General features: G+C 45.9%; 54 protein-coding genes (2 of these 54 cut by a window edge). 28 read left to right on the top strand and 26 right to left on the bottom strand.

Features of this window, described 5'->3' with window-relative positions; genetic code table 11:
• The 4 genes from AC5JL3_RS23795 to AC5JL3_RS23780 form a co-directional block, all read right to left on the bottom strand.
• A protein-coding gene (locus AC5JL3_RS23795; protein WP_496076830.1) for an adenylate/guanylate cyclase domain-containing protein crosses the window boundary here: on the bottom strand, nt 1–2,530 show its 5' portion. Its footprint begins 656 nt before the window's first position; only the first 2,530 of its 3,186 coding nucleotides appear in the window; it begins with the start codon at nt 2,528–2,530; the stop codon falls past the left edge of the window.
• Nucleotides 2,527–5,247 (bottom strand): hybrid sensor histidine kinase/response regulator, encoded by a 2,721-nt coding sequence (locus AC5JL3_RS23790; protein ID WP_496076829.1) that lies wholly within the window; start codon nt 5,245–5,247, stop codon nt 2,527–2,529. The genes AC5JL3_RS23795 and AC5JL3_RS23790 overlap by 4 nt, the downstream gene beginning before the upstream one ends.
• A gap of 204 nt (nt 5,248–5,451) precedes the next feature.
• Nucleotides 5,452–8,067: an HD family phosphohydrolase gene (locus AC5JL3_RS23785; protein ID WP_496076828.1), complete on the bottom strand. Its 2,616-nt coding sequence runs from the start codon at nt 8,065–8,067 to the stop codon at nt 5,452–5,454.
• A gap of 475 nt (nt 8,068–8,542) precedes the next feature.
• Nucleotides 8,543–9,496, bottom strand: coding sequence for an ADP-ribosylglycohydrolase family protein (locus tag AC5JL3_RS23780; RefSeq protein ID WP_496076827.1), 954 nt, complete (start codon nt 9,494–9,496; stop codon nt 8,543–8,545).
• Between the two features lie 104 nt (nt 9,497–9,600).
• Here AC5JL3_RS23780 and AC5JL3_RS23775 point away from each other — a divergent pair, with 104 nt between their 5' ends.
• Entirely contained in the window at nt 9,601–10,809 is a 1,209-nt protein-coding gene (locus tag AC5JL3_RS23775) for a sensor histidine kinase (RefSeq protein WP_496076826.1), read from the top strand.
• A 39-nt stretch (nt 10,810–10,848) separates the two neighbouring features.
• Here the strand turns inward: AC5JL3_RS23775 and aroQ are convergent, their stop codons facing one another.
• From aroQ to glyA, 4 genes are all read right to left on the bottom strand, one after another.
• Nucleotides 10,849–11,319 (bottom strand): type II 3-dehydroquinate dehydratase, encoded by a 471-nt coding sequence (aroQ, locus tag AC5JL3_RS23770; protein ID WP_496076825.1) that lies wholly within the window; start codon nt 11,317–11,319, stop codon nt 10,849–10,851.
• 9 nt (nt 11,320–11,328) lie between these two features.
• Nucleotides 11,329–11,469, bottom strand: coding sequence for a hypothetical protein (locus tag AC5JL3_RS23765; protein ID WP_192221160.1), 141 nt, complete (start codon nt 11,467–11,469; stop codon nt 11,329–11,331).
• Nucleotides 11,470–11,773: 304 nt separating this feature from the next.
• A complete protein-coding gene (locus AC5JL3_RS23760) occupies nt 11,774–13,048 on the bottom strand; it encodes a competence/damage-inducible protein A (RefSeq protein WP_496076824.1) in 1,275 nt (424 codons plus the stop codon).
• A gap of 201 nt (nt 13,049–13,249) precedes the next feature.
• Entirely contained in the window at nt 13,250–14,533 is a 1,284-nt protein-coding gene (glyA, locus tag AC5JL3_RS23755; RefSeq protein WP_496076823.1) for a serine hydroxymethyltransferase, read from the bottom strand.
• Nucleotides 14,534–14,627: 94 nt separating this feature from the next.
• Between glyA and AC5JL3_RS23750 the strand changes: the two genes are divergently transcribed.
• The 3 genes from AC5JL3_RS23750 (at nt 14,628) to AC5JL3_RS23740 (ending at nt 15,904) form a co-directional block, all read left to right on the top strand.
• On the top strand, nt 14,628–14,789 hold the full coding sequence (locus AC5JL3_RS23750; protein ID WP_496076822.1) for a hypothetical protein: 162 nt from the start codon (nt 14,628–14,630) through the stop codon (nt 14,787–14,789).
• Between the two features lie 222 nt (nt 14,790–15,011).
• The gene (locus tag AC5JL3_RS23745; protein WP_192221163.1) at nt 15,012–15,209 is read left to right on the top strand and encodes a hypothetical protein; all 198 of its coding nucleotides are present in this window, start codon (nt 15,012–15,014) and stop codon (nt 15,207–15,209) included.
• Nucleotides 15,210–15,427: 218 nt separating this feature from the next.
• Entirely contained in the window at nt 15,428–15,904 is a 477-nt protein-coding gene (locus tag AC5JL3_RS23740) for a Tic20 family protein (RefSeq protein WP_192221164.1), read from the top strand.
• Nucleotides 15,905–15,998: 94 nt separating this feature from the next.
• On the opposite strand, the gene AC5JL3_RS23735 is transcribed toward AC5JL3_RS23740, so the two are convergent.
• Nucleotides 15,999–16,790 (bottom strand): fumarylacetoacetate hydrolase family protein, encoded by a 792-nt coding sequence (locus AC5JL3_RS23735; protein WP_496076821.1) that lies wholly within the window; start codon nt 16,788–16,790, stop codon nt 15,999–16,001.
• A 197-nt stretch (nt 16,791–16,987) separates the two neighbouring features.
• Here AC5JL3_RS23735 and rpsF point away from each other — a divergent pair, with 197 nt between their 5' ends.
• Nucleotides 16,988–17,311: a 30S ribosomal protein S6 gene (rpsF, locus tag AC5JL3_RS23730; RefSeq protein WP_199348855.1), complete on the top strand. Its 324-nt coding sequence runs from the start codon at nt 16,988–16,990 to the stop codon at nt 17,309–17,311.
• 50 nt (nt 17,312–17,361) lie between these two features.
• Here the strand turns inward: rpsF and AC5JL3_RS23725 are convergent, their stop codons facing one another.
• On the bottom strand, nt 17,362–19,539 hold the full coding sequence (locus AC5JL3_RS23725; RefSeq protein ID WP_496076820.1) for a PAS domain-containing sensor histidine kinase: 2,178 nt from the start codon (nt 19,537–19,539) through the stop codon (nt 17,362–17,364).
• 238 nt (nt 19,540–19,777) lie between these two features.
• On the opposite strand from AC5JL3_RS23725, the gene AC5JL3_RS23720 reads away from it, so the two are divergent.
• A complete protein-coding gene (locus AC5JL3_RS23720; protein WP_348259739.1) occupies nt 19,778–19,993 on the top strand; it encodes an HVA1 family protein in 216 nt (71 codons plus the stop codon).
• A gap of 93 nt (nt 19,994–20,086) precedes the next feature.
• On the opposite strand, the gene AC5JL3_RS23715 is transcribed toward AC5JL3_RS23720, so the two are convergent.
• The 4 genes from AC5JL3_RS23715 to AC5JL3_RS23700 form a co-directional block, all read right to left on the bottom strand.
• On the bottom strand, nt 20,087–21,022 hold the full coding sequence (locus AC5JL3_RS23715) for an SIMPL domain-containing protein (RefSeq protein ID WP_496076819.1): 936 nt from the start codon (nt 21,020–21,022) through the stop codon (nt 20,087–20,089).
• 118 nt (nt 21,023–21,140) lie between these two features.
• Nucleotides 21,141–22,988 (bottom strand): 2-succinyl-5-enolpyruvyl-6-hydroxy-3-cyclohexene-1-carboxylic-acid synthase, encoded by a 1,848-nt coding sequence (gene menD, locus AC5JL3_RS23710; protein WP_496076818.1) that lies wholly within the window; start codon nt 22,986–22,988, stop codon nt 21,141–21,143.
• Between the two features lie 133 nt (nt 22,989–23,121).
• Nucleotides 23,122–23,661, bottom strand: coding sequence for a hypothetical protein (locus AC5JL3_RS23705; protein WP_496076817.1), 540 nt, complete (start codon nt 23,659–23,661; stop codon nt 23,122–23,124).
• Nucleotides 23,662–23,799: 138 nt separating this feature from the next.
• Nucleotides 23,800–24,309: a MarR family winged helix-turn-helix transcriptional regulator gene (locus AC5JL3_RS23700; protein WP_496076816.1), complete on the bottom strand. Its 510-nt coding sequence runs from the start codon at nt 24,307–24,309 to the stop codon at nt 23,800–23,802.
• A gap of 99 nt (nt 24,310–24,408) precedes the next feature.
• On the opposite strand from AC5JL3_RS23700, the gene AC5JL3_RS23695 reads away from it, so the two are divergent.
• From AC5JL3_RS23695 to AC5JL3_RS23665, 7 genes are all read left to right on the top strand, one after another.
• Nucleotides 24,409–24,549 carry a hypothetical protein gene (locus AC5JL3_RS23695; protein ID WP_496076815.1) on the top strand — a complete coding sequence of 47 codons (141 nt, stop codon included), beginning with the start codon at nt 24,409–24,411 and terminating at the stop codon, nt 24,547–24,549.
• Between the two features lie 131 nt (nt 24,550–24,680).
• On the top strand, nt 24,681–25,562 hold the full coding sequence (gene fabD, locus AC5JL3_RS23690) for an ACP S-malonyltransferase (protein ID WP_496076814.1): 882 nt from the start codon (nt 24,681–24,683) through the stop codon (nt 25,560–25,562).
• Nucleotides 25,563–25,722: 160 nt separating this feature from the next.
• Nucleotides 25,723–26,361, top strand: coding sequence for a lysophospholipid acyltransferase family protein (locus AC5JL3_RS23685; RefSeq protein WP_192221177.1), 639 nt, complete (start codon nt 25,723–25,725; stop codon nt 26,359–26,361).
• Nucleotides 26,362–26,427: 66 nt separating this feature from the next.
• A complete protein-coding gene (locus AC5JL3_RS23680) occupies nt 26,428–27,450 on the top strand; it encodes an AI-2E family transporter (protein WP_496076813.1) in 1,023 nt (340 codons plus the stop codon).
• A gap of 77 nt (nt 27,451–27,527) precedes the next feature.
• The gene (locus AC5JL3_RS23675) at nt 27,528–27,821 is read left to right on the top strand and encodes a DUF2288 domain-containing protein (RefSeq protein WP_496076812.1); all 294 of its coding nucleotides are present in this window, start codon (nt 27,528–27,530) and stop codon (nt 27,819–27,821) included.
• A gap of 53 nt (nt 27,822–27,874) precedes the next feature.
• Complete coding sequence (locus tag AC5JL3_RS23670) at nt 27,875–28,606, top strand: phytanoyl-CoA dioxygenase family protein (RefSeq protein ID WP_192221180.1); 732 nt, start codon at nt 27,875–27,877, stop codon at nt 28,604–28,606.
• 4 nt (nt 28,607–28,610) lie between these two features.
• Entirely contained in the window at nt 28,611–29,504 is an 894-nt protein-coding gene (locus AC5JL3_RS23665; RefSeq protein WP_496076811.1) for a phytanoyl-CoA dioxygenase family protein, read from the top strand.
• Between the two features lie 136 nt (nt 29,505–29,640).
• Here the strand turns inward: AC5JL3_RS23665 and AC5JL3_RS23660 are convergent, their stop codons facing one another.
• The gene (locus tag AC5JL3_RS23660; RefSeq protein ID WP_496076810.1) at nt 29,641–30,573 is read right to left on the bottom strand and encodes a YihY/virulence factor BrkB family protein; all 933 of its coding nucleotides are present in this window, start codon (nt 30,571–30,573) and stop codon (nt 29,641–29,643) included.
• A gap of 270 nt (nt 30,574–30,843) precedes the next feature.
• Nucleotides 30,844–31,167: a Nif11-like leader peptide family natural product precursor gene (locus AC5JL3_RS23655; protein ID WP_496076809.1), complete on the bottom strand. Its 324-nt coding sequence runs from the start codon at nt 31,165–31,167 to the stop codon at nt 30,844–30,846.
• Between the two features lie 227 nt (nt 31,168–31,394).
• Here AC5JL3_RS23655 and bchD point away from each other — a divergent pair, with 227 nt between their 5' ends.
• The 7 genes from bchD (at nt 31,395) to AC5JL3_RS23620 (ending at nt 41,699) form a co-directional block, all read left to right on the top strand.
• Nucleotides 31,395–33,413 (top strand): magnesium chelatase ATPase subunit D, encoded by a 2,019-nt coding sequence (gene bchD / locus AC5JL3_RS23650; protein WP_192221183.1) that lies wholly within the window; start codon nt 31,395–31,397, stop codon nt 33,411–33,413.
• Nucleotides 33,414–33,549: 136 nt separating this feature from the next.
• Nucleotides 33,550–34,245: an HAD-IA family hydrolase gene (locus tag AC5JL3_RS23645; RefSeq protein ID WP_496076808.1), complete on the top strand. Its 696-nt coding sequence runs from the start codon at nt 33,550–33,552 to the stop codon at nt 34,243–34,245.
• A gap of 87 nt (nt 34,246–34,332) precedes the next feature.
• A complete protein-coding gene (locus tag AC5JL3_RS23640) occupies nt 34,333–34,695 on the top strand; it encodes a VOC family protein (RefSeq protein ID WP_192221185.1) in 363 nt (120 codons plus the stop codon).
• Between the two features lie 42 nt (nt 34,696–34,737).
• Entirely contained in the window at nt 34,738–36,051 is a 1,314-nt protein-coding gene (locus AC5JL3_RS23635) for a recombinase family protein (protein WP_496076807.1), read from the top strand.
• A gap of 190 nt (nt 36,052–36,241) precedes the next feature.
• Nucleotides 36,242–36,871 (top strand): pentapeptide repeat-containing protein, encoded by a 630-nt coding sequence (locus tag AC5JL3_RS23630; protein ID WP_496076806.1) that lies wholly within the window; start codon nt 36,242–36,244, stop codon nt 36,869–36,871.
• 524 nt (nt 36,872–37,395) lie between these two features.
• On the top strand, nt 37,396–37,710 hold the full coding sequence (locus tag AC5JL3_RS23625; protein ID WP_192221188.1) for a hypothetical protein: 315 nt from the start codon (nt 37,396–37,398) through the stop codon (nt 37,708–37,710).
• A 575-nt stretch (nt 37,711–38,285) separates the two neighbouring features.
• Nucleotides 38,286–41,699, top strand: a complete 3,414-nt coding sequence (locus AC5JL3_RS23620; protein ID WP_496076805.1) for a methyl-accepting chemotaxis protein — start codon at nt 38,286–38,288, stop codon at nt 41,697–41,699.
• A gap of 117 nt (nt 41,700–41,816) precedes the next feature.
• Here the strand turns inward: AC5JL3_RS23620 and AC5JL3_RS23615 are convergent, their stop codons facing one another.
• From AC5JL3_RS23615 to AC5JL3_RS23605, 3 genes are all read right to left on the bottom strand, one after another.
• Nucleotides 41,817–43,802, bottom strand: a complete 1,986-nt coding sequence (locus AC5JL3_RS23615; RefSeq protein ID WP_496076804.1) for a PAS domain-containing protein — start codon at nt 43,800–43,802, stop codon at nt 41,817–41,819.
• A 1,117-nt stretch (nt 43,803–44,919) separates the two neighbouring features.
• Complete coding sequence (gene ylqF / locus AC5JL3_RS23610; protein ID WP_496076803.1) at nt 44,920–45,786, bottom strand: ribosome biogenesis GTPase YlqF; 867 nt, start codon at nt 45,784–45,786, stop codon at nt 44,920–44,922.
• A 127-nt stretch (nt 45,787–45,913) separates the two neighbouring features.
• Entirely contained in the window at nt 45,914–46,327 is a 414-nt protein-coding gene (locus AC5JL3_RS23605) for a universal stress protein (RefSeq protein ID WP_496076802.1), read from the bottom strand.
• A 184-nt stretch (nt 46,328–46,511) separates the two neighbouring features.
• Here AC5JL3_RS23605 and AC5JL3_RS23600 point away from each other — a divergent pair, with 184 nt between their 5' ends.
• Nucleotides 46,512–47,717, top strand: coding sequence for a phosphoglycerate kinase (locus AC5JL3_RS23600; RefSeq protein ID WP_496076801.1), 1,206 nt, complete (start codon nt 46,512–46,514; stop codon nt 47,715–47,717).
• A 94-nt stretch (nt 47,718–47,811) separates the two neighbouring features.
• On the opposite strand, the gene AC5JL3_RS23595 is transcribed toward AC5JL3_RS23600, so the two are convergent.
• A complete protein-coding gene (locus AC5JL3_RS23595) occupies nt 47,812–48,480 on the bottom strand; it encodes a hypothetical protein (protein ID WP_496076800.1) in 669 nt (222 codons plus the stop codon).
• Nucleotides 48,481–48,717: 237 nt separating this feature from the next.
• On the bottom strand, nt 48,718–49,242 hold the full coding sequence (locus tag AC5JL3_RS23590; RefSeq protein WP_496076799.1) for an Hsp20/alpha crystallin family protein: 525 nt from the start codon (nt 49,240–49,242) through the stop codon (nt 48,718–48,720).
• 296 nt (nt 49,243–49,538) lie between these two features.
• Between AC5JL3_RS23590 and AC5JL3_RS23585 the strand changes: the two genes are divergently transcribed.
• From AC5JL3_RS23585 to AC5JL3_RS23570, 4 genes are all read left to right on the top strand, one after another.
• On the top strand, nt 49,539–50,609 hold the full coding sequence (locus tag AC5JL3_RS23585) for a glycosyltransferase family 4 protein (RefSeq protein ID WP_496076798.1): 1,071 nt from the start codon (nt 49,539–49,541) through the stop codon (nt 50,607–50,609).
• A gap of 32 nt (nt 50,610–50,641) precedes the next feature.
• Entirely contained in the window at nt 50,642–50,809 is a 168-nt protein-coding gene (locus tag AC5JL3_RS23580) for a hypothetical protein (RefSeq protein ID WP_496076797.1), read from the top strand.
• Nucleotides 50,810–50,913: 104 nt separating this feature from the next.
• The gene (locus AC5JL3_RS23575) at nt 50,914–52,323 is read left to right on the top strand and encodes a serine/threonine protein kinase (protein WP_496076796.1); all 1,410 of its coding nucleotides are present in this window, start codon (nt 50,914–50,916) and stop codon (nt 52,321–52,323) included.
• Between the two features lie 52 nt (nt 52,324–52,375).
• Nucleotides 52,376–53,722, top strand: a complete 1,347-nt coding sequence (locus tag AC5JL3_RS23570) for a protein kinase domain-containing protein (RefSeq protein ID WP_496076795.1) — start codon at nt 52,376–52,378, stop codon at nt 53,720–53,722.
• A gap of 9 nt (nt 53,723–53,731) precedes the next feature.
• On the opposite strand, the gene AC5JL3_RS23565 is transcribed toward AC5JL3_RS23570, so the two are convergent.
• The 3 genes from AC5JL3_RS23565 to AC5JL3_RS23555 form a co-directional block, all read right to left on the bottom strand.
• Nucleotides 53,732–54,526, bottom strand: coding sequence for a Uma2 family endonuclease (locus AC5JL3_RS23565; protein ID WP_496076967.1), 795 nt, complete (start codon nt 54,524–54,526; stop codon nt 53,732–53,734).
• Between the two features lie 127 nt (nt 54,527–54,653).
• On the bottom strand, nt 54,654–55,304 hold the full coding sequence (locus AC5JL3_RS23560; protein ID WP_496076794.1) for a Uma2 family endonuclease: 651 nt from the start codon (nt 55,302–55,304) through the stop codon (nt 54,654–54,656).
• A gap of 54 nt (nt 55,305–55,358) precedes the next feature.
• Nucleotides 55,359–55,496 carry a hypothetical protein gene (locus AC5JL3_RS23555; protein WP_496076793.1) on the bottom strand — a complete coding sequence of 46 codons (138 nt, stop codon included), beginning with the start codon at nt 55,494–55,496 and terminating at the stop codon, nt 55,359–55,361.
• Between the two features lie 109 nt (nt 55,497–55,605).
• On the opposite strand from AC5JL3_RS23555, the gene AC5JL3_RS23550 reads away from it, so the two are divergent.
• From AC5JL3_RS23550 to AC5JL3_RS23540, 3 genes are read left to right on the top strand one after another with little or no spacing between them, the layout of a single operon-like run.
• Nucleotides 55,606–55,956, top strand: a complete 351-nt coding sequence (locus AC5JL3_RS23550; protein WP_496076792.1) for a hypothetical protein — start codon at nt 55,606–55,608, stop codon at nt 55,954–55,956.
• A gap of 9 nt (nt 55,957–55,965) precedes the next feature.
• Nucleotides 55,966–56,241 carry a hypothetical protein gene (locus AC5JL3_RS23545; protein WP_496076791.1) on the top strand — a complete coding sequence of 92 codons (276 nt, stop codon included), beginning with the start codon at nt 55,966–55,968 and terminating at the stop codon, nt 56,239–56,241.
• Nucleotides 56,238–56,933 carry an MAE_28990/MAE_18760 family HEPN-like nuclease gene (locus tag AC5JL3_RS23540; protein WP_496076790.1) on the top strand — a complete coding sequence of 232 codons (696 nt, stop codon included), beginning with the start codon at nt 56,238–56,240 and terminating at the stop codon, nt 56,931–56,933. Before AC5JL3_RS23545 ends, AC5JL3_RS23540 begins: the two co-directional genes overlap by 4 nt.
• A gap of 91 nt (nt 56,934–57,024) precedes the next feature.
• Here the strand turns inward: AC5JL3_RS23540 and AC5JL3_RS23535 are convergent, their stop codons facing one another.
• Both AC5JL3_RS23535 and AC5JL3_RS23530 read right to left on the bottom strand, forming a co-directional pair.
• Nucleotides 57,025–57,210 (bottom strand): hypothetical protein, encoded by a 186-nt coding sequence (locus AC5JL3_RS23535; RefSeq protein WP_496076970.1) that lies wholly within the window; start codon nt 57,208–57,210, stop codon nt 57,025–57,027.
• Nucleotides 57,194–57,671, bottom strand: the 3' portion of a protein-coding gene (locus AC5JL3_RS23530) for a Uma2 family endonuclease (protein ID WP_496076789.1). Its footprint extends 98 nt past the window's final position; only the last 478 of its 576 coding nucleotides appear in the window; its start codon lies beyond the right edge, outside the window; it ends in the stop codon at nt 57,194–57,196. Before AC5JL3_RS23530 ends, AC5JL3_RS23535 begins: the two co-directional genes overlap by 17 nt.

The following is a 57,671-nucleotide window of genomic DNA, read 5'->3' as shown; positions in this document are numbered from 1 at the left end:
TGAGCAGTAGTTGCTCTGCTTGTGCCTGTTGATAACGCAGTGCTTCCCGCGCCACCTTACGCGCCGTAACGTCAGAGATAGTACCTTCGTAGTAGAGCAGCGTACCCGTGGAGTCACGAACCGCACGAGTATTCTCTGACACCCACATAATGGTTCTGTCTTTACGATAGACCAGAGACTCAAACTCAAATACGGCATTGTTCGCTTGTATGGCAGCAATGAATTCGCCTCTGCGGTTGGGTTCAACATAAACTTGCTGCGAGATGTCTTTGATACCTGTGATTAGTTCTTCAGGTGAGGAGTAGCCAAAAATCCTTGCCAGTGCTGGGTTAGCGCTTATGAAGCGTCCGGCTGGATTCGTCTGGAAAATGCCCTCGATCGCGTTTTCAACAATACTGTGATATCTCTGTTCAGCAAGACGGAGCGCTTCTTCAGCAGCTTTGCGCTGAATTACTGAACCCAGTTGGTTAGCCACTGCTAAGACTAGCTCAACCAATCGCTGATCTTGTTCGCGAACTTCAAACGTGAAGAAAACGAAGATAGCCAGCACCCGATTATTAATAAGAATCGGAATGCCCAAACAGGAGCTGAGTCCGGTATCAAGTAGCGCCTGGGACCGAGCAAATACGCCTTCTGGCTCGATTCCAACATCCTGAATCCATTCGGGCTGTTTGGATGACCAAACCCGCCCAGGCAGCCCCATATCGGGAGCAAATCGGAGCATCTGGCTATGCTGTCTGAATTTCTCTAGGACGGATACGGTTGCACCGCCCGGATTGATACTTGCATACCAAGCGGGGCTGGATTCGAGAAAGGTGCCATCCGAGTTGGGAATCCAGGCTTCCCCAAAATGCCAGCCTATAGTTTCACACACCTTGCGGAGGGTAACTTCCAGGGCAGCGTGAAAGTCTGGGGACTCACTAATCGCTTGCGTTATTGTTTGTAAGAGGCGGATTTTTTCTTCCGCCCGTTGGCGCTCACGCGCTTCTAGAGTGAGGGAAACTAAATCAGCTAAGGAGCCAGCAAAGTTTTGTTCATCCAGTGTCCACTTGCGGGTCAAGTCAGTGTTTTCGTAACACACTACTCCCACGATCTGACCTCCCATCCGAATCGGCGCAGCCAACATCGCTGCCACACCGTAAGGACTCATAAGCTTTTGCCCGTCCAGTAGGTGGGATGCCTGCAATTTAAGAGCGATGGGGTTGCTCTCAGCCTCCTCAATGGCAATGGTAGGCTCTTGTTCCAAGGCTTTGAAGTAACCGGGATAGTCTGTCGCCGCCAACTCCATCCCGTCTATATGACGGTTGGCACTGCGCTCAAACAGGTCGAGGCAATGAATTTTGGAGCAGTCAGGGCTGTATAACCACACACTCACCCGCGAAATCTCTAGGGTTTGGGCAGCCGCTTGGGTGAATTGCCTCAGGGCAGAGTGCAAGTCGCCGTGGTTAACAGTTTTGCTCTTGGTTAGAGATACTAGTACTTGGTTCTGTCGGCGCAACCGTTGGTGAAGTTGCCCTTGCTGAATCGCGATCGCAATTGGCGTGGATAAAGCTTTTAGTAAATCAACCTCCATCTGCTGCCACTGCCGTGGCTTGCCACACTGATGGGCAATCAGCAACCCCCACAACTTTTCTCCTTGTAGGATGGGAACTACCAAGTTAGCCCTAACCTGAAAATTGAAGAGAAAATCGACGTGACACGGCGACAGATCGGCTGTATGGATATCTTCGATAACTAGGATGCGACCTTGTTGGTAGGGCTGAATATAGGTTTTTCCAAAGCAGGGGTCAGTGATTGTGGTGTTCAGGATCGATAGTTCTTCGGTGCTGACAGATTCTACAGCGATAACTCCGCTCCAATCGTCAAAAAATCGATAAATGAGTACCCGATCCGTTTGCAGAAATTGCCGCACTTCACGCACCGTTGTGCTGAGAATCTCTTCTAAATCCAGCGATTTACGAATCCGTTGGGTAATTTCGCTCAGCAATTGTTCCCGTTGAGCCTGCTGCCGTACTAACTCCTCCGTCTGCTGGCGCTCTTTTACTTCCTGTTGCAGTTGTAGATTTTGCTTTTGGAGTTGATTTTGCAGATTCTGGATAGTCAGGTGGTTTAGGATGCGGGCTAAAACCTCTTCGGGTTGAATCGGTTTGGTGACGTAATCTACTGCCCCGACCTGAAAACCTCTCACCTTATCCACGGTTTCACCCAGCGCCGTCATAAAAATCACCGAGATACCTTGCGTTGACGGATTGGCTTTCAATCGGCGGCAGGTTTCAAACCCGTCAATTCCCGGCATGAGTATATCCAAAAGGATAAGATTGGGCTGGGCATATATAGCTTGCTCGATCGCACTTTCACCATCGATTGCCACCAAGACTTCAAAACCAGAATCGGTCAAAAAATCACACAGCATCCCTAAATTAGTCGGGGTGTCATCTACGATTAAAATGACGCCTCTCCGATTTCCTAAATTAGTTGGGGTATACTCTGCGATTAAGGTTACGCCTCTTCTCGGATTTTCCACTTTCATGCATCATCTAAAGTGTAGGGTTTGAGAAACTCCCGGATTTGTTTGGTCTGAAAGCCTTTTGCTAGTTGATGAAGCTCCGACGCAAATGGCACAAATTGAGCATCCAACTGTTCAAGCCGACGCACTTTCTCCAGAATGCCCCTGACGTTGCCTCTCTTAGCTAAATCCAAGAGAACAGCGATTTCCTCCGGAGGTGGAGCAATCAATTTATGGATTTTGGTCAAATATTTGCACTCATAAATGAGCGGCTTGGAGTTCAGATTCTTGGTTTTTTGGTTAGATGCGACACCCTCTGAATCTTGGTCAGTCACCCCTAATTCAGTATCAGCCGCTTGCGAACATCCAAAATCCTCATAAACCCATTCCAGATCCAAATGCAACTTTAACCGTTCTAAAAGGTGCTTTGCACCCACAGGTTTAGGGATAAAATCATCACAACCTGCGTTCCTACTTTTATCTCGACTATAGTCGAAAACACTGGCTGATGTTGCAATTATTACAATCTTTTTAAGTTCTGTTAACTTCCGGAGCTGCCGCGTAGCCTCAAAGCCGTCCAGTACGGGCATCACCAAGTCCATCAAAATCGCATCAGGCTTAAACTCAAGCGCCTTATTTAGACAGTCACGACCGTCTGTTGCTTCAACTATTTCAAACCCCAAAGGTTCAAGGAGATTGACCAGAAACGAGCGATTTTCTCCTTTGTCGTCCACCACCAGAAGTTTGCGATTTTCCCCTTTGAAACCAATAATATGGCGCTCCTTAGCTGTGGCGACTTCAGTTGATTCGGAAGCTTCAGGCAAATCCAAATCGAGCCAGAAAACACTGCCAGCACCCAATTGGCTTTTTACCTCCAAGGTACTGCCCATCAACTTCGCTAATTTCTTGCTAATAGTCAGTCCCAATCCTGTGCCTTCAACCAGGTGACGGCTGTTCTCGATTTGATGGAACGGAAGAAAGATTTCTGTCAACTTCTCCGGTGCGATGCCGATGCCAGTGTCCTCCACCTGAAACCGGATTTTCCCCTCGTGATAACCCACCTTGAGAACTACCCTGCCACTGTCGGTAAACTTGACGGCATTTCCAAGTAAGTTAATTAAAACTTGCCGCAGCTTTTGCTCATCGCCTCGAACGCGCGTAGGCAGAAGGGACGGTGCGTAACTAAACGAAATCTTCTTTTGTTCTGCACGAATACGAAAGATTTCAGCAAGATTGTTAAGAAATAGAGGCAAATGAAAATCACTCAGGTGAATTTCCATTTTCTTCGCTTCAATTTTGGAGAGGTCTAAAATGTCATTGATGAGCGTCAATAGGTGCTCGCCACACTGTTGAATGATGTCTAGTCCATTCTGCTGCTTCGAGGTTAATTTTTTTTCTTGTTTGAGGATGTAAGCATACCCTAAAATCCCATTTAAGGGAGTCCGGAGTTCATGGCTCATATTCGCCAAAAATTCACTCTTGGCGCGGTTGGCAACTTCAGCCGCTTCTTTTGCCTTATGAAGTGCGTCCTCTGCCTGCTTGCGCTCGGTGATGTCGCGACCTTCGGGAATTAGCAGGACTACTTGCCCTGTTTCATCTCGTACAGGCTTGAGTGAGAAGTCAATCGTTGCCACCTGTTCGAGCGCTCCCAGTACATCAACTTCGTAACGGACAAATTCACCAGCTGCGGCTTGGGCGATCGCACTTTGCAGGCGAGTCTGAGTTTCCTGAGAAAGACTCCACCACCGAGCCTCCCAAAATGGACGCCCGACAATATCACATAGACTAAATCCACCGAAATCCAGGGCAGTCTGGTTCGCTTCCAGGAGAGTGCCATCCGGTTTCAAAAGACCAACGAATTGAAAAGTTTGGTCGAAGATGGCACGAAATCGCCTCTCGCTCTCACGTAATGCCGCTTCTACTCGCTTGCGCTCAGTAATGTCAATGTAAGCGATCGCTACGCCATAATCTTCTAGGGGAATGGGAGCCGCCGTCACACTAACCCAGGTAACCTCCGAGCCTGGTTTCACAATCCCCATTTCTGAATTCTCAATAATTCGATTTTCTGTTAAAGCCCTAACGCTGGGATACTCAACCGCTAGCATTAGCGTGCCATCCGACCGGATGATATGCCATTGTTCGCCATCGTATTTTCTGTGAACCTGCTCTTGGGTTGAGATTCCTAAAATCCTCTCTGAGGCGGAATTGGCTTCAATGATATTGCCGAATTTATCAGTGATCGAAATGCCAAGAGGGAGGATTTGAAATAAAACTTGGTATTTTTCACGGCTTTCTCTTAGTGCTTCTTCTGCCTGCTTACGCTCAGTAATTTCATGTTCCAATTCAAGGTTCGCTTTCTCCAGTTGTCTTGGGCTGGGCAGAGCTAGTGCCAGGGAAACCAACGGCACCAGCATCAGTGCCGTATACACTGAAACCAAAGCCGTGATTGCTTTGATGAATCCACTCAACCAGTAAGTAGGATGCCAAAGCGTCCAAATCTCCATGATATGGGTGGTGCCGCAAGCAACAATAAATGCTCCAAACAGCAGAAATATCCAGTTGAAGGGTAAATCGTCGCGCTTGCGGACAAAATAGACTAGCGTGATGGGGATGGAATAATAGGCGATCGCAATCAGAGCATCGGACATGACATGAAGCCACACTAAACTGGGCTTCCAGAGGTAGCAATGTCCATGAGGAATAAACGCTTCTGAACCAAAAAGGTTTAAGACCTCTAGCATAAAATCAGCCCTTTATTTTTTGCAATTATCTTTTGCAATTCATTTCCTGTTATAGCCGCTCTGCATCCTTGCCGCCTTACCATAAAGCAGAGCTATGTTTCATCAGCTATTTTTATTTGTAATAAAAAAAACAATTTGAACAGGAGTGATATCAAGCTAAGTTGATTACTTTTAACAACTAATAACTAACAACTAATAACCCTTTCATTTATTTGATGGCTGGCAATTTAGAGCTGCTTTTGGATAAGCAATCCGTTGGTGGTTACACTGTTGCCAAACGTTGACAAAAACTTCAGCAATTTTTGTCAAATCCTCCCGTGTTAGCCCAGAATCTATTAGTTGGTTGTCCTGCCAACGCGCTCTCAGGATTTTATTAATCATTGAAAGGGCAGTTTCTGGAGTCACATCCTTAAGCGATCGCAAAGCCGCTTCACAGGCATCAGCTAGCATGACCACAGCTGTCTCTTTTGACTGGGGAACCGGACCATCGTAGCGAAAATCGGACTCCTGCACAGGGCGACTACCTTCCTGTTGCTCTTGTTGTTGAGCTTGGAAATAGAAATAGGAAATCAACAGTGTTCCCTGGTGTTCTGGAATGAAATCCCGAATTGCTTCCGGTAACTGATGCTTACGAGCCATCACCAGCCCTTCAGTGACGTGTTTTTTGATAATTGCGGCACTCTTCCAGGGGTCATTAATCTCATCATGTTTGTTGGGTCCCCCCATTTGATTTTCAATAAATCCCAAAGGGTCGTGCATTTTCCCAATATCGTGGTAAAGTGTGCCTGCCCGTACTAGTTCGACATTGCAGTGGATTTCTCGTGCGGCTGCTTCTGCTAAAGAAGCTACAAACATGGTATGTTGAAATGTTCCAGGTGCCTCAGTTGCTAGCCGTTTTAGCAGAGAACGGTTGGGATTCGACAATTCTGCAAGACGAATCGGGGTTACCAAGTCAAACAGGCGTTCCAGGTAAGGCGATATTCCCAGAGCGACTACGCTCCAAGAAAAACCAGCTAGACCATATAAAGCAGCTTCTTGGAGTACGGTATACCAAACTGAACCGACAGCTGCACTGAGCATGAGATTGAGAACCAGGTAAACACCGCCCTGAGTTAAACCCATCGCACCGCCAAGGAGAGCCAATTCTTCACGCGATCGCATCCGTCCCGCCATCGATGCACCTAATAGCCCAGCCGCCGCACCAGGGATTAAATATTCCCAGCTAACTTCCATACTGAAGGTCACTAACCCACTCAGCAGACCCACAACCGTAATGCCCAAGGGGGGACTGTAAAAGCTACCCACCAATAACCCAATCGCGGGCAAATCGGTATAGGGGACACCAAATATACTTAGTAGTGGCGTACTCAGCGTCAGGAGCAACACTAAAATGTGGTCGCGCCGTCGCAATCGGGGACAGGATTTCCGTTGCACCAGCCAAAAAATACAAACTGACCCGGTAACTAAACCCCCAAATCCTACTAGACCGAGCCAGTTAATCTCTCGGCGGCTCAAGTGGAAGTAATCTAGCAAGACAAAATCCGTTTGGGTTATTTCTTCACCCGCATAAACAATCACGTCTCCTTGCTTAATAGAGACTATTTCTGGCTTGACAGCTTGCGCGGCTTGTTCTGCTCTTCGCTTGGTTTGCTCCTGATCTTCCATTAAGTTAGGCTGCAAGACAGTCATTAGCAGCCCAACGGCAAAATCCTCAGCATCTGGGGGCACAAGCGTATTCAGTTGGATTTTCACCCCTTCTTTTAGAATGTCGGGCGGTAGCCCTGGGGGAATCCCCTGAGTGAGAATCCGCTTTGATGCTTCAGTAACACCCTGGCGCGTCTGCCTCCAATCTTCATCTGATAACTCAAGCAAGGAGGCATCATAGTGACGGTCTGATTCAGCAGCAGATAGCTCCGTAATCTGACGCAATGCCTTGGCGTAACCCTCGCGAGCCAGTGAGATTGAATCAACTAACGAAGAATAGGCTTTAGGGGAAGAGAGCTTACGATAGCTTTGCAATTCGCTAACAGCTTGGGTAAAAGAGAGATGGAGCGGCTGCGCCGTCTGAGTAGACGGCGCAGCTTCATATTCTAATCGGTCAACATCTTTACCCGTGTCTGCAAAGGCTAAGACAGAATGCCATTCCCATTCTTTACTCTGGCGCAGATACCGTTGGGTAGCCTCGGATAACACAGTTGTTGCCACAAAGGGGAAAGAACCACTTAATTGGCGTAGTTCTTCTGCTTTGTCCAGGGATTGCTGAAGGTCTTGATAAAGATCTTTTGTGAGGGATTGGTCAAACATCAACACGGGAACAAAGCCTGCACGCGCAGCTTTCCGTTTTTCTTCCGTGGTTTTTGCGTCCTCAACATTGGCACTAAATAAGGCCCGGATTGTCTGGGGAGCGGCTTTCCCGACATCCAACTTTGGCTGATTGTAGAAACGGTGTCCCATCACACTGGTGAGAGAAATCACCGCTACCACCCACATCGCGGGTGAACGTCCTCGGCGATCGCGTCTGCGTTTAGATCGCTCGGTCATTGGTGGCGATGCTGGTTCCTCCAAGGTTTCTGACGGTTTGTGATCCTCACTTTGCTTAGAGCGTTTTGCATTTGACAATAGTAACGCCGCATCACCTCGTTTTGAGGAATGTCTTTGTGGTGAGTGCCGAGGCAGCAAATCAGCCAAGTGAGTTTTCCTCCCTGAGGCGTGGGTACTCGTAGAGGAATTAGATACCTTGAATGACAACCAAGCGCGAATATGCTTAGATGTTTTCCGCAGTTGCGCGATCGGCTGCGTCAACGAATGAAGCGTTTTCATAGCACAAGAATTGCCATTTCAGGTGACGGGAGCAGTGGAAGCGCAAGATGTACGTTGAGCTTGCTTTCGTTTCAGGCCGAGTGGTAGGGTCTATCTATTCTTAACTTACATACTGTAACTTTTGAGTTCATCTCCTCTTAACATTACAAAACCCTATGATGAGTACGTCTTTTTTAAGAAAATAAACTTCGCCTAGTTGAGTAAAATCGATTTTCTGGCTGTTTTTAGTCTAAAATTAGGACAATTTTGGACTTTTTCAGGGTTTTCATCCAGTTACTGGATAAGATAATGCCATGTGCAACTTTCCTCCTGTCTCTGTAGCAGGGAGGATATCTCGCTAGTTAATGGTAGCTTATCTGTCTGCCCAATCCCCAATTCCAATTGCTCTCTCTCATTGTTGCTTTAGAGCCGATAGCTAAAATAACAGGACGAGGAACTGGCTCTAAGAGTAGCACCTCTCACAATCAAAGCGACATCACCGTGGTTGAATCACTCGCGGTGCAGCGATCGCTACTGATGGAAATTGCTCTGCCACAGAGACATCATAAATACCTGACCAAACTGCAAACAAGCGCTCCGCTAATTGCATCCACTGGACACCCATTGGGATTTGCTGGCTAGCTAACTGCCAGCCTACTGGAATGCCAATGATGCTGTTATAAACTCCGGCTAGAGTACCTGTAAGGGTAGCTGTAAGCTGGGGTTGGTAGCCAGTACGAATAGCACGAGTCACGCAGAGGCGAAAATCTTCTGGAGTATGGAGGAAACAGTAAAGAGCAAGAGCAATAGATAGACAAGAACGCTTCAATTCTCCTTGACTTTTTGGGGCATGGCAACGCAGTTGTGTAAGCGTTGTATCTAACCCAGCACCCTTTTCCAACAAGGTTTGTACCTGTTCTAGTTGTTGTACTAGAGGTGTTTGAGATGGGTTCAAATAGTTAAGGATTCGGGGAATCAGCGTCGCAGGGTTGAGTTTTTCTGTCAGAGCAAGGGCGATCGCAAAAGCGACAACCAATACCTCCTCAGATGTCTGGGAATCATGCCGCCAAACCGTTGCCGCCTGTAGCAGTTGTTGTCGCAACTTGGCTTCATCCTCATGAAAAAATAGCGCAACTGGTAGCGTTGCCACTGCCGCCTCACTACTACTCGCCGTAGACTGCAATAACAGGAGAGAAGGTTGTGTCATCTCGCAGTAACGCACCCAATCGTCTAAATCGAGTTTGCCACAGTGAATCAAGCTCTTGGTGCCACACATCGCAATCTCGCTCCAGTCTGGAGGTGTTGGACTAGGCTGAGTCTCTCTGGAATGAGGCAAAGTAAACCTTGACTCATTTATGAATTGATCTTTGCCTCCACCACTAGCTAGAGTTTTTCCCACAAAGCTACCGAGCAGTGCCCCCCGGAATCGGTTTAAAAGTGAGTACCGCATCAAGTCCTTCTACCAGTCAACAACCATCACCTACTCCCGCCATAGTATTGCAAACGATATAAAGTAAAATTTACCGTCTTTACTGAAGAACCGTATCTTATTTCATGCTAAACGCTAGCCAAGTAATTGCTGATCAGACTGACACCATCATGGCGCAATGGATTGAGGTAGTCCGTCAAGAACGCCAGATAGAAAGCTCACTGAATATGTCTGATACAGCTTTGGGAGATTCTCTTCCTATACTTCTTAAGACTTTGGCGGCGGTGCTTCAGCATCCTCAGAAAAACCTATTTGAAAGGATTGCTGAGGTAAGTCTAGAGCATGGAACTTTGCGAGCTGGACAAGGATACGATGCCGCAGAAATTGCGAAAGAGTATGGTCTCCTGCGTCGGATGATTTTTTCTGTGTTAGAAGAGGAGTGCCTGAAGGGTTCTCCCCAGGAGATTATTCAACTTTTTTCCCAAATCAACACAGTGCTAGATGAAGCAATTTCTATATGCTTTAAAAGCTATATGGAAGCCCGGTTGCAGGAATTAGAGCAACTTCAAAGTCAGTTGACGCTTACAAACCAAGAACTCACTCGACTGATTGAAGCTAGTAAAGACAATCTTTCTTACCTCGCTCATGAGTTAAAGACACCGTTAACGGCTGTAATTGGCTACTCTGAACTTCTTTTGCGCTTACAAAAACAAAATGCCAATGCGGATATGGCATCTCCCAGCCTTCAGAGTATTGAGCGAGTGCTGCAAGGAGGACAACATTTACTACGCATCGTCAATGATTCTTTAGAACTGTCACGCTACGAATCAGCACAAATTCAGCTGAACTTGGAATGGATTGATGTGTGTTCATTAATTACTAGAGTAAGCGAGATGCTTGAACCACTAGCGCAAGCCGAGAATTTGCAGCTAAAGCTCGATTGCGATCGCGCTCCTTCTAAGATACTGACAGACTCCTTCCGCTTACAGCAAGTCTTGACTAATTTGGTAGGCAATGCAATTCGCTACACTGATGTAGGCTTCATTCAAATTCGTTGTGAAAGTCTACCGGATGACAAGTGCTTCTTTGCCGTGACGGATACTGGCATTGGTATTGACCCAAGCGATTGCGATCGCATCTTTGAGCCGTTTTCCCAAGCTTTTTTAAACCAAGGACAACGCAAACAGGAAGGGACAGGATTAGGACTCGCGATTGTTTCGCGCTTGGTCAAACTACTTCACGGTGAAATTGACCTAGTTTCTGAAGTTGGCGTGGGTTCTACCTTTACCGTTACCTTACCAATCAAGATACAAGTTGAGCAGACAGACCAATAGCAGAGCTTGTGCCAACTCCTTGAACTGGACTATTCTGCTTTAGCCAGTAGACGATTTTCTTAGATAATGAACTAAAGCTTGTAACCCTAAGCGATAGCTCTGTTCACCAAAGCCACTAATTTGCCCGATCGCTACTGGTGCAATAAACGAGTGATGCCGAAAGGCTTCTCGCTGATAAATGTTGCTGAGATGAACCTCTACTGTCGGCAGAGCTACAGCGGCTATTGCATCGCGTAAGGCAACACTAGTATGGGTGTACGCTCCAGCATTGATCAAAATGCCGTGGTGTTGACCGAGAGCATCATGGATTGCATCTACCAAAAGACCCTCGTGATTTGACTGCACCACAAGGATTTTGGTTTGTAGCTTTTCACCCTCCTGCACTAGCAGGTGGTTGATCTCATCTAAGGTCACTGAACCATAAATCCCTGGCTCTCGCCGTCCCAGCAAATTGAGGTTGGGACCATGCAGAACCAAAATACTTAAAGTATTTGCAACGTCATTAGACACGAGAATTACTTACCGACGGCGATGCCTTGGGTCATTCACGGGAATAGGAATTAGCTCAGGTTCCGGTTGTCCTTCTGGACTTAGGAGAGTTTCAATGAGCTTACGTGCCCATTCTTTGAGTTTTTCCAAGACTTTATCTATATAATCCATTAAACAGAAAGCTCCTGTGAGACAAGCTGTAGTTCTTTTAACAACAAGACAAACCTAAAAATTCAAATGGCTTCCCTTGCAGGAAGGTAGGATGTTTAAGCTTGCCGGATTCGCTTTTTTGTTCCAGACACTGGATGAGGAAAAAATTCCTCAGTGTTGCATTTCTTATTAATCTAAGAGTAACACACTGACGAAAATCATTTCCATACCACTAGAGGAGGGTTGCTTAGAGAATTGGATACAACAAAAGGTAATTGATCTCCTTCTACTTTCTAAGGTAGCTGATCGCTCTTTGGTCGTCACCTTAAAGAACATTTAACAAAGGAGAGCGTCCCGCGAGTAGTCTCCGTCGCAAATGATCCAGGGCATTGCAAGCGCTAGCATGACGAATCGAGGCTCGACTGCGATTTTGACCCAACTGATATTTGAAGCATTCAACAGTTCCATCGGGTTTGGCAAGACCAATGTAAACTAACCCTACAGGTTTGGTAGCTGTACCGCCACCTGGTCCAGCAATACCTGTGATACTAAGTCCCCAGTGGGTTGAAAGGAGCGATCGCACTCCTCGTGCCATTTGCTGTGCTACAGGTTTACTAACAGCTCCGACTGAATCCAAATCTGATGGCTTGACACCCAATAATGCAGTTTTCACGGAGTTGTCATAGGAAATGACTCCTCCTAGAAAGTAACTAGAACTCCCAGCAATATTAGTTAGCATACTACCAAGACCGCCACCTGTACAAGATTCCGCAACACTGACGGTTTGGGATGCCTCAGTCAACAACTGACCGACTACCGAGGCAAGAGTATCATCGTCATCCCCATAATAATTTAGCCCTCCAATCTGTCGGAGTTGTTGCGCTACAGGCCCAATTAATTGCTCAGCTTCAGCGGCAGAAGGCGCACGGGCAGAGACTCGTAATCGCACTTCCCCTTGACCTGCATAAGGCGCAACTGTGGGATTGGCGAGATGGAAAAAGTCAGTGACTTTTTCAGCCAGTGCTGACTCTCCAATTCCCCAAAACCTTAACGTGCGGCTATAGATAATTTCTTTACCCCAGCCTTGGCTTTTGAGATAGGGAATCGCTGTTTCTCTCCACATCTGGTGCATTTCACTAGGGACACCAGGGAAGGAGAGAATGGTTAAACCGGAGCGAGGTTGCCAAATCATGCCGGGGGCAGTTCCGCCTGGGTTGGGTAACACTTGTGCGCCTTGTGGGATTAGGGCTTGTTTGCGATTAGTCGGTGTCATCTCTCGCCCCCGTTGAGCAAACTTCAGGGCGATATCTGCCAGTACGTCTTCTCGTTCAACCAGGGGAACGCCAAAGAAGTCTGCGATTGTCTCTGTTGTTAGGTCATCTGGCGTTGGTCCAAGACCACCCGTGAAGAGTAGTAGACTAGAGCGATCGCTAGCAATTGCCAACACCTGCTTCAAACGCTCTGGATTATCGCCTACCACTGTTTGATAGTAATGAGGAATCCCTAGCGACGCGAGTTCAATCGCCAAAAACTGAGCATTGCTGTTCAGGATATCGCCTAGAAGTAACTCAGTTCCAACACAAATGATTTCAGCACTCATTGGTTATTTGTTATTGGTTGTTAGTTGCTGGTTGTTTGGCATGAGCAACTAATGAATGACAACAAAAACTATAGCGCTTCTTGTTTTAGCGAAATCTAGAGCTAATCTCCAACCCCTTCCCAGAATCGAGAAGGGGAGTCAGCGCTCAAACGGTAGGATTACCCACTCAGGAATAACTCGTTAGATGTTGTCTTGAGAGATCTAAACAAGAGTTGGGACAGGAATTCTAAGATGAGGATAAAGAGGGAAGCGATCGCATAACTTCGCCACTCGTTGCCGACACTCAGTCGCTACCGTTTCGTCCTCTGGATTGAGTAGGCGATCGGCAATGATATCAGCAATTTCTGTGAATTCTGCTATACCCATACCGCGAGTCGTCATTGCAGGCGAACCCAGGCGCAAGCCACTTGTGACAAAGGGTGACTCCGGGTCAAACGGCACAGTATTTTTATTCGCCGTAATGTTGACACCACTCACCAGTTGGTCAGCACGCTTGCCAGTCATTCCAATAGAGCGCAAATCAACCAGAATTAAGTGGTTATCAGTTCCATCAGAGACAATTTTGAAACCTCGGTGTTGCAGTTGGCTAGCAAGCGCTGAGGCATTTTCAATCACGCTAGCGGAATAGTCTTTAAACGTGGGTTGAAGTGCCTCACCAAAGGCAACTGCCTTACCCGCAATTACATGCTCCAATGGTCCACCCTGAGTGCCAGGAAACACGGCTTTATCAAACTTCTTACCCAACTCCGCATCACGAGTAAGAATCAATCCACCTCTGGGACCCCGTAGTGTTTTGTGGGTTGTCGTTGTGACCACATCACAGTGAGGAATTGGACTAGGGTGGTGACCTGTAGCCACTAACCCGGCAATGTGGGCAATATCAGCTAGCAAGTAGGCTCCCACTTCGTCGGCAATGCTTCTAAATTTTTCAAAATCAATGATGCGGGGATAAGCCGAGTAGCCGCAGATTAGTAGCTTGGGACGTTCTTTGAGGGCAAGTTCCCGAATCAAATCAAAGTCTAGCTGCTCAGTTTGGGGGCTGACACCGTAGTGACAAACTTTGAACCACTTACCGGATACGTTGACTGGCGAACCATGAGTTAGGTGTCCCCCGTGAGACAAATCCATCCCCATAATCGTGTCACCTGGCTCTAGTAGAGCTAAGAATACCGCAAAGTTAGCCTGAGCGCCGGAATGCGGCTGTACATTCGCATGGGCGGCATTGAATAGCTGCTTTGCCCGGTCAATTGCTAGTCGCTCAACATTATCAATAAATTCACAGCCACCGTAGTAGCGCTTTCCGGGTAACCCTTCGGCATACTTATTCGTTAGCACTGAGCCTTGAGCTGCTAGCACTGCTGGTGAGGTGAAGTTCTCACTGGCAATGAGTTCTAAGTGATCGCGCTGGCGCTGAAGTTCTTGGGCTAGACACTCAGCTACCGCTGGATCAGTTTGAGCGAGAAAATCTAAGTTCGTTTGAGTCACTTAAGTTGGTTCCTTACAGATGCGCTTCAGTTTTGTTGCTTAGGTCAGTTGCTAGACAAGCATCTTCGCTTGTACAGTGTGATCTACACTAACGGTGCGACGACAAAGAGCGGTACCTCTGCCTATTCGCTTTGCGACTTGCGATCTAGTGCAAGCAGCAACGCTTCGCGATCGCAAGCTGTATCTTACGTTGCGATTAGCGCGGCTTGCGTCAGATGCACCTGAGCCTATCCTTGCTTTGAACCAACGATCTTAGCGCTGTTTGCCACCCGACTGGGAGTGGGAACCAGATAACCTTCTTTATCTCAATACACCTGGGACTTAACTAATACATCATTAGAACCCATGACTGTAGATAGTCGCTGAAAATTGTTGAGTATCAACAACAAAGGTAGAGGTTCATGTACAGCCTCTCTCCAAAGACCTAAATCTAAGTAAAATACTGAGTATCAGCCTTAGGGATCGACTGGAGGAAGCCATGTTAGTCATTCTTATGGATGAGCAAATACTTTCCCCTAATCAAGTTTGTCAAAACTGCTTACTGGCTGACCAAAGTGGTCAACCACGCTGGCGCCGTGGCAAGCTTGGCTGTGGTCATGCAATTCGCAAGCTCACTCCTCACCAACCTGATCAGTATGAATGTGAGATGGGTTTCCGGATTGCTAATGTCGAATAGTCTCGACTTGAGTAGAGGACGTTAGAGTTTTGCGCTTTGTCAGTGATGCCAAAGGCGGTTTGTTGCTTTTTCAGTTTGACTTTACTTACGCAGCTTCTTGCTTTAGTGAGGCTGGGAGGAGATACAGAGGTTCACTAAGCCGATGTAGAGCATTCAGCTGCGCTATCCTGAATTTAGTTGGGAAAAATCAGTATTAACATCCACAAGGAGAACGCACCATGGCTTGGCGTGGGTCAACAACCGTTAAAGACAGGATTTTTGCTTGCCTTCCTTATCTGCTCCCCTTAGTTTCTGTACTACCATTTGGTAGCTTTTTGTTTCGACAGTTTCCGGCGTTGGGAGTACTTTTGATTCCTCTACAACCAGTATTATTCATCTATCAGAGTATACCTTTCGCTGGAATAATCGTTTTTTTTCTGTTGTTTTTATTAGTAGTTAGAAACGAAAGAATTGTTCATTTTATTCGTTTTAATACGATGCAAGCGATTCTTTTGGACATTCTTTTAGTTTTATGCAGTCTACTGTTTAATATTTTACTGCGGGGGCTAGGTACCAACTTAATAACAGAAACGTTGTTTAATATCGTTTTTCTCGGAACAGTTGTTGCTTGCGGTTATTCAATCGTGCAGTCGCTGATTGGACGTTACGCAGAAATCCCGGCGCTCTCGGAAGCTGTTTACGCACAAGTTCCTTAAAAGCCAGAAGCTTGCTTTTAGGATGAATTGATACAGCTTCGAGATAAAGTGGCTCAGAAAGCACTGGTACTACTCAGAGCCAAAGCTCTTTATTTTAAGGTGACTCAGGTAAAGAGCGTGCGACAACAGTGTTTTCTAAATGACCGATACCTTCGATTTCAACACGAACGCGATCGCCTATTTGCACAGGCCCAACGCCTTCGGGTGTCCCGGTAAGGATGACATCGCCCGGTAGGAGTGTCATCACCTGAGAAATGTAAGACACCAAAAATTCGGGTGAAAATACCATCTGATTAGTTAATGCTGATTGTACTGGCTGTGGGGCATCATTCAAAAAGGTTTGAATTCTTGCCCCTGCACTGAGTTCCCGAACAATCCATGGTCCAAGTGGACAAAAGCTGTTAAATCCTTTCGCTCGCGTCCATTGTCCATCCTGCTTTTGTAAATCGCGGGCAGTGACATCATTCGCAATTGTGTAGCCCCAAATTTTGCCTTGAGCTTCTGCTGGTGTACAGTCTACGCAAGGTGCGCCAATGACCAATGCCAACTCCCCTTCATAATCCACTCGTTGTGACTGCGGTGGGTAGTGTATTTCTCGATTAGCAGCAGTGATAGCTGTTGGGGGTTTCATAAAAAGGAGCGGTTCTTTGGGTACAGGTGTTCCCATCTCTGCCGCATGATCTACATAGTTTTTGCCCACCGCAACAATTTTTGAAGGAGAACAGGGAGCTAGTAACTGGTAACTACCTGCTTCTAACTCAATATCGGTAGGTTGCCCCTGTAACCAAGGGGGAGCATCGAGGACTTGGATGCGGCTTGTGAGTTGTAACAAACCGTAGTAGGTTTGCCCTTGATTGGTTTTGACTCGGACGTAGCGCTGCGCCATAACTGAGATTTTCCTTACTGACGAGAGCAAAGCTGTCTAGTAGTTAGAATGAATACCGGAAAGTAGTAAGATTTTAAGTCCTTGCTTCTTTTCTAATTGGGTTCGTTGAGAAATCTTTTTTGAGTTCTGTCCACCCAACTAGAGAAAAAGCCAAACTGTCCAAAAGGAGATTAGCACCAGTGAGTAACAATTACGAAATGATGTACATCCTGCGCCCTGATTTGGGGGATGAGCAGGTGGATCAAGCGATCGCAAAATACCAAAATCTTCTGACTGAACAAGGCGCAGAGGATATCGACATTCAACATCGTGGCAGACGTCGTTTGGCTTATGAAATCGATCGACAACGCGAAGGTATATATATCCAGATGAACTACAAAGCGCCTGGTAGTCATGTTGCCCCAGTTGAACGTGCCATGCGTCTTAGTGAAGAAGTGATTCGCTATCTAACCCTAACGGTTGAAGTTCCCACAGAAGAAGCTACAGAAGCCACACCAGAACCCGTACAGGTAGAAGCGTAAAGGCTATTAAGGGAAAAGGTTTCTCAGGAAGCCTTTTCCTCTTGCGTGAGTTATCCTGCCTTCTGGATGTTCAATGGCAGGGTAACAACAAAAGTTGTTCCGACACCGACTTCACTTTCTACAGTAATCTGACCATTGTGTAAGCCCACGCACTTCTTAACAATCGCTAATCCCAATCCTGTACCAGGAATTGTGCCAACATTGCTAGCCCGTTGGAATGACTCAAAAAGTCGTTGCTGGTCGTCTTTGGGAATCCCAATGCCTTCGTCTTGAATACGGAAGAGTACTTTATCAGGTTCACACAAGAGCGCAAAATCGACAGTACCGCTTTCGGGAGAATACTTAATTGCGTTGGAAAGTAAATTGGTGAGGATTTGTCGCAGGAGTTTTTCGTCTAAATAAGCTAGACGGCATTCACCCTGGCTGACAAAGACAAGCTTATGCTTGTTACCAACCGTTAGTTGTATTTCTTCTACTAATTCGCCACAGAACGTCACTACTTCTAACAAAGTTGGGTTGAATTCCAGTTTTCCAGCTTCTGTTTTATCAAGAAACAGCACATCACTCACTAGCTGGGTTAGATGATGCACCGTGCTTTGAATGCGGCGAAGATGTAAGAGTTGTTTCTCCTCCGTCCATTTATTACCGTAGTGTTCTAGTAACTCAGCCGAAGAAAGAATTGTTGTCAGTGGTGTGCGATATTCATGAGAGACAACAGTGACGATGCTGGATTTCAGTTCATTGAGTTCTCTTTCTTTTTCCAGCGCTTTAAGTAATTCCGCTTGTGTTTGCTTGCGCTGCGTAATATCTGTGAAATAGATGGCTAAACCATCTTTGGAGGGGTAGGCGTGTATTTCATACCAACAATTCCAGGGTGAATAGAACCCTTCAAACTCTATTGATACCTGTTTAGCTACAGCTTCGTGATACTTTTCAAAGAAAATTGTGCCAACCGCTTCTGGAAACACATCCCAAATTCTACGACCTAGGAGTTCTTCTCGCGTCTTCTGCAAAAGCTTCTCGGCTTGCTGATTGAGGTAGGTGTACCGCCACTGATGATCTACGGTAAGAAAAGCATCTGTGATGCTTTCAAGGATATTGACGATTTGTTGGTTTGATTCCTTTAAAGACGCTTCCGCTTGTTTTCGCTCTGTGATGTCCTGTGCTACGGCATAGATTGATTGTTGATTGAGGATGGTCGTACAATTCCACGAGAGCCACTTGTAAGAGCCGTCTTTGCAGCGATAGCGATTCTCAAAAGAGACGATGTCACTACCCGTGTTAAGCTGCTGAACTACGCTAACAGTTGCGGTGTGGTCTTCTGGATGAATTAATTCCAGGTAGGGAAGAGCGAGGAGTTCTTCCTGCGTGAAGCCAAGTTTTTTTTCCCAAGTGGGGTTTAGCTGCTTGAAATAGCCGTCAAAACCAGCGATGCAAGACATATCCAGGGATAGCATAAAAAATTGATCGCGCTCTTTCTCAGCGCGTTGGCGTTCGCTAATCTCGACTCCCAATTGCTCAGTTGCCTGCTGTAATTCAGTGGTTTGCTTTTGAACTCTGTTGTCTAGTTCTTCGTTGAGCTTTCGTAGTCCGGCTTCTAAGTGCTTGCGATTGGTGATGTCCTCGGCGACACCTGCTATGCGATTAACTTGTCCGGCTTGTTCGCAAACGGGGAAGGCGCGATCGCGAATCCAACGAATTGACCCATCCGGCTGTACAATCCGATACTCTTGGTCACTGTCTCCTTGCGATCGGTAGCGTCTCTCAACCGCAGCGAGTACCTGTTCTCGGTCATCCGGATGAACGGCTTCAAGCCAAGACATTGGCTGTTTGTACAAGCTTTCACAAGTGCGACCCCAGACTGACTCGTAAGTCGGGCTGACATAGATTACCTCAGTTGGATTAAGCGATAGTAGCCAGAAGACTTCGCGAATATTTTCTGTCAACTGGCGGAACTTGCCCTCACTTGCAGGTGATGCCGATTCGGAAAGCTGGAAGGCAAGTAGGCGATTGCTCAATGCATAAAGTAGCCCTGCTGTCAAGATGAGGTAGAAGCCGTTTTTATAGGGTTGAAGTTGTCCAAGAATCTCCGAATTTTTGACCAAACAAGCCAGTAATTTGTCAGAAAAGAAAATCCAGAGTCCTCCTAAAAGCAGATAGATTGCCGCGATATAGAAAGGGGTTAGTCGCCGCGAGAATATCATCCGTACAACTGAAGTGCTAGCCATGGCGACTCTTTATCACTACGTTTACTAGTGCGACTAGTTCAAGAAGCCAATCGCTATTTTGACTAATTAAGGATGCCCAGTTATCTACTATATTTGCTCACAACAAACTACTCACAAAAGAGAGAGTTGTAAAGAGAAATGGGGATTAACAATTCTGTAATTGGAGCGATCGCTTCTTTGTCAGTCGCCGACATACTGTACAGAGTAAGCCGTGTAAAAAATCTAACAGGTAAAATCAGTGTCTGAGCAATTCAAAAAAGGCGACAAAGTTGAATGGAATTCAGCCCAAGGCAAAATTACTGGTGAAGTGAACAAGAAGCTAACCTCACCTACTGATATCAAAGGACACCATGTAGCCGCATCGAAAGATAACCCAGAATATCTGGTTGAGAGTGAGAAGACAGGTAAAGAAGCAGCTCACAAACCAGATTCCCTGAAAAAGGTGGAGGATTGATAAGCTGATATTGCAATTTAAATGCTCGTCAGCTTATAGAGGAAGACGCGATCGCACCACAGAAGCGGTAGTGTAGAAGCCTGTCCCGCTAGTTTAGCGAATTGCGTATGTCGCAAAAATATCCTTCTTCACCTCTACCGTTGCTGGCACAGATGGATCATAAGGTTGTTGAAGACCATTAAAAGGGAAAGGAAGGGAACTACCCTGAGCATTGCATGACGAGGACGGTGCGGAAGGCAAAAAACCTGCAAAGGGAGCTTCAGCTACCGATGGTATCTCTGCAATTCTGACCCCTAGAGCTTCTGAAAGCGCTCTTGCCCGATTTCGGGCATCATTAACGGCGGCTACATAGGCTGCCTTTTCTAAAGGTTGGCAGTCACTGACTGTGTAGCTGACATTCACGGTTTGGATAGTAACGTTTTCACCTAATGTTTTTGGATCACCTCCAACAGTGACAACCTCCTGCACTCGTTCACGGGTTGGAGTGTCTAGGGTGACTAGGATTTGAGCCGTGCCACTACTGGTTGGAAAGGGGAAGGGGAAAGGAAAAGCTGATGAATTAGTAGGGCTAATGTTGACCTCAATTGCACTGGCTGGAATACCCCTCGCTACTAGCGCATCGACTACAGGCTTCAACGTTGCCTGTGTAATTGGTTCTAGTTCCGCAGGAGTAGCGCTTTCTGGTGTCTCAGAAGAGGAAGACTCTCCCTCGACTACTTCCCCAAAGGCACTGAAGTTGTTTGTGAATTGGAATTCAAGCCGCGCTCTATCGGCTGGCGCACTTGCCCTGCCCTGACCTTGCACCATCAAGCCTTGGCGATCGCTAACACTGGGGTAAAATAGCTGAGCGATTAGGCGATCGCGATCGGGTGAATCAACGGCTTCCTCCGTTGCGGTGGTGGTTAATACCTTGTCGCTGTGGCTGTCCTGACTAGTTGCTAGGCTTGCTGCTGAGGCATTATTGCTTGCTGCCCCTAGCCCAGCAACCATTGTTGCTAATACCAGTAACCGTACACTTATCTTGTTCATGTTTGGGAATCTCCTTGTGGGTAATCTTGCTTGTAAACGGAAATTATCCACGCTTGACCCCAAAATCAGCAGTATTTAAACATAAACTGTCACGGAGCAAAAAAGCATCAGCTCAATTCTATCCAGGCAAGTCCCATCCCATATCTGCCGCAAATTTTGGGAGATGTTCTTGACGCCAACGAGCATCAGCTTTGCGATCGGTTTGTAACTCCAAAATCCGAATTCCTTGGGTAGGTAGTGGGTTTAGTCGCTGCTTTAACTGCTCCCAAGACTGAATTAACTGATGTTCTACCCCATAAGTGACACACAACTGAGCAAAGTTGATGTTTTGTGGAGTGGCAAAGAATTCTTCAAAAGGTGGATCAAACTTGGAAATCGGCAACATCTCAAAAATTCCACCACCATTATTGTTGATTAAAACAATGGTTAGATGACCTACAAACTTGTTTTTCAGTAAGAAGCCATTCGTGTCGTGCAACAATGCGAGGTCACCTGTCAGCATCACACTACTTTGGTTACGGTGAGCAACGCCCAAAGCAGTTGATAAGGTGCCATCAATGCCATTAGCCCCCCGATTAAAGAACGGTCGAACACCCGTATTACCTGGAGACCAAAAGAACTCAACATCCCGCACAGGCATACTGTTGGCAATAAATAGCGGTGTCATCGGCGGCAAGATTTGGGACAGTAACCAAGCCACTTTGCCTTCAAATAGCTGAGTCATCGTAGTCATGGTTTGGTCAACCGCTGTCCTCACCTGAGCCTCAGCCTCACACCATCGTTGAAGATAGGAGTAGTTTTGGCTTGGAGAACCTGGAATGTTCTCTCTCTTCCCCTGCTTCCCCATCTCCTCATCTGTCCACAGCCCTAACTGTTCTACACTCCTCCGTAAATGAATCGTTTTCCCATGAAGAGGGTCGAGGTTGTGGTCACTGGAGTCAATGATCCAACGTAGTGGTTGGGAATTATCCAGCCAAGTCCGCAGTTCTTTGCTAGTTGGAAGTTCACCCAACTGAATGACCATTTTGGGTGTCAGTTGCTGCGCTAGTTGTCGGTTACGCAGAATAAGGTCATAGCTGGAAATCAGATAAGGGTTGAGGTCAGCGTAGTTTCTCAGCGGTGAAAGACCTTCAGCCAGTACAGCCCATCCTAAGGCTTTAGATAATTGTGCGATCGCTTCACAATATTCCCGTGGGTGTTGCGGTTGAGCAGAACCCGCGATGATAATCCCTTGTTCGCACTGCTGCCACTCTTGGTAGGGAATGGGGTGACGCTGGCATCCGGAGGTTTCCTCCGGATGAGGAAGCGCACCCGAAGGGAATTGGGAATGGGGAATTGGGAATTGGGAATTGGGAATGTGAGCGAAAAAATCCTCTAGTTGAAGTTGGGGCTTGAGGATATCGGTATCGAGTTGTGGTAAAGGGGCGAGGGGGTCACGGAAGGGAATGTTGAGATGAACAGCACCAGGAACCGGAAAAAGCGATCGCTCCCAAGCATGGATAACTGTTTGCCGTAGATAATTCAGCATCCCAATTTCCAGAGAAGGCACTGCTAACTCTGCTTGCCAGTTTGGGTAATTGCCATATAACTTCAGTTGATCTATCGTTTGCCCTGAATGACAATCCCGCAATTCCGAGGGACGGTCAGCCGTTAATACTAACAGTGGTACTCGGCTTTCCTTGGCTTCAATCACTGCCGGATAAAAATTGGCACCAGCTGTTCCAGATGTGCAAACAAGGACAACAGGGTGTCCTGTTGCCCTGGCAATTCCCAAAGCAAAGAAGGCGGCTGAGCGTTCATCCAACACAGGAATCGCCTCTATCTGATTATGTTGGGCAAAGGCAATGGTAAGAGGCGTTGAGCGTGACCCTGGACAGATAACTGCTGTAGTCAATCCCAACCGCTGCAACGTTTCTACTAGGATGGAAGCCCAGACGGTATTAGTGTTGCGAAAATCAATGGGCATTAAGCTGCTCGGTGGCAATAAATCAACTTATAGCGCTTCTCATTTCAGTGAAATACATCTGTAGAGGTGCATGGCTGTGCGCCCTACTGTATGGTCAGTTGAACACAAGTGAAAAACGATAAATCTCTATCTCTTATAAATTAGAAGCAACTGCCTCACCTTGCCCCTGACTCTTCGTGCTTCGTCTGCCCCAAGGTTTGAGAACCGAGATGCAGATGATGGCTAAAAGGCAGATACTCTGAACAATAGCACCAACTAACAGCGTCTTCTGGTCGATTACATACAGCGGATTTTGGAGCGCTTGTAACCGCTCTACATCAGAAATGCTAGTCATTGTATTTACCCACGGGCCTAACCAAATTGTGCCAACAACAATGAGTGTTACTGTCGCCACCCACTTGACGATAACCCAGTAGAATTTCACAAACCCCCAAATTGTTAGCCAGGAGAGTAATCCCCCTGTTAATAGCGATAGCGCGGCAGAGGGAATAATTACAAAATCATCCAGTAGCTTGAGAATCGAGTTGATCGCGTATAGTTCATCGCCGTTGGAGGTGTTTCGGTTAGCTAAGGTAATAGCAATCATGCATAGAGAGGTTCCAAACCAAATTCCTCCACAGGCGACGTGAGAGGACAACAACCAGTTTTTTGGCTTGACACTTAGCTTTTTCATACAGAATCCCTTTGGATGATGTAGGTTTACAGCCTGATAGAAGCTAGGACTAATATTAATTAAGTCCCTTATAGTTAGGCTCCTAATTAAAAACCATATCACCCTCTTTGGGTTTTTTTGCCTCTTTCGCTTACCGAGTTAAGGTTCACGCATGGCAGGTGTTCCAGTCCGTACCTTTGCTAGCAATTGAATCAGTGTCTTCTTCTCTGTAGCTGTGAGATTAGCCATTAGACCCGTAGTGCGGCAGAAGTGGTCGGGAAGCATCTGAGAAAGCAACTGCTGCCCTTTGTCTGTCAATTGAACACTGACCATTCGCCTATCAGAGGGGTAAGGTTGGCGTCTCACCCATCCTTCACGTTCCAATCCATCCAGAAGTCCAGTGATGGTAGCGCGGGTAACGCCAGCACGCTCAGCGAAGTCTGATGGTGTTAGACCCTGTTCCGGCGCTTGCAGCAATTGCATCAGCAGAGTAAATTTCCCCATCGAAAGACCATAACGGGCAAAATGAGCATCCAACGCTTCGTAGACATCGGCAGTAGTGTCCAGAAAAGCGAGGCAAGTTTCTACAGAAGCCAGATCGAACTCAGGGTAGCGGTTAGCAAGCTCTAGTAATGCCTGCTGGTCAGGAAAAGCACGCGATGTAACCATAGTCTTTGAAAAAAGTTATTAGCTGGCTTATTATAAGGTTACCTAACTTAAGAGCGACAACTTCAAAGCGTTAACCCACACTAACAAGGAGAAATCAGGATGCCTACAGTTGCTAAGGACAACTCTGTATGTGCACAAATTGATATCTTTCCTGTCGAACCAGAGCAACAGCAGTCACTCGTGGATAGTTTAGTGGATTACGTCGAAACAGTGCTGAAGCAACAGCCAGGAGCGGATTGACACGATTTCAGTCAAAAATTCCTTTCCCTTTTGCCTATCCGGGTTTTAGGCTTCTCACCAAGCTTGAGAAAAATTCTACAAGGTACAGCAATAACAGATAATGAACCCTGTCCACTAATAACGAATGACGCATGACTAAAACCGCATGGGTATTTCCAGGACAGGGTTCACAAGCGATCGGGATGGGAGTAGATTTACTAGACCTCCCGTTTGCTAAGGTGAAGTTTGAGCAAGCCAGACAAGTTCTTGGCTGGGATGTCCTGGAAATTTGCCAAAGCCAAGATGACAAGGTATCCCGCACCCTCTACACCCAACCTTGTCTGTATGTTGTTGAGAGCATCCTGGCTGATGTGCTGATTGAACGGGGCAATATACCGAATTTACTCGCAGGGCATAGCTTGGGAGAATTTGTCGCTCTCTACGTCTCTAGGGTATTTGACTTTGATGCAGGATTGCGCCTCGTCAAGCGCCGTGCTGAACTGATGGATAATGCTTTCGGCGGAACGATGGTTGCGCTGATTGGGTTCAACCGTGAACAGTTGGAACAACAAATCGAAACTACACCTGACGTTGTTCTCGCCAATGACAATAGTCCCAATCAAGTCGTCATCTCTGGGACACCAGAAGCTGTTGAGAGTGTTCTCGCTCAGATCAAGGTGAAACGCGCTATTCCCCTAAAAGTCTCCGGTGCCTTCCACTCTCCTTTATTGGCAGAAGCCGCCGCTGAGTTTCAGGAAGTCTTGCAAGCTGTCCCGTTTGCTAATGCTCTATTCCCCGTGCTGTCGAATGTAGAACCCGTACCAACTGTTGAAGCCGAGGTTTTAAAGAATCGCCTCCAACGTCAAATGACAGGTTCCGTGCGCTGGCGAGAAATTTCCATGCAGTTACCAGTAGAAGGGATTGAGCGCGTTGTAGAAATTGGGCCAGGCAATGTCCTTACGGGTCTAATTAAACGGATGTGTCCTAACCTGGAATTACAAAACATTGGTAAACTTGCAGACTTGCCTAGCTAAAATTCCATCGAGTTTGACTTACTGTTTGAAATACCAGGGAGGAAAAGTTATTAGTTTTTGGTTGTTAGGCACAAATAAGAACAAGTTGGCTACAACCCAGTCTTGAAAATCTTTAAGCCATCTTTTCCAACTAACAACTAACAACTAACAACTAACAACTATGAGTAGAAGCCGCGAACCCTTTGCCAGCTTGATGCTCTACCGCGCTTTTAAGTGGTCAATCGTCAGTCCAGTTCTTCATGGTTACCTGCGGGGTCGGGTTTATGGTACCGAAAATGTACCTCAGGAGGGGCCACTAGTGGTAGTGAGTAACCATGCTAGTGACTTTGACCCACCGATTTTGTCTTGTTCTATGCGGCGTCCAGTTGCCTTCATGGCAAAGGAAGAATTGTTTCGTATCCCCTTGTTGAAGCAGGGAATCGAGTTGTATGGTGCTTACCCAGTAAAACGGGGTGCAGCAGATCGAAGTGCGATTCGTGCAGCCCTCAAGTGTCTAGAAGAGGGATGGGCGGTTGGTCTGTATTTGGGAGGAACACGAACTCCTGATGCCCGAATTACAGAACCGAAGCAAGGTGCTGCTTGGATTGCGGCAAAAGCGAAAGTTCCAATCCTGCCAGTCAGTCTATGGGGTACTGAGGCAATTTTCAAAAAAGGCTCAGCAATACCGCGACCTGTACCTGTCACTGTGCGGATTGGTCAGGTGATTGACCCTCCTGCTTCGACAAAGCGGGAAGAATTGGAAGCCCTAACACAACACTGTGCAGAGGCAATTCATGCCTTACATGATTTTGGGCGGTAAATTTAGTTCAGGATGAAATAGAACTATCCTGGATAAACGATGAATGAGCCGTCTACAAAAACGATTTTGGAGCGACTGAACAACTCTGTGTTAGTCCGCTTCTTGCTACTGTGTGCCTCTGGCTGGGCTTTTGTACAGGTTTTAGATTATTTTCAAACCGTTATTGTTATTTTCACTACCGCCGCCCTAGTTGCATTTTTGCTCAGCTATCCGGTGCGATCGCTTCATCGCTTTCTTCCTCACGGTGTAGCCGCTACCTTGGTTTTTTTTGTTGGAATGTCAATTATTGGGGGTCTTACAGTTACGGTCGGTCTAACGGTTCTGTCACAAGGGCAACAGTTAATTACAAGTTTGACTGAGTTTTTTAATTCTATGGTTCCAGTAGTGGAGCGATTAGAAACGATTCTGAGAGAACGGAATATTCAGGTAGATTTAAGGGCAATTGAAGAGGGTGTTCGAGGTGAACTTTTAAATGGGCTTGGGTTAGGTATTGGTTATAGTTTGGCAACTATACAGATATTCCTTTCTAATTTATTAAACTTCATTTTAATTGCAGTTATTACATTTTTCATGCTTTTAGATGGAGAAAGGCTATGGGTCTTTATCCTTAAAATTGTTCCTAAGCATTTACGCGGTAGATTTACCACTATAACTAAGCGTATTTTTTTAGGGTTTTTCCAAGGTCAGATTATCCTAACGTTGTTTCTGACAACTACTACCTTTATTGTCTTTTTAGTATTACAGGTGCCTTTTCCTTTGCTTTTGGCAGTAATTGCTGGATTGTTTGACATTATCCCCGGTATTGGAGCAACCTTGGGAGTGGGTATAATATTTATTATTTTGTTATCTCAACAAGTTTGGTTGGCTTTAAAAGTATTAGGGGCTTGTATTATTCTTCAGCAGATACAAGATAATTTAATTGCTCCCAGGGTTCTTCAAAATTCGCTGAATCTTAATCCCGTAGTGATATTTTTTGCCTTACTAGTTGGTGCAAGGGTTGCTGGATTATTGGGAATTTTTATCGCAATACCAGTTGCGGGAGTGCTTGTCAGCTTATTAGAAATTGATGAAATGAAAGGAGAAGTGTAGGGGTTTTGCTAAATCAGTTTCATTGCTGCCCTCAAATCTCAGTAAAATAAGCCGTAATTGAAGCAAAATTTTTACCGATGCAGGATTTTAGAGCAGAATTAGCAGAAAGCTTGGATGAAGCCGAATGGGACTGGCTGATGCCCCATGCCAAGCGTGATGTAGTTTTAGTGGTTCATCAGGAATTAGATTTGCTTGATGTTGGGGTTGCGATCGCATCTGATGATGTCCTTTCGGTACAACATTGGATTAACACCCAGCAGCTTCACAAGCCTTTCCCTGACCAACTCGCGGATTGGAACAATGACCAAACCAAACGCTTCCAAGCCCTGATTGTACAACCCTATGTCTTAGTACAAGAATCAGCCGCCTAGGGACGCTATGAATCTCGCGTATCGTAAAAGCATTGTGACAATGGAGGCAGACAGTGAATGAGCTTGAACGCTACCTGTTTGATCTGCAAGGGTTCATTGTCATAGAAAATGCCCTAACCACTGAACAGATCAAAGCCCTGAACAAGCTTCTCGATCAACAAATTGCGAAGGTAGATGAGCCAGGGAAGCTGAACTTTCGCTTCGATGGCTTGCTACCGCTTGGTGACGCTTTTCACACCTTAATTGACAATCCCTGCATTACTCCCTATCTCATTGCTCTACTGGGTGCAGAATTTCGTCTAGATCACGACTACGTTCACATTATTCGCCAAGGCAAAGGTCCCATTGGCACTCACCTGCATGGGGGTGCGACTCCCTATGACCCCTGTCAGTACTACACCTATAAAAATGGACGGATGTACAACGGCTTGTGTGCAGTTGCCTATAACCTGACGGACGTAAATCTTGGGGAAGGCGGGTTTGGCTGCATTCCTGGTAGCCACAAAAGCAATTTGCCTTTCCCCGATCAATGGCGAGATTTAGAGCAACCTCATCCTTGTGTGCAAACATTAACAGGGAAAGCCGGAACCGCTATCCTCTTTACAGAAGCGCTCACCCACGGCACCTTACCCTGGAAAGGACAACAAGAACGCCGTACTTTGTTCTACAAATATTCGCCTCATCCCTCTGCTTGGTCACGGTACTACTACAATCCCGATGATTATCCAGAACTGACGGAGGCTCAACGGCGCATCTTAAAAACCCCTGGTGTTTATCCCCCATAATCCCTTGTTACGTTCTAACGGTTACGAACTGGATTGCCATCCTGAGGCGTTTGGTTATCTCAAAGATTCATCGGATTTACTTTCCTACCCAGATGAACTGCGCTTCCGGATGCAGGAGGATGGTTATCTATATTTAAGAGGCTTACTCAACTCCCAAGACGTTTGGCAAGTGCGTCAAGAAATTGCTGTCTGTTTAGCGGCTGAGGGCTGTTTAAATCCAGATTTTCCTATTCTGGATTGCATCGCTAAGCCGGGTTTGAGAATGAACTTTCGACCCGATTTGGCAGTACAAAGTCCAACACTAAAAAAGCTGCTTTATACAGGGCGGTTGATGGAATTATTTAAAGTTTTTCTAGAAGGAAACGTTCGCCATTTGGATTACACCTGGTTAAGGGCAGTTGCACCAGGGCGTGGCACTCATGTCCATTGCGATAGTGTCTACATGGGGCGAGGAACTGACAAACTTTATACTGTTTGGACACCTCTAGGCGATATTTCTTGGGACTTGGGAGGATTGATGATTTTAGAAAACTCCCATCGTCTAGAAACTATTAAAAACCGCTACGGGCAGATGGATGTAGATAGCTATTGTGCTACCAAAAGAACAGCTACTCTGTATGCCTCTGGTAAAAAATCGTGGAATGGCGCACTCTCTAGAAACCCAGTTTCCTTACGATCTAGATACGGAGGGCGTTGGCTAAGTACTGAGTTCAAGGTTGGGGATGTTCTCATCTTCAGTATGTTTACTATCCATGCCAGCCTGGATAATCGCTCCTCGGCTATCCGACTCTCTACAGACAGTCGTTATCAATTGGCATCAGAACCAGTAGATGAACGTTGGGTTGGAAGTAACCCGATTGGTCATTCTCTGGCTGGGAGGCGAAGTCGAATTTGCTAAGTCATCCCTTTCACAAGGCAGTACTGGCAAATGTAGTAAGATAAATTATTGGCTATATTTTCATAAACAATAAATAAACAGATTATCTACCAATTGGCAGCAAAATCCGATATTTATTGTCGTGCCAACCACTGACTTAACGTCGCCGCCTACGAGGCATCCCTTGCTTGGCTCTCGCCTCTTCAGTGACAGACTCAGCATGATCATCTGGGACAATTTGTGAGCCATATCTTCTGGCGTAAACCTGGGTAAATTCAGCACCAAAAAAGAGGATTTGAGCTGAATAGAATACCCACGCGAGGATAATCACTAAAGAACCTGCTGCACCATAAGCTGAACCAAAACTTCCTCCTCCCAAATACCGCCCCAACACAGTTTTGCCAATGGTGAATAGTAAAGCGGTGATGACGGCTCCAATCAAAACATCATTCCAGGTAATTTTGACATCCGGCAGGTACTTGTAAATTAGGGCAAATAACAGTGTGATTACACCAAAGGAAACGACAAAGTTGACAATTCCCCAGATGAAGTCTACGCCAGGAATTAAATGGCTCATGTAAGCGCTTAATCCAGATAAAACAGCACTCACAATCAGGGATACCATCAGTAAAAAGCCAATGCCCAGCACCATCGAGAAGGACAAAAAGCGCTTTCTCACAAAGCCCATGACACCACCAATGCCCTTTTCTTTTTTTGGCTGCACTTCCCAAACGGTGTTAAGGGCATCTTGGAGTTCAGCAAATACCCCAGAAGCACCGAAGAGAAGAACAACAATACTAATCAAAGAGGCAATGCCACCCCCGGATTCAGGCTTGCTGGCATTCTCAATCGCGTCCTCAATTACTTTTGCACCCTCTCTACCGACTAGTCCTTGAATTTGCCCAACAATCTCGCCCTTAGCAGCGTCTTCCCCAAAAACTGCACCTGCAACTGCGATCGCAATAATGAGTAAAGGTGCTAGTGAAAAAACCGTGTAATACGCCAAGGCAGCAGCTAAGCGTGGTGTCTTATCTTCCTGCCATTCCTGAAATGTTTCTTTAAGCAGTCCTACAATAGCTTTGGCATTCATAAACTCGCAACTCCGCACGAAAGCACTGCACTGGGTAGCTCTAGTTTTAAGTTTTCTTGTTTTGAATTACAACAACCTAAAGTTAGAAACCAATGTACGCATGAGTGTTGATTTTGACGCTCCTCTTACCTAGAAGAGTAGGAGCTTGCCAAAGCCATGTTTAAGGTCAAGAAAAACTACCTTCAAGTAGACATAGTAATGTGACGGCTTCCCCAAACTCAGTGCGATCGCACAGCAAGAAGACGATGAGTGTCTATTCCAAAATTTTTGTCACTCATCCAGATATCGACCGATTTTGTCCTGATCATCATCCCGACTATACAATTGAATGTGTCTGTACCATTGTTGGAGCCAATCAGATAGTTGTTCGCTACCAGATTGATGTCTCTCAATCGCCGCTTGACACTCTTTATAAAATTGCACAAGTCTGACGTGATTATCGATATCTGCTGTCGTGAAGCTATAACCTTGTGCTTGGGCAACATTGACAAAGCTTTGACGATTGGGAGTTTCTAAGGCTTTAAGCTGATCTTGTAAAGCTTTATCTTGGCAAACGGCTTGCAAAAAATGGGCGACATCTTCTTGCTGGGACATCACACAACTCGTCTATCTTTAACTATCGATCAATCAAGTGTAGTCGCAATCTACTGTGCCGGATTACGATAAGAGCCTACTGTGACAACTATCGTTGCATTTCTAGAGGAACTGAAACAAACACATCGGCTGTGTCAAATCTAGAAATATTACTTGCAATGTTTTGGGCGTAGACACGTATTGTAGATATTGACACGCTTAAAACTGGATTAGCGAAGATTAAAACGATGCCTGTGGCTATTAGTTCCTCTACTATCACTGCCTTCCCCCTCACAGCGGTTGTGGGGCAAGAAGCGATTAAACTTGCTCTGCTATTGGCAGCAATTGACCCTGGATTGGGAGGAGTTGCGATCGCAGGTCGTCGTGGTACTGCTAAATCCGTGATGGCACGCGCCCTCCACGCCTTACTACCACCGATTGAAGTCGTCAAAGATTCCATCAGTAACTGCGACCCCAACAGCCCCAATGAGTGGGATGACCAATTACTAGCACAGCAAGTTGACCCTTCAACACTCCCCACACAAGTCATTCCTGCCCCCTTCCTTCAAATTCCGCTTGGAGTCACAGAAGACCGACTTCTCGGTTCAGTGGATGTTGAGCAATCCGTCAAACGAGGAGAACCTGTATTTCAGCCAGGACTACTGGCACAGGCACATCGAGGTGTCCTATATATTGATGAAATTAATCTGCTCGATGACCAAATTGCCAATCAACTGCTCTCCGTTTTAACTGAGGGACGTAACCTGATTGAACGGGAAGGCATTAGCTTTCAACATCCCTGCAAACCGCTGTTGATTGCGACCTACAATCCTGAAGAAGGACCACTACGGGAACATTTGCTCGATCGCATTGCAATTACCCTGTCCGCTGACGGTGTATTAGCCTTAGACCAACGAGTACAAGCAGTAGACCAAGCCATTGACTACGCGAAATCTCCCCAAGATTTTCTAGCGCAGTACAACGAAGATACAGACTCGCTAAAAACAGAGATTGTCTTAGCGCGGGAGTGGCTTAAGGATGTTCAAATTACCCATGAGCAGATTGCCTATCTCGTGGATGAAGCGATTCGAGGTGGTGTCCAAGGACATCGCGCTGAATTATTTGCTTTAAGAGTGGCGAAAGCCGCCGCCGCATTGGAGGGTCGTCAGAATGTCATCGCTGAAGATTTGCGTCGTGCTGTGGAATTGGTGATTGTGCCGCGTTCAACAATTGTCCAGACACCGCCGGAAGAACCACCCCCACCTCCTCCCCCACCCCCTCAAGATGAATCTCAACAGGAGCAAGAGGAACAGGAGGAAAAAGACGAAGAGGACAACCCCGAAGAACCAGAACAGGAACCGCCTAGCATCCCTGAAGAATTTGTTTTCGATCCAGAAGGTGTGATCCTCGACCCTACTGTTCTTTACTTTGCCCAGATGGCGCAGCGGCAAGGTAAATCAGGGAGTCGTAGCATTATCTTCTCGGAAGATCGAGGGCGCTATGTGAAGCCTATCCTGCCCAAGGGACAAGTACGCCGGATTGCTGTTGATGCCACACTTCGAGCCGCAGCCCCTTACCAAAAGGCACGGCGCCAACGTCAGCCGGATCGGAAAGTAATTGTAGAAGCAGGTGATATTCGGGCGAAGCGATTAGCCCGAAGAGCGGGGGCTTTGGTGGTGTTTGTAGTAGATGCATCCGGTTCAATGGCGCTGAATCGGATGCAATCTGCCAAGGGGGCAGTCATGCGTCTCTTAACGGAAGCGTATCAAAACCGCGACCAAGTATCGCTGATTCCCTTCCGAGGAGAACAAGCAGAAGTCCTCTTACCCCCAACCCGTTCAATCGCTTCCGCACGTAGACGATTGGAACGAATGGCTTGCGGTGGCGGTTCCCCCTTAGCTCATGGATTAACTCAGGCTGTCCGGGTTGGGGTGAATGCCCAGATGTCTGGGGATATTGGTCAGGTGGTGATTGTGGCAATTACTGATGGACGCGGGAATATTCCCTTAGCACGTTCTTTGGGTGAGCCGTTAGTGGAAGGGGAAAAGCCAGATATTAAAGCAGAATTGTTGGAGATTGCTAGTCGGATTCGAGCGTTAGGGATTCAACTATTAGTCATTGATACGGAAAATAAGTTCATCTCTACAGGTTTTGCTAAGGAACTTGCCAAGCACGCGGGTGGGAAGTATTATCACTTACCAAAAGCTAATGATCAAGCGATCGCAGCCATGACGAAAAATGCGATCGCTGATTTAAAATCTCGGTAGTTTTCAGTCCAGACAAGGTAGGTAAGGAAAAGGTCAAAGTAAAAATTCCCTTCACCTTGCCTTTTCCTCTTGAACCGTCAGTGAAATGCAACTTGAATGCACATTAGCCTAAGACTTTAAGGAGCGTTAGTGACTGATGGAACGATTCAAAAAAATCACACACGTTATCTATGACCTTGACGGCTTACTCCTAGACACGGAACCCCTATACGCCCAGATTGTCCAAACGATTATCAGCCGCTATGGAAAGGTTTGCGATCGCGCTATCCAAGCTAAGCTGGCTGGTAGAAATGCTTGGGATTCAGCACAGATTCTCGTTGAGAGGCTTGCCTTACCAATCACTGTCCAAGAGTATTTACAAGAAAGAGAAGAATTTTTGGATCAACTGCTTCCCCAAGCTAAACCGCTTCCGGGTGCTGTGCGTCTAACTAAACATTTCTACCATCATCAGATTCCTCAAGCTGTAGCAACCAGTTCTGCCCGTCGCACATTTAACCTCAAAACTAATCATCATCAAGAATGGTTTGCCTTGTTTGATTGCCTAGTAGTGGGAGATGATCCTGCCCTGAAACGAGGAAAACCTGCACCCGATATCTTCTTACTCGCCGCGCACCGTCTGGGAGCAATTCCTGAGCAATGTCTCGTTTTTGAAGATGCACCTGCTGGAATGGCAGCAGCACTGGCAGCGGGAATGTCGGTGGTTGTTGTTCCTCACCCTAATGTAGATAGACAACTGTACCAAGGCGCTCACCAGATTATCAACTCACTAACAGATTTTGACCCTGAGTTGTGGCAATTGCCATCATTTGTCGTGTTAGAGGACTACGTTTAAGTTTCCGATCAAAGCGAAAATTAGAGGTAGGAGCCGCTTCGGTTTTTTAACGTTCACCTGCTTAGCAAGAACTATCTTCTACAAGTCATGCAGATTACCAAAAGTCTTCATTCCGCTGTTCTTGTTTCTGACTTGGAACAGGCAGAGCATTTTTATAGCAACATTTTGGGATTATCTAAGGTAGATCGAATTCTTAAATATCCTGGTGTTTGGTATCAAATAGGTGACTTTCAGCTTCACCTCATTGTTGATCCAATAGTTGCAACAAAGCTTGCTAATCCTGAAAAATTGGGTCGTAATCCCCATGTTGCCTTAGCTGTAGAAAATCTGGATGATGCTAAAAGCCATTTAACAGCTCATGGTTGTATGGTGCAAGCCAGTGCCTCTGGTCGAGCCGCACTATTCACTCAAGACCCAGATGGTAACATCATTGAACTTACTCAGGTGTAGGTGTGTAAAGACTTGCACTTTGATAACGGCTGAAAGCGAGTAATGAAAATTATTGCCTACTCCTACAGTGATCCACTGTTAGAATCGGTACCTGATCCAGCGGTTTGGGGCTGGGAAGTAGATCGAATCTATCAAGATTTAGGAGGGCGTCAGCAACTGTTACAACTATTAGATGAATGTCTTGCCGAACCCGCTGATTACTTGCTAATTCAGCGTTTGGAAGAATTGGGCGACTCGCTGGCAGAAATAAGCGATCGCCTTTTACAAATCGAAGCAATGGGTGTTCAGCTCATTGCGACAGAACAATCTTACAGTTCCTCTCAATTAACCAATTCAACAACAGGTGCCAACATCCAGACAAGTCTATTGCAACTCTTGGGTGAAATTCAACGTGAGGCAAACAGTCGTCGCTTGCGGCAAGGGCACGCCCGTAATCGTCTCAAAGCTTTACCCCCTCCAGGAAAAGCACCCTATGGCTACCGACGAGGGAAAGACCGCTACATTCTTGACCGTAGTACTGCACCCGTTGTCAAGGAATTTTTTGAACAGTTTCTACTTTATGGTTCATTGCGTGGAGCTGTGCGCTATTTAGAGAAAAAGTACGGTAAGAAAATTTCGGTTTCAACAGGACGACGTTGGCTTACCAACCCAATTTATCGAGGCGACCTTAGCTATCAAAACGGTGAGGTAATTTCTGATACCCATAGCCCGATTCTGAACCGGGAAGAAGCCGCCCAGATTGATCGACTGCTACGGCGAAATCAACGATTACCACCCCGTACTGCTAGTGCGCCTCGCTCTTTAGCGGGCTTAGTAGTCTGTGGCGAGTGCGACTCGCACATGAATGTCGCCAGTGTTACTCGATATCGCAGAGACAAAGAATATCTCTACCTTCGCCCGATTAGCTGCCCTAAGCGTCCAAAATGCCGTGCGATCGCCTATGAAAAAGTATTAGAACAAACCATTCAAACAATTTGCCAGGAATTACCTCGTGCTGTTGCTGGCATGAATGTACCCAATTTGGATGGGGTGAAGCAATCGCTTACCAGTCAAATTGCGAAGAATCAGGATATCTTAACTCAGTTACCGACCTTAACGGTTAGTGGTGTCCTTGATTCAGAAACCGCTGATTTACGCGCTTACAAACTCCGTACAGAAATTTCCCAATTGCGATCGCGTATGGCGGCACTACCACCTGTTAATTTAAAAGCGATCGCTCAAGCTGTATCGATTCCCCAATTCTGGAGTGATTTATCAGAATCAGAGCGCCGATTCTACTTTCGAGAATTTATTCAGCAGATTAAAATAAATCGCCAAGACAAGACATGGCAATTACAACTAATTTTTATTTTTTAGCCTAATTGTTGCTGGAAATTGTCTCAAGTCAAGGATAATTCAACAGAACCAGGTGTAAAACTGCCTCAGATAATCTAAATCGGTGATGCGTCAAGTCAAGTTGCCATAAGCACGCTATAGGCACAGCCTGTGCGCGTAACGCCTGTCGCCACTGTGAATCGAAGTGAGGAGCAAAAACCTGGGAGATATTATGAATGCGAGTGAACTGCTAAAGCGTTATGCCGCAGGAGAGCGAGATTTTGTAGGAGTACAGCTACAGGGAGCTTATCTCACTGAAGCGATTTTAATTGGAGCTGACTTGAGGCAAACTGATCTGAGTGGAGCGAACCTGAGTGGAGCTAATCTCAAAGGAGCAAACCTAAGTGATGCTGATCTGCGTAACGCTAACCTGAGTGTTGCCGCTCTAGGTGGCGCAGACTTTAGCGATGCCAACTTACAGCAAACAAACTTGAGACAGGCAAATTTACCCGAAGCTAGCTTGAAAAGAGCCAACCTGGTAGCCGTAAACTTCAGAGAAGCGAACTTAATGTTTGCCAATCTCTCAATGGCAAACCTCTATCAAGCCGACTTACACGGAGCCACACTTTATCAAGCTATCCTACATCGGGCAATCTTACAGGATGCAGATTTAATTGGGGCAATTCTTCAGGGTGCTGATTTAAGAGGAGCCGACTTGAGCCGAGCCTGCTTGATTCGTGCCGACATATCCAGGGCCATTTTAATTGCCGCAGACTTGAAGGGGGCAACCCTACTCGGAGCAAACCTTAAAGGAACCGTTCTTACTGGAGCGATTCTCCCGGATGGGAAAATGCAAAAGTAAACTTGATAAGAATGCGGGAGAGTTGTAGGAGTTCAGAAGTAGAGTTTTGTTCTGAATTCCTGAATTCTGAATTCTCTACCTTGAGTTCTGAAATCACCCCTCAATCCTCTCCAGCGAGAATAATCAATTATTAGAACCACTACTGCCATCTAGTCGTTAGCTGTGTTCCCCAACGGTAGTACTCTTACGAAAACACTACCGATTGAGAAGCCGTAGAGAAACGATTCTTACTGCCTTGGATCACTCTTAGCAAGATTATTTAAAACAGCGTGGAATTTTGTAAAGACTCAATAAAGGCTACTTGACTTTCTTGCTAATGGTTCGCCAATTGTCTTATCATACGAACGTAATACATGTTATACGCTTGTCTTACAGTTTCGACCGTCTTAGAGGATGAAAGTAGTGGTTTGCATTGCTAGCCCTATGCTTCAAAACTCTTACAGGTTGGACACCACCAGGGTTGTCTATCTTTTCCGCGTCAATCTCATTGTGCCTGAATGTGGTGTTTTTTAGGTAATAGCATTATGAGTCCCTTCAACTCAGAACAAAAGTCCAGTAATCTAAAATCGGTCAAGTCTGATTCTGTATCTCGTGAGGAAATACGAGAATTTGACCTCCATAATCAACTAGCTAAGCTAGCGCTTCCCTTAGCTCACGCTTGGAAAGACAATCATCCCAATGCTCAACCGGGTTCGGAAGCTGATTTAGATGAGTGCGTATTGGCAGTAGCAATCGAAATGGCAGTAGCTGGCGAGGCAGTCGGAGGTCCGATGGGCGCTTTAATCGCTGCTGGAGGTGGCATCGCTGCTGCTGGTGTGGCTTGTAGACGAGTGCTTTAAGCATTATTCTAGTTAAAGTGTATTACAAGATTAATGTATTACCAAAGTCATTAAAACTCTCAGGTTTCTGTAGTACGGTAATGGCTTGGTGTCAATTAGGTTTTTGCATTGTTGGGGAAGCATTAAGGTGTGACTTAAGTCAATTCACCTTTTGTGAAATTTTCTATACTCCATAGGTTTTGGCAGGTCTAACTTTCTCGTTACATTGGTGCATTTTGTTTTGTAACAGAAATCTAGCCGGGACAGTCTGAGTCAGCGATCGCGCAATGAGTTCGGTTGGTGCTGAAACTCATGTGAAGACATGGTGCATGAAGGTCGCACATCAGACGACAGTCGCAAAGCTTGTTGCTCACTTGAGCATCTTAAGATCTTGCATTCCCTTAAAGTCCCTTCTTGATTAGGGAGGAAGTAGGCTTTCTCCCCAAAGTTAGAGAGCGAAGAGGTGTGGGGAGAAGTTTGTCGTTAGCAAGAGCAGGGTTTTTTGCATAACTATATTGCCGTACAGAGCAATTAAGCTTTTGTTCTGAAATTTTCAAGATTTTGCCAATTTATTATCACGTTCAGGAGATTGTTTCATGACAACTAAGTTTGAGCCAGAGTCAAAATTTTACAACCAGGAATTAAATGGACAAGAGAAGAATTCTCTTGTAGATCTGAACCCCAATGGTTTAAATAATTACAGGAATCAGCAACGTTCTCTGGAGCCTTTTGTACCTCAGTCAGCCATCAATCCAGTTGACTTTCAGCAGATGAGTACATCGGTCACACGCCAGAACTCTCAGAAAAAGCGCCTTCCAGGGTGGTCAAGGTTGGGTTTAACCCAAAAAGCTACGGCTTTGGCGATCGCACTCGGTACTATTCCAGTATTGCTGACTGGAATAACCGCTTACCAATATGCCAACCAAGCGTTCAGCAAGCAAATTTCCGAAACCAAAATTGCTAGCGCCGTTAGTGTAGAAGATAAAGTCAAGCGCTTCATGCGTGAGCGTTATGGAGATATTCAGGTACTAGCAGCTCTCCCCGTGCTGAGCAACCCAAATCTTAGTGAAACTACTCCTGTGGCTGAAAAGGAGGTAGCCCTAAACCGCTTTGTAGAAGCTTACAAAATCTACGACAGCATTGCTGCGTTCGACCTCAAAGGCAACGTGATTGCCCAATCGCAAGGGGATCGCCTACAAAACCACAGCGATCGAGACTATTTTCAGACCGTCATCAAAACCGGGCAACCTGTTATTAGCAAGCCACAACTATCCCAATCTTCTGGAAAGCTTGTCATTCACATTGCTGCACCTGTTAAAGATCAATCTACTGGCAAGACAATCGCTGTTGTCCGTTCTCGGATGCCAGTTACAACCCTTGACGAGTTGCTCAAAAACTTCGGTACTGACGGAGACGAATATTATTTGATTGACTCGACTACCGGAACAATATTCGTAGTGAACGAAAAGAATAAGGAGAATAAAGATTCTCAGGTAGTTTTTCCGGAACTCGCCAAACTGCAAGCCCTCAACAAGCCAAATACTTCAGTCATTCGTGATGTAGCTGACGACAGGGAAATTCTGTTTGCCTATGCACCGTTTGGCGAACTAGAAGGCTTGCCCGATCTTCCATGGGAAGCGGCTATTGCCACACATACAGAAACAGCCTTCGCACCACAGAGACAATTACTCCTAGTTCTGACCTTGGGAACTGGCTTAGCCGCATTGTTAGTTAGTGCGATCGCCGCTTATCTCGCTAAACGGGCAACGAATCCAGTTCTCGCTGTCACCGATGCTGTGGAGAGACTAGGACAAGGTGAACTTTTCACTCGTGTTGCCGTGCAAGGAGAAGACGAACTCGCTGCCTTGGGGGCTAATATCAACCTGATGGCAAGCCGATTGGAAACTTTATTGTGGACACAAGCAGCAGAAACCGAGCAAGCAGGATTATTCGGTGACATTGCAAGCTCCCCCGCTCGTACACTGCAAGACCTAGATGAGATCTTTGACAAGGCAGTTCTAGGCGCTCTACGCATCCTGGAAGCTGATCGAGTCGTCATCTATCGCTTTGACTCCAACTGGCGTGGATATATCTCCGCCGAAGCCGTCGTTCCTGGCTTGCCTCAAGCGTTGGGAGACAAAATTGAAGACCCATGTATTAGTGAACATCTCCTAGAAGCTTACAGAAAAGGACGAGTCGTTCCAACCAATAATGTCTTTGAGGCAGGGTTTCACCCTGAACACTTGGGCTTGATGGAACGACTGGAAGTGAAGGCAAATTTAGTGACACCAATCCTCAAGGATGGTGAACTCTATGGTTTATTAATTGCACATCACTGTCGCGCTCCACATGTTTGGCAACAGTCTGAAACCAATTTCCTCAAGGAGTTAGCGATTCGAGTTGGACTGTCCTTAGATCGTGTAAATTTCTTAGCCCAAAAAGAAGCTGAAACGGCACGCGCCCAGCAACTGAATGAAATCATCACGGGTATCCGGGAATCACTCAACGTCGAAGACATTTACGAAGCGGCGATTACTGGCGTTCGAGAAACCATAAAAACTGACCGAGCTGTTGTCTATCTCTTTGACGAGAACTGGCAAGGAAGCATCGTTGCCGAAGCTGTGGGCGCGGCATGGCCCAAATCCCTGGGTGCAACTATCCATGACCCCTGTTTTGCTGAGCAATATATTGATAAGTACTTGGAGGGTCGAGTCAAGGCAACTGAAAACATCTACGAAGCTGGTTTGACAAAGTGTTACCTCGGTCAACTAGAACCCTTCAAAGTGAAGGCAAATTTAGTTGCTCCAATTCTTGCCTACAACAAATTACACGGCTTACTGGTAACCCATCAGTGTTCAGCGCCACGCGCTTGGCAAGAGGCAGAAATCACCTTCTTCAAGCAGGTAGCCACTCAAGTTGGTCTAGCGTTGGATCGTAAGGATTTCCTAGAACAGATTGAGCAAGGACGGCAAAAAGCAGAAAATCTGGCGGCTGAGCAACGTCAACAAAAAGAAATACTCCAGTCCCAGCTTTTAGGACTCCTGAGTGATGTGGAAGAGGCAGCTCAAGGCGACCTCACCGTTCGTGCGGATGTGACGACTGGGGAAATTGGCACAGTAGCCGACTTCTTTAACGCCGTTATTGAAAGCTTGCGTGTAATCGTCAAGAACGTGAAAAAAGCCGCAATCCAGGTAAACGCTTCACTCGGAGAAAACGAAGGGGCAATTCGTCAACTTTCCGCTGAAGCGCTCAAACAAGCGGAGGATACAACTCGTACTCTCGAATCGGTTGAGCAAATGACTCGCTCGATTCAAGACGTAGCTGAGAACGCCCGACAGGCTGCTGTCGTTGCCAGGGTAGCCTCTTCTACCGCTGAAGCCGGTGGAGTCGCGATGGATCGCTCCGTACAAAATATCTTCACCTTGCGAGAAACAGTTGCCGAAACCGCGAAAAAGGTTAAGCGGTTGGGTGAATCGTCCCAGAAAATTTCTAAAGTCGCTTCACTGATTGAGCAAATCGCGCTGCAAACAAATTTGTTGGCGATTAACGCCGGGATTGAGGCGGCGCGTGCTGGTGAACAAGGTCAGGGTTTTGCGGTGGTTGCGGAAGAAGTTGGACAACTAGCCGCACGTTCGTCAGCAGCGACCAAAGAAATTGAACAGATTGTGGAAAATATCCAACAAGAAACCGCTGAAGTGGTCGAGGCGATGGAACTCGGTACAACACAGGTCGTGGAAGGAACCCATCTAGTGGAGGATGCCAAGCAGAGTCTAAGCCAGATTTTGGATGTGTCCCGCCAAATCGACGCTTTGGTGCAGTCAATTTCGAGTGCAACAGTGTCTCAGGCTCAAACCTCGCAAGCTGTAACGGAGTTGATGAAGGAGATTGCGCTCGTCTCTGAACGCACGAGCAATTCTACCCGACAAGTTTCTGGCTCTCTGCAAGAGACGGTCGGGATTGCGGCTCAATTACAAGCCTCTGTGGGTACGTTCAAAGTTGGTGAGGACTAAAACAGCAGGGGCGCACAGCCGTGCGCCCCTACAAGAAATTTGTACTGTATTGATTTGAAAAACGCTATCAGGCTTAGATGTAAAGTAGCTTACTCATTTGCCTTAACGCGGACAGCGTTATGATCGCGAGTGATGATGGGTGCTTGTTCCACGTTGACTTACTTCACGCTGTTTCCGTTTTGTAATGTCTTTGAAGACAACGGAAAGCCCTTCATTAGAGGGACAAGCATGGACTTCAAACCATTTCTCCAAAGGCGCATAAAATTCTTCAAAGCTCACGGTAATTTGTTGAGCAACTGCCTTGTGATACTCATGATCAAAGGTTGAGCCTACCATTTCAGGAAACACATCCCACAACATCTGACCGAGGAGTTCATTTCGCGATCGCTGTAAGATCTGCTCTGCTTTATGATTGCATTCTGTGAACTGCCACTGATGGTCGATCGTAAAAAATCCATCAGAGATACTTTCAAGAATCTTACTAATTTGCTGGTTGGACGCGACTAAAGCTGCCTCGGCTTGTTTGCGCTCTGTAATATCGCGTTGGAGTGCAACCCAATGAGTCAGTTGACCGTTTTTGTTGGCGATCGGCACAATATTGAGTTCAACCCAAAATTCCGAGCTATCTTTACGGTAATTCAGCAACTCAACCTGAACAGGTCTCTGCTGGGACAGTGCTGTCCGAATTTTGTCTAACTGAGAGCGGTCTGTTTTGGGGCCTTGTAGTAGGCGTGGAGTTCGACCGAGAACTTCCGTCAGGTCATAGCCAGTAATACGGGTAAAGGCTTGGTTGACATACAGCAGCTTCGGACTTGGCTCATCGAGTTGTCCAGCTTCAGTAATTAGAATGCCGTCTTGGGTATTTTCAACCGCTGACTCTAATAGACGCATCCGCTCTTCTGCCTGTTTACGTGCGGTGATATCACGAACAAAGCTCAAAGAAACCAGTTGGTCGCGATACTCAATGATTCGGCTGCTGATTTCAACCTGTATCTCTGTACCATCCTTACGTCGCAGGGCGTGATCAAAGATGATACTGCCCATTGCCTGCATTTGCTGATTAATTGTCTTTTGACGGACTTCAGGAACTGGGACATCAATATCCCTGGTTTTCAGCTTGAGGAGTTCTTTGCGGGTATAACCTAGTCGTCTAGCAGCATTTTGGTTAGCATCCAGAATACGGCTGGTTGATAAGTCGATGATAAAGATTGAGTCGTTAGCGTACTCAAATAAGTGACGGTAGTTGGCTTCTGATTCCCGCAGGGATTCTTCTACGTGGTTGCGCTCAGTGATATCACGCGCTGTGCAAATTACGGCTTCAACGCAACCGCTGATACCAAGGATTGGGCTAAGAATGCACTCGTAATCTCGAATTCCGTCGAGAGTTGGGTAGCTGATTTCCTTGGTTAGGGGTCGCTTGGTTGCAAATACGACTTCCCGTTGGGAATCTATTGGCTCAATCTCCATGACTTCTGGAGGCAAGTCTAGCTGTCCCCAGGTTTTACCCAAGATGTGACGCTGCTGCAAGCCAAATAATTGTGCGATCGCGAGATTCGCATAAGTAAATCTCCCCACCCGGTCAATGACGCAGATCGGGTCAGGAGAGGCGGAGAGTACTTGGTCAAATATCCTGGCTTGCTGCGAAATCCTTGCTGCCAGTTCTTGCAGTTCTGTTTCGTCCGGCTTGCTTTTGTCGCTATTTGACTCTACTTCTTCTGTTGTTGCTCCATTCTTTCCCGCCCACCCTTTTGGAATACCATTTATTTCGCTAGAGAGAGTGCCCCCAACCATAGAAGAGTTGGAAAGAAGCAGTGAGTGTTCCATTACAGGGCTAATCTCACTAACTCGACTTTCTACATCTGGTTTTTGAGAAAGTTCTGTTAGCTGTTCATTCAGTGTCGTGACATTCTTTTCTAACTTGTTCAGGTGTTGTTGAAGCTCTTCAACCGTAGCCAGACGTGAATCATTGAGGGGAAGTCCAAAGGCTTGCTTCAATGCCTCAACAACTATTGCTGTGCGATCACGACCTGTCGCCTCAGCCCGAAACCGAATCTCCTGAATCAGGTTTTCTGGAAGTCTAAAAGTCGCTATTTTGCTGACCATTGTTAGAGAAGATGTTTATAAAGTTATCTGACAAAGAGATTTGCCCCTGTAGTCTAATGCTAATCACCAATCAGTAATCAGTGCAGCATTCATGAATCCACTCCGGAAAATACCCAAAGTTCTTGTTCGAGAGAGATGAGCAAGGGTGAATGGTTGAGCTTGATTCTTCATACTCCACCCATAAGTATGTTCCAACTCTCGGCTACACCCTTTTGTCAACGGAACTAACTTTGCTCTCTAATTGGGAACTTTGTCGTGAGTCAGTCGTAATTGGTCTTAAGTCAAACGTTCAGAGTATTAAATCTGTACTTGATTACCTCTAAGGCTGACCGTATTATTACCAGTGTTGCAAATATAACTGCCTGGATCATCCGTGATTTCACGGGTATCGTTTTACTTATATATCCATAGGCATTACCACGACTCAACTCCTTATACTAGTAAAAGTGAGGAGGAATAGGTTTGCTACAAGCTTTACGGGATAAGCCCTTGCTGTGACTCTCCACTCTGCCTCTACTGGGACATTTTGTTATCGGAAAATCCGTAATATGCCTTGTACTGCTTACAATCTGGTTGGTCAGAAGCGATCGCTTCTTCCTTAACCTAGCTTTCTTGAGGAGAGTGTGTTGACCCGTGTGCTTTATAGGCAAGGCTTAAGGTGCTTTACAGCTCGGAGGACACGATAGCGTTCAAAGCTCTATTTCACCAATACCTATTGACCCCTAATAAAATTCTACAGGAGGCAAGCCTTTCTGGATACTTTTTATACAATGAACCTAATGATTGTTCAAGTGTTGAGAGAAACAGGGCTTACACTTTTCAGTTACCAACTAACTACCCGTAGAGTTTGAACGCCCTTGTAAACACTACGTGTAGAGTTTGTGTGTAAGCCCTGATATTTGTTTTCGGTGCTCATCTCATATTTTCTGCCTTCGCTCAATGCTTCTGCTTCAGCAAGATGTCTTAAATCGTTTACGCTGATTGGCTGAGAATCAAAAAAAAACGCCCGCAAGGGCGCTTAATCAGGGTGCATCTACTAGACTTAAGTTTAACCTGATGAGGGGTTTCACCCCCCACCCCACTTAATAAAACTCTACATTGTACAGTTTTGTCTGAGTCAAGTTGGCGGCAGTTCCAGACAAATTGCCCCCAACACCCCCTTACGAAATTCATTCAACAGTTGCCGTGCTGTACGCTCTACGTCCCCTTGATGGCGATAATCTGCTAAAGCGTGCAGGTAGTCCTCAGCCGTGAAGGATGCGGGGTCAAGCTCGTAGCGCGTCTTTAGGGGAGACGGTGGTAATAAACCGTACTCAGCAGTATCCTCTAAATCTTTGAGTAATTCAACTAAAGCAACCGCTACCCGTTGATTGTCGTAAGAAGCCTCACCGATGTCGTCACAGATCGCGAGTTTAAGCGCCTTTTGTTGATTATTTAACTTCGCTGGGATAACCCCAGGCGCATCAAGTAGCTCAATTTCGTCAGAGATGCGTACCCAGCGTAATTGTCGTGTCACACCAGCACGACGAGCACTCTCTACTACCCGACGCCCTAAAAGGCGATTAATTAGGGCGGACTTACCAACATTGGGGAATCCCATAGCTACAGCACGAACAGGCCGAGGTTGCATTCCGCGATCGCTCCGACGCTGATTCAATGCCAATCCTGCTGCCTGTGCTGCCTGGGTTACTTCACGAATCCCTTTACCCTGTTGGGCATTAGTAAAATAAGGTGTCTCTCCCTGATCCCGAAACCACGATACCCATAGCTGTCGGGCAGCGGGCGTAATCATATCCACCCGGTTAAGCACCAACACCCTGGCTTTACTGCCTACCCACTGGGAAGTTTGAGGATGATGCGTTGAGAGAGGAATCCGAGCATCCCGCACCTCCAGCACAACATCCACTCGCTTGAGCTGTTCTTTTAAATCCCGCTCAGCTTTGGCAATGTGACCGGGATACCACTGGATTGAGGGAGTAGTCATTTGTCAGTTGTCAATTGTCCTAGGCTCACAACCATTATGGTTGCTTTTAGGGCACAAAGTTTTTTTATCCTCAGTCCAGTGTCATTGGGACTGAGTGATTAACAACTAACAACTGACAACTAACCCCTTACGGAACCACCAGAACTGGGCAAGGAGACAAATTAATCACCCGATTGGTGACACTTTCTGATGCCCCTTCTTCTGTTAATCCCAGCCCTCGACAGCCCATGACAATCAGATCAGCGCCGATTTCATCAGCAACATCACAAATTGTAAAAGCAGGCATACCTTCACGAGACATTGATTCAGCGGTAATGCCTTGCTGGGCAAACAGGGCTTGAGCATTTTTCAGCAGTTCCGCCACTGCCTCTGGTGAGATCATCGCCTCCGAACTGGGAGGTTCTTCTTCAGGATTAACTTCTTCTAGCACCGACAGCAGGAACAAGCGACTGCCATATTGTTGGACAACATTGGCAACAACTTCAGCTGCTTCGCGGGCTTCTCGGCTTTGGTCAACGGGAAATAAAACAGTCTTAAACATCACACGCATCTCCGAGACGCGGACTCCGGTAAAATGTGGACGGGCTTGAGAACGAAGATTCTTCGCTTTGGAGATTCAGTTGGTGTACAACGAGTGAATCTACAGGGCAATTATCAAGTAAACAAGTCTGGAATCTTGATAAGAGCACATTGCATCAGGTAGAGCAATTTAGGAGATTACTACTGTGTCCAAAAAAACTGTAGCAGATTTAAATGAGTCAGATTTGGCTGGGAAACGGGTACTGGTGCGAGCGGACTTGAATGTGCCGCTGGATGACAATGGCTCAATCACCGATGATACCCGTATCCGTGCCGCTTTACCCACTATTCAAGATTTAATTAAAAAGAATGCCAAGGTTGTTTTGTGCAGCCACTTGGGGCGTCCTAAAGCCCAAGTGAAGGAAAGCTTGCGCCTGACACCGATCGCGAATCGTCTTTCGGAACTGCTCGGTCAGACTGTTACGATGTGTGACGACTGTGTTGGGGATGCGGTTACTGCCCAAGTTAATGCCTTGGAAAATGGTCAGGTAGCTTTGCTCGAAAATCTCCGCTTCCACGCTGGAGAGGAAAAGAATGACCCAGAATTTACCAAACAATTGGCAGCATTAGCAGATGTCTATGTCAATGATGCCTTTGGGACAGCCCACCGCGCTCATGCTTCGACAGAAGGCGTTACCCATTATCTGAAGCCTTCGGTAGCGGGTTACTTGATTGAGAAAGAACTCCAATACCTCCAAAGTGCGATCGAGAATCCTCAAAAGCCCTTAGCGGCAATTATTGGAGGGTCTAAGGTTTCCAGTAAGATTGGCGTGATTGAAACATTGCTGGATAAGGTCGATAAGCTGCTGATTGGCGGTGGGATGATTTTTACCTTCTACAAAGCCCGTGGCTTGAGTGTGGGGAAATCACTGGTTGAAGAAGATAAGCTGGAACTCGCTAAGTCTTTGGAAGCCAAGGCGAAAGAGCGAGGCGTTGACTTATTATTGCCAACTGATGTTGTTGTTGCAGATAATTTTGCGGCTGACGCTGATTCGCGCACAGTCAGTATTGAAGCGATTCCTGATGGCTGGATGGGTTTGGATATTGGGCCTGACTCAGTGAAGGTGTTCCAGGATGCACTGTCGGATTGCAAGACAGTGATTTGGAATGGCCCGATGGGTGTGTTTGAGTTTGATAAGTTTGCCGTGGGAACAGAAGCGATCGCACACTCGATGGCTGAACTCACCAAGCAAGGCGCAACCACAATTATTGGTGGTGGCGACTCAGTAGCAGCAGTGGAAAAAGTTGGTGTAGCTGAGCAAATGAGTCACATCTCAACTGGCGGCGGTGCAAGTCTAGAGTTGCTTGAAGGCAAGGAACTCCCTGGCATCACTGCACTAGACGATGCTTAAGCTGATCTGCCTCTAAATTAAATATTGACAAAAGAGGGGTTCGATGCCCCTCTTTTTAATAAAAAACACTTAGCCGTGAGTTGAATGAATGCAGCTAGTTCAAAACAAAATCAGACTGCAAAGTTAAGTCCAAATCGGCATCTGGATTTATAACAACCACTTCTGCTTCATTTCTACCTCCAAGAAGCAATCCTGCAACCGCACCAAGTCCACCACCCGCCAAGACTTGTAAAAAATCAATATCGCCTAACACTTCAGAAAGTACCGCTGCTGCGGCTGCACCGATCGCAGCCCCTTTGAGGATACTACTTGAATCGCTTCCTTTTTCAATTGTTTCAGTCTCAGTAATGATTTCAGAGGTAGCATCAATGGGTCGTTGGCGCTCAGTATTTCTAAACGTTAGTTCCTCAGCAACAAACTGAGTCCCGCCACCCACAGGTTGCAAATTTCCTGCAATTTGGCTTCCCGCCGGAATCAACAGTGTTCCCGCCGCAGAGCGAATGTCTTCTGCAACTGTCAGAGTTATTGGTGCTGTTTCATCCGGCGTAACAACAATTTTTTCAGCCTCCTCAAAGCGAACCGGAATCACTGTCCCTGCTGAAACTCGAACTTCTCTAGAGCGTGGAAAGAGTTGTCCAACAACGTAGGGATTGGACATTGCTGTAGCTGTAGTAGCACTTAGGATTGGGAAAGCAGCGGTTGCAGTTATTCCCAATGCAACAAGCACGGCAGTTCTGGACTGCCAGCGACGGGAAATCAACATTAAAATTACACCCCCAAAGTATAGGCACGTTTGGGGGAAGTAGACTCAAGATTTTTCGGAATGTTCCCAACTAATTTTTTGGAATCTACAACGGCTATCTTGGGAAGCTGTTAGTTTTTAGGTGCCACTTGCTAAGCACAATATATTATTTGTTCCGGTGTAGAGACGTACAATTGTACGCCTCTAGCTGGTTCATCGGATGGCTAAGACAAACAAATAAGTCTCGAAAAAACAGGGTTAGGCTGTAACTAACTCAGTGTGTCTGCTAGTTTCAGCTACTGAGTCACTAGCTGCTTCGAGACTCGTTGTTTGCGTTGCAGATGCAAGTTCAGCGAGATTGATTTTGACTACGCGATCGCGTTCTTTCTCCAACTTCGGCAAGATTAACGTCAAGACACCATTACTAAACTCTGCCTTTACCTGGTCATGTCGTACTGGTAAAGGTAGTTCTACAACTCGATGGAACTTGCCATAGTAGAACTCAGAACGGAAGTAACCTCTGTCTTCCTGACCTTTTTCATAAGGACGCTCACCAGCGATTAACACAGCCTCGCGTGTCACCTGAATATCAAGATCTTTGCGATTGATACCAGGAAGTTGAACACGCAAAATCAGGTTTTCTGGGGAGTCTTGTAACTCAATTGCTGGACTCCAGGTTTCAGAGCGATTGTTAGTGACGCTTTTAAGCTCATCGAATACCTGGTCAATTTTACTGCGAAGGGTTTCTACTTCATGAAAAGGTTGCCAACGCATGATCATCATAGGTTTCTTACCTCTACAACAATCTTGAGATGTAATCTGTTTCACTTTGGTTAGAGAGGTCTTTTGTTCTCTCTATTTCTGAAAGCTAATTTAGCGAAGGAGATTGGTCTATGACAACTCCTCCTATTGTGGAGTTTCCCGAACAGAATGCATATCGGTTTTCCGTATTGCTAAAAAGTTTACGAAATTATAGATTCTTCACTAAATTTCATCCTTAGTGATGATTCTTAATCTATCAGCGGCAGTGTTTAATACCTTTTGATAGAAGTTTTCTCTATCTGAAATAGGAGTTTGTCATGCGAATTGCTCAAATTGCCCCCTTATGGGAGCGAGTTCCACCCCCAGCTTATGGAGGGATTGAACTGGTTGTTGGTTTGCTTACAGATGAGCTTGTTAAGCGTGGACACGAAGTTACGTTGTTTGCCTCTGGCGATTCAATTACTCTGGCGAAATTAGAATCAGTTCACCCGCAAGCTTTGCGTCTAGATCCCACAGTTAAGGAATGCGGCATCTATGAGATGCTGCAACTGAGTCGGGTTTATGAACAAGCTTCGGAGTTTGACATCATTCACTCCCACATGGGCTGTTCAGCTTTGCCCTACGCTAATTTGGTAAAAACTCCCACGGTTCATACGCTTCATGGGATTTTTACTCCCGATAATGAGAAAATGTTTACTCATGCCCGTCGTCAACCCTATGTCAGTATTTCCGACGCGCAACGAGAGCCAAGGTTAAATCTCAACTGTGTCGCAACGGTTTATAACGGGATTGACCTAAACACTTATAAGTTTTATGAAAAGCCACAAGAGCAACCATACCTAGCATTTCTCGGACGAATTTCTCCTGAAAAAGGAACCCATTTGGCAATCGAAATCGCCAAGCGTTCGGGCTGGTGCTTGAAAATGGCGGGTAAGGTGGATGTGGTTGATGTGGAATACTTCGAGCAAGAAATCAAGCCTCATATTGATGGTAAACAAATCGAGTATTTGGGAGAAGCCGACCACGACAAGAAGAATGAGTTGATGGGTGGGGCAGTTGCAACCCTATTTCCTATTACTTGGCGAGAACCCTTTGGATTGGTGATGATTGAGTCAATGGCATCGGGTACGCCAGTGATTGCGATTGAACTCGGTTCAACATCAGAAGTGATTGCCCACGGCAAGACAGGCTTTTTGGCGAATAGCGTTGAGGATTGCATCGCTTCAATTGATAAAGTGGGTGAGTTGAACCGTTATGCTTGCCGGGAACATGTAGAAAACAACTTCAGTGTTCGACGGATGACTGATGGTTATGAAGCGGTTTATCGGCAAATTGTCGCAGAGCGTTTTGCGGAAAATGGTCACGTTCGGAGATTAAGCCGAGTGTAATGTTAGTTGGAGTAAGATAACTTCACCTTTTTATGTCCATCGTAAGTGTTGTAGGTGGACATAAAAAAGGCGATCGCAACACCCGAATTGAAGCAATCCATCGCATTGTACGTCAAGTGAGGCTTCTAGTGAAAAAGCGATCGCCTTTACCATTGGCAGGAACTTCTACTTATGCCCCAGAAGATAAAGGCACACCATGAATAGTCAAAACCAGTTTCTCTGGACATCTGGCACATAACACCTAGTACCTATAAAAGTTGCAGCTACATTAGAAAGAGCCTGACGCTACAAAACTGCTATTTCAATGCTGCAAGCACAACAAGTCTTACAAGGGCGTTATCAACTCAAGCAACAGCTAGGACAGAATCCAGGACGGCAAACCTGGCTAGCTTACAACCTTGAGGTATCGCCACCTGAATTGGTAATTGTCAAACTGTTGGCGTTTAACCCTCAGATGCAGTGGGATGAATTCAAGTTGTTTGAACGGGAAGCGCAAGTCCTGAAACAACTGAACCATCCTCGGATTCCTCGCTACCGTGATTATTTTTCCTTGGATAAAGAGGCAGGTGCTGGCTTGTTCTGGTTTGGATTGGTACAGCAGTACATTCCAGGGACTTGTGTGCGGCAGTTGTTGAATCAGGGCAAACGGTTCACAGAAACCGAGGTGCAAAAAATTGCGACTGATGTTTTAGAGATTCTGATTTATCTGCATGGCTTAAATCCACCTGTCCTGCATCGGGATATTAAACCGAGTAATTTAATTTTGGGTAATGATGAGCAGGTATATTTGGTGGATTTTGGGGCAGTGCAAGATACGGGAGCTACGGAAGGTATTACCTTTACGGTAGTGGGAACAACAGGTTATGCACCATTAGAACAATTTTGGGGAAAAACTGTACCTGCCTCTGATCTTTATGCCTTGGGAGCAACACTAATTCATTTATTAACAGGAACAGCACCGGCTGATTTGCCTTCTAAGGATTTGCGGATTCAATTTCGCGATCGCATTTCGGTTAATCCGCGTCTGGTTCGCTGGGTTGAAGCCCTGACTGAACCGGACTTGGAACAACGCTTTACCCAGGCAACGGAAGCACTTACAGCCTTGCGTACCGATCGTTATCCCAAAACGACTTCCCGTTCTACCCTTTCTCAGCCCATAGGCAGCCGGATTCGACTGAAGAAATCTCCTGAACGGTTGTCAATCACCATTCCCAAACCCAAGCGATCGCTGACGAAATTTATTGCTTTTGTTGCCAAAATTATCCTAACAGCAGGCTTCCTCCCCTTTATGGTGATTAGCATCCTCATAATTCTGGTCTTGGTTCCACTGTTGTTTTACAGTCTGACCTACGGTTTTGGAGTAGCAATTCTTACATTCATCCTCATTGTTGTAATGAGTTCCATAGTGGCTGCAACTAACAAAGAACTCGCAAGAGTCCAAAATGAAATCAGTGAAGCATTGGGGACTTTATTTGGGCAGCAACATATTGAATTTTGCCCAGATACTTTTGTGATAGAGTGCCGAATGCTTAGCTTAAGCTATCTTCGACAAGTGGCTAACATTGCAGATATCAAGAATGTACAAGAGATTCCCTTTGAAAAGATAGCGATCCAAGTCAAAGGTAGAAAGTATTTCTTTGGTAAAGAATTAACTGAATCAGAGCGCTGTTGGTTAACTCAAGAAATTAAAGATTGGCTAAGCTCTACAAATTAAAAAAACAACCAACAACCAACAACCCAGATCCAATAACCAACAATCAATAACGATGCTACAAGCAGAACAGGTACTTCAAGGGCGTTATCGACTGCAACACAAGCTAGGGCAAAATCCCTCTCGTCAAACTTGGTTGGCGCAAGACATCCAAACATCACCCGCACAAAATGTGGTTGTCAAGTTGCTAGCTTTCAACCCGCAGATGCACTGGGACGAGATCAAGTTATTTGAGCGCGAAGCGCAAGTTCTCAAACATCTCAACGATCCTCAAATTCCCAAGTATCACGATTACTTCTCAATAGATCAGCATACAGGTGGTGATTTGCCGTGGTTCGGCTTGGTGCAGGAGTATATTCCAGGGAACTCTCTGCAACAACTGTTGGACAAGGGAAAACGCTTTACCCAAGTCCAAGCGCAAAGGATTGCCCGACAGGTTCTGAAAATCTTGATTGGTTTGCATGAACTGAGTCCACCTGTATTTCACCGTGACATCAAGCCCAGCAACTTGATTTTGGGAGAAGATGAACAAGTTTATCTTGTAGATTTTGGGGCAGTTCAAGATAGAGCTACGGCTGAGGGCGCTACTTTTACAGTAGTGGGAACCAGTGGCTATGCACCGCCTGAACAGTTGTGGGGAAGGGCAGTACCCGCATCTGACTTGTATTCCTTGGGTGCGACACTCATTCATTTATTAACTGGCATTGCACCCGCTAACTTACCTCAACGTCAGATGCGGATTCAGTTTGCCGACAAAGTGACTCTGGATGCTAATTTCATTAACTGGTTGGAAAAACTAACTGAACCTGCCGCAGAACGACGATTTGAATCAGCGCGTCAAGCGCTTGTAGCGCTACAAGCTGTTTGTTTTCCCAAACAGGAACCCGCCCATCATCCTCTGGGTGGTGCAGCTGACTATGGCCGTCTGGCAAGCTTAACGGTTCTCCAAGTGCTAGGTGTTGGGCTTTTCGCCACGCTTTTGCCCAGATTTCTTTTTGCCCCTCATCACCCTCCGCAACCGGAAGCAAAAGTCAATGTTACGGCAATGAACCGCGCTCAGCAAGCCTACCAATTGGAACACGAGAGTTTTACTGATTCTGTAGTGAATTTGGGAGTTAGTGTTCCGACTCAGAGTGATACCTATGACTACTCGATTCAGATGAGCGATCGCGCCGTATTCAATTATGGGATATCCCGGCAGGACAAGCTCAAGAGTTATGTGGGTGGCGTATTTTCCATTCCTGCCACTGACTTTGATGTGAAAGCCAATCCCAAGGAAATCATCACGATGACGATTTTGTGTGAAGAAGCAGAATCAGATGGAGATCTATCAATATCCAATCCAACCTACCAAAATGGTGAAATTGCTTGTGGTGTAGGTACGGCTGAGTCGCGTGAGTGATGAGGTAGCTTACGCATCTGGTTCAATACCTGCTGCTCGCAACTGTGCAGCCAATCGCTCTGCTCTTTGACGTTCCTGTTCTAACTGTGATTCAGCTTGCTCTGCTCTTTGACGTTCGAGTTCTGCTTGTTCATGACCTGTTAACAATAAATTCCCCTGCTCATCCCACCAGCGCAACCAAGGAAGCTCGGGATTCTGATATCGACCTTGCCAAATTCCCAACTCAACTCCCAAGGGTGAAATAGGATAGTGACCCCTCTCATTTGCTGTTACTAACTGATACTGACCTGCAACTAAGCAATACACCTCAACGCTGGCGCGATTAACTTCGTAAATCCCGTAATAAGCTGGGCGAATCACTTGTTCGTAAATCCAATATTTTCCAGGTTTCTGAGTTCCTTGTTGCTCGGCGCGGGACAGAGGAGTACTATTGCGTTCCTCTGACCCGTCTCCTGAAGCAAACTCTATAACAATGAAGGGTGGAATTAACTCTTGCCACAACACATAAGAACGGCGGATTTGACCATTGAAAGTTGGCGGTACATTGGGTACATAAAACCAATCTGGTGCTTCTGCACCTCGCTCTGGCGGGTCAGTTAAACGCCAATAAATTCCACAATCTTGGCTAATACAATATTGCCCATCGGGATGGCGCTGTTCCAAAATTGGTTCGATTGAGTCAGTTAAGAGGATGCTTTGGGGATGCTCCTGAAAATTTTTCACAACAGTACCATCTGACTCTGGTAGTTGCGTATGGTCAGGTAGGGCTGTAGTTAGGCTTGGTGGGTTGACAGCAGAAGTCATAGAAGTATTCATACAGCGACTCTAGCTTCATCGTACTGTGATTAATATTGGCTGAATTATCGGATGAAGGCGAGCGCACGTTGTAGAAGATGGACGCGATCGCATACACCAGCACTTCCTCTTCCTATTAGCTTCGTAACTGCTGCCGCACCCCTTCCCTAAACTCTCGCAGTCGAGCATTTTCACCTTTTTGAGCGTCTGGTTGCATAAATCGTGCTAACTCTTTTACTGGAAACGAGCCAAAAGCCAGACTAGTTCCGCATTCGACATAACCCGTATCGCTCAGAATGTTGACTGTAAGTTTGCCCTTTTGCCAACGCCAAACCTCTGGCACCTTTAGTTCAGCGTAGACTGCCATCTTATCGATTGATGAGTGAGTTGCATCGATCTCAATTGCTAAGTCGGGTGGTGGGTCAACTGTAAGGTCAATTTTTAACTTGCCGCGAACTAAAGCTTCGTTTTGGATATAAAAACATTCATCGGCTTCAATGCCCGCCGTTTTGGATTGCGATCGCCAAGTTGTCGATTTCAACCCTACAATTTCCATCCCAAGTTCTTCAGAGAGTGCTGCTACCAGCCGACCAAGAGTCCAACTATACCTTTCATGTTCTGGTAAGGGTGTCATCAGTTCTAGAGTTCCCTTGTAGTAAGTCATGCGAAGACTTGGATGCTCTGCAAAGACCTCTAGAAGTTTCTCATACATTTCCCAACTAATGTCGGTCAGGACAAGGTGGGAACCTGCTGTTGGTGGTGTGGCTGGGGTTAGGGTCTGAGCCATGATTTGAATTTAAGCATTCATCTGACTACAAATTTAAGCCAATTACTCAAACTTCTATTCAAGTTTTGAGTGTTGGGCGATCGCACTTTGGGAAGGAGAGACGCGATCGCATCCACCGAAACAAAGGCGATCGCACGTTGGACTAAAGATAGACGCGATCGCATCCACAATACTGCAAACGCGATCGCACATCAGTCTTCATCAACTAGGCAAACATCAAGCGACCTTTAGGTTCGGGAATCGGACGCCCTAACTCCTCGGCCGTTCTCGTCAGAGACGTTTTAAACGAACTCCCATTCGGATGATTCAATTAACTGAAGAAGCTGATGAAGAAGCACGTAGGGATTTATTTGAACGAATTAATACAGGTAGTGTCGAACTCAATGATATGGAAAAACGAAGAGGCATTAACCCTGGAGCATTTTTAAATCTCATAGAGGAATTATCACAAGACGTACGGTTTCGTAAGTTATGTTCCTTTTCTGATGCAGCTATCCGAAGACGAGAGCCTCAAGAATATGTTTTGCGCTTTTTTGCATTCTTAAATAATTATCAAAGTTTTTCTGGTAAAAAGGTTCATGAATTTCTTGATAAGTATTTAAAAACTCTTAACGAAGAAGCCGAAGAAACGTTACAAGCAATGAAGAAATAATTTTATTCAATGCTTGATTTTGTAGAAACAAATTGCCCAAATGTTTTTCATATTTTTGTAAGAACCAAAAATGAATATAAGCCAACAACTCGTATCAAATTTGAATCTGTTGCTGATGGGATAGCACTTGCTTTGAGAGAAAATAAAGAACTTGTACCAAAATCGATGAAATTCTTAGATTCAGAAAAGTTTAAAGAATATACTGGAGCTGACGCAAGTAGTTCTAATAATAAGGTTGTTCGTCGTATTGAGTATGTGCGAGATAAACTTTTAAACCAGCCATGAAACCTATATTATTTCAAGACTTCAATGAGCGTGCTAAGGAAGTTAGCAAATACTTAATTTTTATAAAAAACTTAGAGCAAGAAACCACTCAATTAAGTATTGGGATTAATGCTAAAAATAAGATTAGAAAAATCGACTCTGATTTAGAAAAAACTTTAAAGGCTGCTGGCTTCTTGCTATTGTATAACTTAATAGAATCTACAATGCGAATTGCTATTGAAACAATTTTTGATGAGCTGAGCAAGGAAAATGTTTCTTTTGATGATATCAGAAAAGAACTCAAGTTAGTGATAATAAAAAACATCAAAGATAACCATTCCCCCGATAATTTATTAACTAATACAAAAGAAATTGCTGTTGATATAATATCTGCTAGTCTCGATAAAGGAAAGCTATTTTCTGGTAATCTCGATGCCAAAAAGATTAAAAATACAGCTAAGATTTATGGATTTTCATGCAAAACTAATTTCCGTAAAACTGGAGATGGTAGTGATTTATTTACTATTAAAACTAATAAAAAAAATTTAGCCCATGGTTTGACATCTTTTAAAGATGCTGGGAAAGATGTAAGTGCAGATGAGCTGTTAGTAATAAAGAAAAAAGTAGTTTGTTACTTGAGAGAAATATTACAAAATGTAGAAACTTATTTAGCCGACAAAGAATATTTAGATTCTTCAAAAAAAACTTCTTAGTTTTTTTAATTTCACGACTATAACACTCTAACTCTAAAAAAGAGACGTTCAAAAGAACGCCTCTCTATAAGTTTTATGCTAGGTGATGAGCTTACTCAATCCCTTCAATCCGGTCTTCAACCTCCTGATACAAATCACGCAGTAGCTGCAAATTACTCTCACTCGTCTCCCAATACCCGCGACCATTCACTTCCAGTAAGGCTGATACAACCTTGCGGGAAGAATAACGTTGAGAGTTATCAACCGCTTGCGTATCGCTGTTACCAGATTGATGCAAGATATAGTGCAAAACCAGGCAAAACATCTTCACCCGATAAAGTCACTGGATTTTCTACTACTTCAACATCCTGCCCTTGCCGATAAATTTCCACTTGCCTAGATTTCCGATTAATTAACCAACCCAAACGAGCGCCATTATCTCGGTATTCCTTCATTTTCTCCTGAGTGTCTTTCAAGCTATCGCTTGGAGAAAGTAACTCAACCACAAAATCAGGGCAAAGGGGAGCAAATTTCGTTTTTTGTTCGGGAGTTAAAGCATTCCAGCGTTCCAATTTTACCCAAGAGGCATCAGGAGAACGATCTGCACCATTAGGTAGCTTGAAACCGCCAGAGGAATCAAAAACTTTACCCAGTTGAGTTTGCTCATTCCAAACCCAGATTTGAGCAGTTAATCCAGCATTGCGGTTGCTGGTTTCTCCCCCGGTAGGTGGCATGATAATTAATTCTCCCTTTGAATTC

Source organism: Symplocastrum torsivum, assembly GCF_059505465.1.
The sequence above is the reverse complement of the archived record's forward strand: the minus strand, read 5'-3'. Positions and strand labels throughout refer to the sequence as shown.

Coding starts and splice junctions, on each gene's coding strand:
- AC5JL3_RS23640 (WP_192221185.1), top strand. CDS start 34,333: ATGCAGATTACCAAAAGTCTTCATTCCGCTGTTCTTGTTTCTGACTTG.
- AC5JL3_RS23785 (WP_496076828.1), bottom strand. CDS start 8,067: ATGAAAACGCTTCATTCGTTGACGCAGCCGATCGCGCAACTGCGGAAA.
- AC5JL3_RS23775 (WP_496076826.1), top strand. CDS start 9,601: ATGCTAAACGCTAGCCAAGTAATTGCTGATCAGACTGACACCATCATG.
- AC5JL3_RS23580 (WP_496076797.1), top strand. CDS start 50,642: ATGTCCATCGTAAGTGTTGTAGGTGGACATAAAAAAGGCGATCGCAAC.
- AC5JL3_RS23540 (WP_496076790.1), top strand. CDS start 56,238: ATGAAACCTATATTATTTCAAGACTTCAATGAGCGTGCTAAGGAAGTT.
- AC5JL3_RS23700 (WP_496076816.1), bottom strand. CDS start 24,309: ATGGTTACATCGCGTGCTTTTCCTGACCAGCAGGCATTACTAGAGCTT.
- AC5JL3_RS23745 (WP_192221163.1), top strand. CDS start 15,012: ATGTTAGTCATTCTTATGGATGAGCAAATACTTTCCCCTAATCAAGTT.
- AC5JL3_RS23570 (WP_496076795.1), top strand. CDS start 52,376: ATGCTACAAGCAGAACAGGTACTTCAAGGGCGTTATCGACTGCAACAC.
- AC5JL3_RS23760 (WP_496076824.1), bottom strand. CDS start 13,048: ATGAGTGCTGAAATCATTTGTGTTGGAACTGAGTTACTTCTAGGCGAT.
- AC5JL3_RS23715 (WP_496076819.1), bottom strand. CDS start 21,022: ATGAACAAGATAAGTGTACGGTTACTGGTATTAGCAACAATGGTTGCT.
- AC5JL3_RS23660 (WP_496076810.1), bottom strand. CDS start 30,573: ATGAATGCCAAAGCTATTGTAGGACTGCTTAAAGAAACATTTCAGGAA.
- AC5JL3_RS23620 (WP_496076805.1), top strand. CDS start 38,286: ATGACAACTAAGTTTGAGCCAGAGTCAAAATTTTACAACCAGGAATTA.
- AC5JL3_RS23790 (WP_496076829.1), bottom strand. CDS start 5,247: ATGCTAGAGGTCTTAAACCTTTTTGGTTCAGAAGCGTTTATTCCTCAT.
- AC5JL3_RS23780 (WP_496076827.1), bottom strand. CDS start 9,496: ATGCGGTACTCACTTTTAAACCGATTCCGGGGGGCACTGCTCGGTAGC.
- rpsF (WP_199348855.1), top strand. CDS start 16,988: ATGATGTACATCCTGCGCCCTGATTTGGGGGATGAGCAGGTGGATCAA.
- AC5JL3_RS23560 (WP_496076794.1), bottom strand. CDS start 55,304: ATGGCTCAGACCCTAACCCCAGCCACACCACCAACAGCAGGTTCCCAC.
- AC5JL3_RS23765 (WP_192221160.1), bottom strand. CDS start 11,469: ATGGATTATATAGATAAAGTCTTGGAAAAACTCAAAGAATGGGCACGT.
- AC5JL3_RS23545 (WP_496076791.1), top strand. CDS start 55,966: ATGCTTGATTTTGTAGAAACAAATTGCCCAAATGTTTTTCATATTTTT.
- bchD (WP_192221183.1), top strand. CDS start 31,395: ATGCCTGTGGCTATTAGTTCCTCTACTATCACTGCCTTCCCCCTCACA.
- AC5JL3_RS23565 (WP_496076967.1), bottom strand. CDS start 54,526: ATGACTTCTGCTGTCAACCCACCAAGCCTAACTACAGCCCTACCTGAC.
- AC5JL3_RS23615 (WP_496076804.1), bottom strand. CDS start 43,802: ATGGTCAGCAAAATAGCGACTTTTAGACTTCCAGAAAACCTGATTCAG.
- AC5JL3_RS23725 (WP_496076820.1), bottom strand. CDS start 19,539: ATGGCTAGCACTTCAGTTGTACGGATGATATTCTCGCGGCGACTAACC.
- AC5JL3_RS23635 (WP_496076807.1), top strand. CDS start 34,738: ATGAAAATTATTGCCTACTCCTACAGTGATCCACTGTTAGAATCGGTA.
- AC5JL3_RS23740 (WP_192221164.1), top strand. CDS start 15,428: ATGGCTTGGCGTGGGTCAACAACCGTTAAAGACAGGATTTTTGCTTGC.
- AC5JL3_RS23645 (WP_496076808.1), top strand. CDS start 33,550: ATGGAACGATTCAAAAAAATCACACACGTTATCTATGACCTTGACGGC.
- ylqF (WP_496076803.1), bottom strand. CDS start 45,786: ATGACTACTCCCTCAATCCAGTGGTATCCCGGTCACATTGCCAAAGCT.
- AC5JL3_RS23655 (WP_496076809.1), bottom strand. CDS start 31,167: ATGTCCCAGCAAGAAGATGTCGCCCATTTTTTGCAAGCCGTTTGCCAA.
- AC5JL3_RS23605 (WP_496076802.1), bottom strand. CDS start 46,327: ATGTTTAAGACTGTTTTATTTCCCGTTGACCAAAGCCGAGAAGCCCGC.
- AC5JL3_RS23685 (WP_192221177.1), top strand. CDS start 25,723: ATGAGTAGAAGCCGCGAACCCTTTGCCAGCTTGATGCTCTACCGCGCT.
- AC5JL3_RS23705 (WP_496076817.1), bottom strand. CDS start 23,661: ATGAAAAAGCTAAGTGTCAAGCCAAAAAACTGGTTGTTGTCCTCTCAC.
- AC5JL3_RS23595 (WP_496076800.1), bottom strand. CDS start 48,480: ATGTTGATTTCCCGTCGCTGGCAGTCCAGAACTGCCGTGCTTGTTGCA.
- AC5JL3_RS23675 (WP_496076812.1), top strand. CDS start 27,528: ATGCAGGATTTTAGAGCAGAATTAGCAGAAAGCTTGGATGAAGCCGAA.
- menD (WP_496076818.1), bottom strand. CDS start 22,988: ATGCCCATTGATTTTCGCAACACTAATACCGTCTGGGCTTCCATCCTA.
- AC5JL3_RS23735 (WP_496076821.1), bottom strand. CDS start 16,790: ATGGCGCAGCGCTACGTCCGAGTCAAAACCAATCAAGGGCAAACCTAC.
- AC5JL3_RS23550 (WP_496076792.1), top strand. CDS start 55,606: ATGATTCAATTAACTGAAGAAGCTGATGAAGAAGCACGTAGGGATTTA.
- AC5JL3_RS23585 (WP_496076798.1), top strand. CDS start 49,539: ATGCGAATTGCTCAAATTGCCCCCTTATGGGAGCGAGTTCCACCCCCA.
- AC5JL3_RS23555 (WP_496076793.1), bottom strand. CDS start 55,496: ATGTGCGATCGCGTTTGCAGTATTGTGGATGCGATCGCGTCTATCTTT.
- AC5JL3_RS23695 (WP_496076815.1), top strand. CDS start 24,409: ATGCCTACAGTTGCTAAGGACAACTCTGTATGTGCACAAATTGATATC.
- AC5JL3_RS23575 (WP_496076796.1), top strand. CDS start 50,914: ATGCTGCAAGCACAACAAGTCTTACAAGGGCGTTATCAACTCAAGCAA.
- AC5JL3_RS23625 (WP_192221188.1), top strand. CDS start 37,396: ATGAGTCCCTTCAACTCAGAACAAAAGTCCAGTAATCTAAAATCGGTC.
- AC5JL3_RS23630 (WP_496076806.1), top strand. CDS start 36,242: ATGAATGCGAGTGAACTGCTAAAGCGTTATGCCGCAGGAGAGCGAGAT.
- AC5JL3_RS23590 (WP_496076799.1), bottom strand. CDS start 49,242: ATGATGATCATGCGTTGGCAACCTTTTCATGAAGTAGAAACCCTTCGC.
- fabD (WP_496076814.1), top strand. CDS start 24,681: ATGACTAAAACCGCATGGGTATTTCCAGGACAGGGTTCACAAGCGATC.